The following is a 57,328-nucleotide window of genomic DNA, read 5'->3' as shown; positions in this document are numbered from 1 at the left end:
GACGGCATGGAGGCAAAGCCTCGTGTTCTTTCCAGTATCGGCATCGCCGGAACCGGCCTGATGGGATCGGGCATCGCCGTCACCTGTCTTGCTGCTGGTTACAAGGTCATCGGCTATGAAACGACTGCGGAGGCAGCCGCCAAGGGCCATGCGCGGATCAGCGATATGATCCAGAAGGCTGTCGATACCGGCACGCTTTCCGCTGAGGCCGCTGACGCGCAACGCGCGAAGCTCTCCGTCAGCGCCGACATGTCCGCACTGGCCGATGCCGATCTCGTCATCGAAGCCGTCTTCGATGATTTCACCGTCAAGGCCTCGCTGTTCCGCGAGCTTGACGCGTTGCTGCCTGCGGCAACCATTCTGGCGACCAATACGAGCTATCTCAATCCGGATGAGCTGGCCGCCGTCACCAACCGCACCGACCAGGTGCTGGGGCTCCATTTCTTCTCGCCAGCCAATATCATGCGGCTTCTGGAAGTGGTGCGCTGCGCGGAAACGTCCGATGAGACGCTTGCAACCGGCATCGCTTTTGCCCGCAAGATCAAGAAGCTGCCCATCGTCACCGGTGTCTGCGAAGGCTTCATCGGCAACCGGATGTTTTCGGCCTATCGCACGGAAGCCGAGAAAATGCTGGCCGAAGGCGCCTATCCCGAAGATATCGATCGCGCCATGGAAGCCTATGGCTTTCCGATGGGGCTTTTCGCGGTTTACGACATGGCCGGGCTGGAAATTGCCTGGGCGCGGCGCAAGAGAGCGGCAGCAAGCCGCGACCCAAACCTTCCCTATTTCGATGTTGCCGACAAATTATGCGAAGCCGGGCGTTTTGGCCGCAAGGCTGGCCTCGGCTGGTATCGCTATGCGGATGGTGTTCGCACAAACGATCCGGACGTCCACGCATTGATCGATGATTACCGTGCGCGAAACGCCATTGTTCCGCGTAGTTTCAGCGATGAAGCGATCATGCAGCGTCTGCTCGCCGCCATGGCGCATGAAGGGCAAGCCCTGCTTGAAGAAGGCATTGCGCGCCATTCCGACGATATCGATCTGGTTCTGGTCAACGGCTATGGCTTCCCGTCGATCAAGGGCGGCCCCATGTTTGCAACAAGTGATCAGGCAAAATAAAAACCGGCAGGCGGGAGACGGCTTATTCGTCTTCCGCCCCGGAAAGATGGTTTCGCACCGACTTCTTCAGCGGATCGAGATCGGCCAGCAGGGTCTGGATGATATCGTGATCGACATCGGCCATCATTTCCCGCAACCAGCCTTCATGGGCTTTGGCCATCTGGCTGAACACCGAAATGCCCTGATCCGTCAGACGGGCCACCGTGACGCGACGATCGGCGCCCGGCGTCTCACGTTTCACCAGACCTTCGGTTTCCAGCCGTTCCACCAGACCGGTGACATTGCCATTGGTTACCATCGTGCGGCGTGACAGTTCCCCCAGCCGCAAGCCTTCCGGCTCGCGATAGAGCTGCGCCAGCAAATCGAATTGCGGCAGTGTCGCGCCGAATTCATTGCGCAGACGCCGCCGGATTTCCTGCGAGACCAGCTTGGTGGTGGACAGCATGCGCAGCCAGAGACGCAGTTCCGGCTTTTCGCTTTCATGATCGTCGCTGACTATGATCTCGAAATCCACCGACACGCCCATTTCCTTTATTCAAAGCACGCTGGTCAGGCTCAGGAATCGAGCCAAAATCCGTGCTCTAAGAATCGCGTTTGCCGGAAAATATTTCAAGCCTTAAATAAATTGTCCAAAAGCTCTGCGAATGACCGCGAAACGTCCTTTTCTCCGGGCAGAAAACGACCTCACTGCCAAATTATTTCTAAATGCATATATTTCTTGTTGTGGCGCCCCATTCCGGCGCCGCAAGGAAAGCCCGCTTAAAAAAGATTTCACGGCAATTTGTGATGTTTATCGGCGCATGAGAACCGCTTAAATACTTGCAAAGTCATATGATATTGCATAGCCTTCTCCTCAAGGCTCAAAGAAGCCATTGCACAAATCCGCAGCTCCACCCACACTGGGTCGAGAGCGGCAAAGACGAGGGAAACTATGAAAGAGACATCCGTTCTCACCGGACTTGCATCCGCATTGGTATCGCAATCGATCAAGGTCGTGGATATTACCGCGCCGCTCGGGCCCGATACGCCAGTGCTTTATCTGCCGCCGCAATTCGGCAAAAACACTCCGAATGTGAAGATCCACGAGATCAGCAAATACAATCAGGACGGTCCGTTCTGGGCGTGGAACTGGATCGAACTTGGCGAACATACGGGAACGCATTTTGATGCTCCCTGCCATTGGGTCACGGGCAAGGACCACGCGAACAACACGACCGACACCATCCCGCCGCAGAACTTCGTCGCGCCGGTCAATGTGATCGACCGCTCTGCGGAAGCAACGGCCAACCCGGATTATCTCCTGACGGTGGAAAGCATCCAGGAATGGGAAGCCGAGCATGGCGAGATTGAAGCGGGATCGTGGGTAATCCTGCGCACCGACTGGTACAAGCGCAACGGCTCCACCGAGACATTCCTGAATGCCGACGAGAATGGCCCGCATTCGCCCGGCCCGACTGCGGAAGCGATCCGCTATCTGCTCTCCAAGGGGATCATCGGCTGGGGTCAGGAAACCATCGGCACCGATGCCGGTTCGGCAGGCGGCATGACCCCGCCCTTCCCGGCGCATCACCTGCTGCATGAAGCCAATCGCTATGGCCTTGCAAGCCTCAGCAATCTCGACCAGCTGCCGGCAAAGGGTGCGATCCTGATAGCCGCGCCTTTGAAATTCGTCGCTGGTACGGGATCGCCCGTGCGCGCATTGGCGCTTGTTCAGGGCTAAAGCTTCCAGCAAGCAATGAATAAGAGAGCGGTTCCGATGTTTCGGTTGGAACCGCTCCAAAGCTTAAGAGCCTGAATCAAAAAGCAGCATGTGTGTGCGAAAATGGTGATTTTCGAGGACCGGAGCGGAGCGTACTTAAAGGTACGTGAGCACCGGAAGCCTCGCATAATCCCGAAAAGTTGCAGATTTTTCGGTTCAGATTATGCGAAAGCAAATCTCAAATTGCCATTTGCAGCCACACAGTACGACTTTTGGAACAGGCTCTAAGATTGCCGTTCCAGATAGGGCAGTTCACGCGGCCGGATCGTGCTGGCCAGCGTATTGATGCGCAGCATGGCGCGTTCGTGCGAGATTTGCAGATGATGCACCAGCGCGCGCTGTGCCCCCGCCAGATTGTCGGACTGTAGACACGTCACGATTTCAAGATGTTCCGGCAGAAACGGCTCGGACGCAAAAAGCCCCGATGTCCATTGATACAGGAAATGATGCGCGACGAGCAGCGTCTGTGGCAGCCGGACCGCCTCGAGCAAGGACGCGCTGTCGCAATGGCCGAGAAGCTCGACATGCAGTTCCTGTTCCAGCCGGTCCAGCGTTTCGCCCGCGACCAGCGGAGCGGTGACCGCTTCGTCCAGATTGCGGCGAACCCGCGCCAGAAATCCCTCGGGCAGACGCGGCAGCGCCTTTTCGAGCGCCAGCGGCTCCAGCACCCATCGCAGTTCGAACAGATCGTGGATGTGCTTGTCGGTGAGCGCCGGTGCGAACCAGCGCCCGCGCTCGTCCTTCTGGATGACGCCGCGCTGCTGTAACCGGGCCATGACGTCCTGCGCCACAGTACGGCTGACGCCATAATGCTTGGCCAAGGCCAGCGCGTTGACGCGCCAGTCGGCCAGCGATGTGCGGGCGAAAATCTCGCTTTCGATTTCGGTATAGATGAGCTGCCAGCTGGGCATGAACTGCATGCGGCTGTCGGCGCTTTTCCTGACAAGCGGGTCGCCGTTCGAACTGCCAGACTGGCGCGATCTGTTCGCCGCTTCTTCGGCAATGGCATAACCGCGCCCCTCCGCCTTGCGAATGAGGCCGCGCTGTTCCAGTTCCGCCAGCGCCTGCCGCGCCGGAACCCGGCTGATGCCGAACAATTCCGCGACCCAGCTTTCCGTCAGTCGCTTGGTCGTTGGAATGGCGCCATTGGCGATATCCGCCGCGAGACTGTCACGCGCGCGCTGGTAAAGTTTAGGTGCGATGTTACGCATCATGTCATTTTTCCTCCCCTGAATGCGTCCGGCTTCTTGTTATTTTGTCCGGTTTATCCCGATACCCACAGGCATGGTGCCTCCTATGTCGGGATCGATAAGCCCACATGCAACCCATTGAGTCCAATATGATTTGCGGACTGATGTTTATCCCCCTGAACGTCCCGTGGACGCGCCCATAAATGCCGGTTTTCCTCCCTAATATATCTCGGATTGCGTCTCCCAAAAAATTCGTATAGTGCATGCACAATACATTATGGCCGGAGGAGTTTCATAGTGCAACAGGCAGTTGACCAGGCGGCGTTCTCGCTCGCCTCACTTGAACGGTTCTGCCGCGAGGTTTTTTCCGCATGCGGTGCCAATGATGCAACCGCTGACGCGGCGACGCGCGCGATGATGCACGGCACGCGCTACGGCGTGGATAGCCACGGCGTCCGCCTGCTCGCGCATTATGTGACCGCTCTCGTGGGCGGTCGCGTCAACAAGACGCCCAATCTCAAGGCAGTGCGCAGTTTCGGCGCCATTGAAACGCTCGACGCCGACGATGCCCATGGCGCGCTGGCAGCTTATACCGCCATGGATTGCGCCATCGCACTCTCCGATCAGTTCGGCATCGGCGCTGTTGCCATTCGCAACAGCTCGCATTTCGCTGCCGCCGGAGCCTATGCGCTGGAAGCGGCGCGACAGGGCCGCATTGGTATCGCCGTCTGCAATTCCGACAGTTTCGTGCGCCTTCATGATGGTGCAATGCGGTTCCACGGCACCAACCCGATTTCGGTCGGCGTACCCACCACCGACGAAAATCCGTGGCTTCTGGATATGGCCACAAGCTCGATCCCCTATAACCGCGTGCTGCTCTATCGCAGCCTCGGTGTTGAGCTGCCGCAGGGCACCGCCTCCGATCTCAACGGTGTGGATACGCGCGATGCGGAAGCGGTTGAAATGCTGGCGCCCCTTGGCGGCGAATTCGGCTTCAAGGGCGCAGCATTGGCCGGTTTTGCGGAAATTCTCAGTGCCGTTCTGACCGGCATGAAACTCAGCTTCGATATTGCCCCTATGGGCGGCCCCGATTTCTCCACGCCGCGCGGCATGGGGGCTTTCGTTCTGGCGATCAAGCCGGAAGCCTTTATCGAACGCGATGTCTTCGATGCGGGCATGACCCGTTATCTCGAAACATTGCGCAATTCACCAGCCCGCGAAGGCTGCACCGTCATGGCTCCCGGCGACCGCGAATGGCGCGTTGCCGAAGAGCGCGAAAAAAGCGGTGTAACCATCGATCCGGTGACATGGCAGTCATTCGGTGAAATGGCTGAAAAATACGGCGTGACCTTGCCCGCCTGACCCAGCCGGTCATAAGCGCAAAACCAAACCGTCAGGGCGGTTACAGCACTGCAAACGCTCTGACCATCATTCGAACTGCGAAGACGTATCCCGGGAGGATATTGGGAATGAACACATCAAACAAGGCGCCATTCGGCGCCAGCCGCTTCCGGTATTTCATACTTTTCATGTGCTTTATCGGCATCGCGATCAACTATCTCGATCGCGCCAATATGAGCGTGGCGCTGCCCTTCATCGATTCCGAATTGGGCCTCAACCTGACCAACACGCAGAAGGGCCTCATCCTTGGTGCCTTCTTCTGGGCCTATGACGGCATGATGCTGTTTGCAGGCTGGATCACCGACAAGCTGGGCGCGCGCAAGAGCTTTTCGCTCGCCGCCGTCTGGTGGTCGGTCTTCACCGCCGTCACGCCGCTTGCCAACAGCTTCTGGACCTTCTTCACCGTCCGTTTCTTCCTCGGCGCGGGTGAAGCCCCTGCCTATCCGGCAGCGACCAAGGCGGCTTCGCGCTGGTTCCCGAGAAGCGAACGCGCTTTCGCAACCGCTGTGATCGATTCCGGTTCGCGCGTCGGCACGGTTCTCGCCCTGCCGATCGTGACCTCGATCATCGCTTTTGCGACCTGGCATTATTCCTTCGTCATTCTGGGTGCTGTCGGTATCGTGTGGGCGTTCTTCTGGTACGTCACCTATCGCGATCCTTCTGAACATCCGCGCGCCAATGATCTGGAGCGCCAGTACATCATCCAGAACGGTGCCCGCACCGATGATAATGACAGCGCAGAAGCACAGAAGATCCGTTGGGCCGATCTGTTCCGCTATCGCACCGTCTGGGGCATGATGCTCGGCTTCTTCTGCCTGAACTTCGTCATCTACTTCTTCCTGACCTGGTTCCCGACCTATCTGAAGACCGCACGCGGCCTGAACCTCGCTGAACTTGGCCTCTATGGCATGATCCCCGGCCTTGCCGCCGTCGTCACTGCCTGGATCGCCGGCCTTCTGGCCGACCGCGCCATCCGCAACGGCGCCAATGTCACCACGGTTCGCAAGATCGTCATGGTGGGCGGCATGCTGGGCGGTGCCGCCATTCTTCCGGCAGCGCTGGTTGAATCGCTGTATGCAGCTTTGTTCTTCCTGGCGATTTCCTATAGCAGCCTTGCCATTGCAGCGACCGCGATCTGGTCCCTGCCAGCCGACGTTGCACCAAGCTCGCGCCATGTGGCTTCCATCGGCGGCATCCAGAACTTTGCTTCGAACATCGCGGGCATCATCAGCCCGTTCCTGTTCGGCTTCCTGCTGGATCAGTTCAACGGCAGCTATACGCCGTCCTTCCTGATGGCCGCCATCATGGCCGTTGTCGGTGCATGCTCCTATGCATTCATCGTCGGTCGTGCAGAGCCTCTACCGATCCTTCCTCCCCGCTCGTAAGATCATCAGCGAGCGCTGACTGAAAAAGCCCTCATCCGGGTCATCCGGGTGGGGGCTTTTCTATTTGATAATCACGAACGCAGCGCCGAGGCCGGGCTCATGCGCAGTGTGAGAAGTGCCGGAACCAGAGACACGATGGCTGCAACGAGAATAAAGCCACCAGCGCCGTAAAGGTCATCCACTGAAAATTCGACAGGCATTCTCACAGCCGTTGCCGCCGTCAGCCATGCTGTGATGACATGCGCGGCAGCGTAGCCGATAGAGAGGCCCAGCAGGATGCCGAGCACCAGCAGGAAGAACAGCTCACCCCAGACAATCGCCATCACCGCACTGACCGGCGCACCAAATGCCCGCAAGGCACCAATCTGGCGCTTGCGCGCACCGATATGCATGACCGCAACCAGTAGCAGCGCGAAAACGACAATCACCTGCGTGCCGATGGCAATTCCGAGCAAAAGTTTGCGCGCATCGCCCAGCGTGTAATAGAGCCGCGTCAGCACTTCCGCCGGAAAGATCGACAATGTGGTATCGGACCTATATTCCTGCCGAAGGCGATAGGCATCGGCAATCGTCTTCGGCTTGACCAGAACCGCCGGAATGCCGGGACTGCTGGCATCGAACTGTTCATCGAGCGGCGCATCGACATCGATCCGGGCATCGTGATCATGGGTATCGTTCGGCCCGATCACCGCGAGCGAGCCTTGCGCGTTCTTCACAGCCGCATCTTCGTGGTCGTCATCATGACCGCCCATGCCGTGCAATTGCCACACCGCACGAATGGGAACGAGGATCGCGCGATCCCACGCGGTTCCCGTCGGAGCCATCTTTCCGCTGACGTGATAGCTCAATTCCGCATGGGCGTGACCGCCCGTTTCCACCGTGCCGTGCATCGGATTAACCCGACCGCCGATCGGCAAATCCACCGCAGACCCGATAACCGCCTCACCCAGCCGGGCAAAAATAGCGCCTTCCGCCAGTACGGGCGACAGGGCTGCAATCAATTGCGTCGTTGTCCCGACAATGGGAAAGCCCATCGCGCTATCGCCAAAGCCAATCGGCGCAGCGAAAGCGACACGCGGATCAGCAGTAAGCTTGCCAAGCATCGCGCCCGACATCAGCGGCAAGGGCGATGGTTGCAGGAACACCGATGACAAGGTCAGCTGGGTGTCGCTTCCAGCCGCCCCCACGACCAGATCGAATTTCTCCGACGCGCGCGCCGTGCCGAGACGCACAGCCCGCTCCTGCAATGTCACCACCGTGCTCAGGGCAACGGACAGCGCCAGCAGGATAATCACCGCAATGGCTCCGCTCCAGAACCGGCGCAGATCGGCAAGGATGAAAGCGATCATGTCGTGCCCTGCCCCGCAGCGTCTTTCGTTATGCGGCCACCCTCCAGAAAAATCTGCCGCCGCAGGCGCTTCATCAATTGCGGATCATGCGTGACGGCAATCAGCGTCGCCCCCTGGGCGCTCGCGAGCTGCACCAGAAGTTCTGCGATTTCCGCGCCGGTCTTCTGATCGAGACTGGCGGTCGGCTCGTCGGCAATGATGACCCGCGGCGCGGGAAACAGCGCACGTGCAATGGCGACACGCTGCATCTCGCCACGGGAAAGCGTTTCGATATGCTGGTCGGGCCGTTTAATGCCAACTGTTTCCAGAAGCTCCAGCGCCCGTTCGCGCCGCACCGGCTTGACTACCCGGCTCAGTTTCGCGGGCAGCAGGACATTGGCAATGGCCGACAAGCCCGGAAAGAGATGAAAATCCTGCATGACGAGCCCGATATTGCGAGCCCGGAACGCGTCACGCTGAAAAGCCGACAGGCTGCAGAATGCCGCGCCGTCCCACATCACCTTCCCCGTTTTGACGGCCTCAAGCCCGGTGATCGCGTTGATCAGCGTGCTTTTGCCAGACCCCGACGCGCCTGCGATTGAAAGATGCTCGCCTTGCGGCAAATGGAAATTCTCAATGGCAAGCGCTGGCTCACGGAGGCCGGGAAAACGCACTTCCAGCGCGGAAATATCCAGCGAAAGGCCGGAACCATGGTCAGTCGGCATGTCAGACCGTTGTGAAGGAAGCATCGCGCATGCGTAGCTGGCTAACAAATCCTGTTTCAGGATCGGTCCACGACCCATATTCCAGCGTGCCGCGCGTGAGGATCGGCGCGTTGAACTGCACGAAAGTCTGCTTCGCCGCGAGATAGACCACGACGATATTGTCCGGCCAGTCGGAATCCGACGAGCAGAACGGGCAGATCGACATTGGTATCTCGGTTAGCACAAAGAAATTGGCTTCCGCCTTCAAGGGCGGCGCCATGAAGCCGCTGATGGCAACCTGCTTTCCAGCGGACTGTTTGACCTGATCAGAAAACTCAAGGCCCAGCACGCCGAAACTCTTATAGAGATTGTTGAAGCCGAGTTGCTCGGCAGCCCGCGCCTGCGGGATAGCTGTCGCCAGCGGCATGGCCAGTGCGCCAAGCATCACTTGTCGGCGGCTAAGATGGTTCCGGTTGAACATCGGACGCTCCATCAATTGCGGACAAGCGGCGCGAGCCGCCTGCCCTGTTTCAGGATAAGCCTTCCTATTCGGACTTCGGCTTGCCAAGAGCAAAAGCATCGGCAAGGACGCGATACACATCGCTCTGTTCCATATAGCCGCGCAGCCCTTCAGAACCCGGACCCGTCGCCTGAAGGACGATATCGTCTACCGCGTGAACGCCGGTATCCTCGTCTTTCGGGATGTTGCCCTGCACGAAGACCGCGCCCGGCACATCCTTATAGGCTTCATTGGCGACATACTCGCCCTTTTCGTTCTTGATGGCCGGAACGAACGGATCATCCAGCTTCGGCCGGAAGGTTTCATAATGATCCGGGCCGTTATTGGCAGCCATGAACAGGCGGCGCGAAACGTCCACGCGATCCGGATAGCCGTCTCCGTCCTTGTCCTCATAGTTCGGGAAACCAGCCGCATCATAGGTGCCAACCTTGGCGCGCATTTCATCGCCCGGCTTGTCATCATCGACCGTACCGATAATTGCCACGCCATGAGTGTGGTCGCCGGTCACGACGATCAGCGTATCCGGGTTGTTCTTGGCGAATTCCTGCGCCACACCGACAGCCTTGTCGAACTCGATCGTGTCGACCAGCGCCCGCTCCCAATCGAGCGGATGGCTCATCTTGTCGATCGAAGCGCCTTCCACCATCAGGAAGAAGCCGTCCGGGTTCTTGGAGAGCTTGTCGAGTGCCGCCTTGGTCATGTCGACCAGGCCCGGCTGGTTCGGGAACTTGTCGACAGTGCCCTTCTTCAGAAAGTCGCGATCCAGCGTCACATCCATATTGCCGGTGTGAAACAGGCCAAGCAGGTTCTGCTGGTTGGACTGCCCGGAAGCGGCCAGCTCGTTCTTGTCGGTAACGATGGCATAACCTGCGTCACGGAACAGCTGGATATAATCCTTGTCGTCCTTGCGCTTGGAGCCCGGAACATCCTTACTCAGGAAATAGGCCGAACCGCCGCCCAGAAGCACATCGGGCCTCACATCGTAGAACATGCCGACAATGTCTGCCTTGTCGGAACGCTTGCGCGTGTGGGAAACCAGCGCGGCAGGCGTTGCATCTTCGACTTCTGACGTGGAAACGATGCCGATGGATTTTTTCGTCTGGCGGCGTAGCGCTTCGCCGATTGTTTCGACCTTCGGGTCATCCTGACTCGCCGGAGTGCGGTCAGCATAAACGCCAAGCGCGTTCACCCGCGCTTTGTGGCCGGTCATGTAAGCCGAGATGGTGTTGGCGCTGTCGGTCGCAATCGAATGGGTCGATGACGTGCCGATAAAGGCAACCGGCGGAACATCATCCATATTGAGACGGCCATTGGCCTTGCCACCCGCCATGCCCTTGGACATGATGCGCGCGCCGGTGCGATGCGCGACCGAAAGACCATCGGCCACCAGGAAGATGATGTTCTTGGCTTTCGCTTCTGTCGCGGTCGGGTACACATCCCAGGTGACGGCCTTCGTCTCGTCGCCAGCCGAGATTTCAACCTTATAGGCGCCCGGCTCTGCAATTTTCAGATCGCGCAGAATGAGGGCTGAGCCGAGAACCTTGTCCTCGCTCCCCTTTTCTTCCGCAACGAATTCTGCTTTGGCGCCAAACACTGTTTCGTAATCCTTGCCGTTGACGGTCACCTTGACCTCTTCCGGCTTCACCACCTTGTCGAGTTCCACTTTGAAATCGAATGGCGAGCCGACCAGAATCGTGGCCCTGTCGAGCGGATAGATATCGGCGGCATTGGCGGCGCCGCTCAAAATTGTTGCGGACGCGAGAGCGAGCAAAAGCTTGCGCATGTTGGAAATCCCTTCCTACAAAGTGTCAGGTTTCCATAAGCAAGCTAGATGACGCGCATATAACGGTTTTGCATTTGTGATCGGAGGCCCACAAAGGCCCGCTTCGACGGCGTGGCAAAAGCGGTTAAAAAACCGGTCGTTTCGTCCGCGGAATGGAAAATTTCAATGCAATGAGAATAAACAAGATTTTATCGCATATGAAAGCTAATTCCGCGTTAGGTTTTCCTAGCGCGACTAGTTCAAAACCCGATCTATGAGGGGAAAATTTGCCGTTGAGACGAGCTGGGCGCTGTAAAAAGGATCTCTATAGCAACGCTTCGGATGGTAGCGCGAAGAAGTTAAAAAATCTACAGCGCTTAACCAAAAAGCACAAAAATCATCGTTCCTTTCGAAAGGGCCAGTGAAACTCGACTGGAAACTCGAATCGTGCATCGGAACAGTTGAACAGCTTTTCCGAGAAAAATCCAGTTCCCGTTGCAGGAGCAATTTGGCTGACGCGCCCTGCCCTTTTTGCGCTGGTCACTTCATTTCCACACCGTTGTGCGGGGCGCGTCCTGCCGGATATGAACCGGACAATCGGACGCCAAGGCGCACTTGACGATTCGGGCATCCATCCCCGCCTAAAAGCGTGGACGATGACAATAAATGACTCCACCTGCGGTCGCCAGCATGCCGCTTGCAATGATAGACTGCCGTCTAATTCCAATAAAAGTCTTTAAAAACAATTCGATAAAGCAATTCGATTCGGAAGGATAAAATTCTTCGTAATTTTTAATTGCCTGCTAACCCTTTGTTAATTCGGGCAGCTCTTGCGATACAAGAAGAATCGGACATAATGACGGTATTTAGGCGGTATTAGTTCCGATGCCGTCACTAGGGATCCCAAGTCAATGAATATCGCAAATTCAACAGCAGCAGTGTCGTTTGACGACATGATATTGACGCAGGGGAGAGAAATCTCTCGCAAGCTCAATCTGCTGCGCCATGAAAACTTCCCACCGGATGCGCGGAAAAATCTGCGTCAGTTTTCTATGGCCGAAGCTGCATATTTCCTTGGCGTCTCCCCCAGCAATCTGAAGAAGCTACACCTTGAGGGCAAAGGCGTCGAGCCGACTATACTGACAGGTGGACGCCGCGCCTATAGCGTGGACCAACTGCATGAACTGCGTTTGTGGCTTGACCAGAATGGTCGCGCCGAAGTGAAGCGTTATGTTCCGCATCGCCGTGGCCATGAAAAGCTTCAGGTCATCGGCGTTGTGAATTTCAAGGGCGGCTCCGGCAAGACCACGACTGCCGCGCATCTGGCGCAGCATCTCGCCTTGACCGGTCATCGTGTGCTTGCCATCGATCTCGATCCGCAGGCCTCTTTATCGGCACTGCACGGTATCCAGCCAGAGCTGGATGAATTCCCGTCGCTTTACGAAGCCATTCGTTACGATTCCGAAAAGAAGCCCATCCGCGATGTCATTCGCCGGACGAACTTTCCCGGTCTCGATATTATTCCGGCCATGCTGGAGCTGCAGGAATATGAATATGACACGCCTTTGGCCATGCAGAATGGCGGCGAGGGCAAGATGTTCTGGAACCGCATCGCGACGGCTCTGGCCGAAGTCGATGATTCCTACGATGTGGTCGTTATCGACTGCCCTCCCCAGCTTGGCTATCTGACGCTGACGGCGCTGTCCGCTGCAACATCGGTGCTAATCACCGTTCATCCGCAGATGCTCGACCTTATGTCGATGTCGCAGTTCCTTCTGATGCTCGGCGATATTCTCAAGACCGTGCGACAGGCAGGCGGGGCGGTGCAACTCGACTGGTTCCGCTATCTGATTACCCGTTATGAACCGACCGACGTGCCGCAGGCCCAGATGGTCGGTTTCATGCAGAGCATGCTGGCCTCTCACATGCTCAAGCATCAGATGCTGAAATCGACGGCGATTTCGGATGCCGGCCTGACCAAGCAAACGCTTTACGAAGTCGAACGTTCATCCATGAACCGCGGCACCTATGATCGCGCGATGGAAGCCATGGAAGCGGTCAATTCGGAGATTCGCGGGCTTATCCACGAAGCATGGGGGCGTTAGACTGCCGTCTAAAACGGCAAATACGCAATAAAATCAGGTCTCTGACCGGTTTGAGGAATAGAGAATGGCCCGGAAGAACATATTTGACAGCGTGATGCGGAACGAACCGGCGGCGGAACAGCCTTCCCAGCCGGTCGATGCCATATCGCGCCGGTTCGGCGCTGCCAAATCGCTTTCCGCTTCGATTGATGAACTCGCCAAGCAGGCTTCACAAAGGCTGGATGGCGAAACTGTCGTTGAGCTTGATCCCAACAATCTTGATGCGTCCTTTGTTGCCGACCGTCTGCCTGAAGCCGACGATCAGGAATATCAGGAGCTTCTCGAAGCCATTCGCGAGCGTGGCCAGGACAGCCCTATTCTGGTGCGTCCGCATCCTGAGACCAGCGACCGTTATATGATCGTCTTTGGCCATCGCCGTGCCCGTGTTGCACGCGAACTGGGCCTCAAGGTCAAAGCCGTCATCAAGCCGCTTGCCGATCTGGAACATATTCTGAGTCAGGGTCAGGAAAACTCGGCGCGCGCTAATCTCAGCTTCATCGAGCGGGTTTTGTTTGCGGCACGTCTGGAAGCGCTTGGCTTTGAGCGTGAGGCTATTCAGGCCGCTTTGACCATCGACTATCAAACCCTGTCGAAGATGCTGACCATTCCGAAGGCGATACCAGAAGCCATTCTTCTGGCCATCGGTCCTGCCAAGGGCATTGGTCGTGATCGCTGGCTTGAACTGCGTAAGCTGATCGAAATTCCCGGCAAACAAGACGCTGCAGAAGAACTGATGGCGACCGCTGCATTCAAGGCAGCAACGTCGGCTGATCGCTTCGAACAGCTTTACGGTTATCTGAAGGGCGCCCGTCAGAAGAAGTCCGTCACCAAGGCCGCTTTGCGCCCCGGTGCGACATGGACCGCTTCGGACAAGTCCGTCAGCGCCACAATCAAACAGAACGGCAAATCGGCAACGCTGGCTCTTGGTGCAGCCAATGGGCCTCGCTTTGCCGAATGGCTCTCGCGTAATCTGGATACGCTTTATGCGTCCTTCCAGAACGACGAGAAGTAACAAGCTTTCGGATTGGAAAGCGGTTTCCGCAGCCCCGTCCAGTGTCTGAGTACGATTATCTGCGTATCTGTATCGAGACGATCAAGAGCATTTCCAGCGAAACTCTGAAACGGTTTTGCGGGTCATGCAGGCGTTAAATTGAAGAGATGAGTGGTTGCCAACAATCCGGTTGGAAAATCGCTCGAGCGAAAAGGAACGAGATAGCAAAAGAAAAAGGCCCCCAAACGTCGCCGCGTGGAAGCCCTTCTCATTGGTTTAGCAGCTAGAGAATCGCAAATCCACGAATCACTGTCAAGTGTCTTAAGCGTCTTTTCGGCGGGTGGATTTCTTTTGCCTTGTGGAAGGTGAAAGAAAATGGAGATGCATTTGGCTTCGACGCCGTTTGGCAGTCGACCGATGACCGCTGCCTTGTTGGCAGCGCAACGCAATGCACGACAAATGCCGCAAGACCTTGCCGTCGATAAGTGGCAGATGCATCGCTGGCTGTGCGAAGCAAAGACGATCTATGGTTTGAATGATCGCTCGCTGGCGGTTCTGTCAGCATTGCTGTCCTTTCATCCGGACAATCATCTCAAAGCCAATGAAGGCCTGATCGTCTTTCCATCCAACAAGCAATTGGCGTTGCGTGCCCATGGCATGGCGGACGCTACATTGCGGCGTCATCTCGGCGCGCTGGTCGATGCCGGTTTCATCACGCGTCAGGACAGTCCGAACGGCAAGCGTTATGCGCGTCGGGCCAAAGGCGGCGAGTTGCAAATTGCATTCGGCTTTTCGCTCGCTCCTTTGCTGTTGCGCGCCGAAGAACTCGAAACGTCCGCCGAGCAGGTGAGGGCCGAAAAGGCTGCTTTGCGCGAGCAACGTGAACGCTTGACCTTGCTGCGTCGCGATATCGCCAAGCTGATTGAATTTGCCATGACGGAAAACCTTTCCGGTGACTGGTCAGCAATCAACCAGCGCTTCCGAGCCATTGTCGATACGATTCCACGCCGTGCGGAACGCGATGAGCTGGCTCTGTTGGTCGCCGCAATGGAGACACTTTCGGTCGAAATCAATAAGCTGTTGAATATTCAGCAAAATATCGAAAATTTGAGCGGCAATGAGTCTCAAAATGAGCGGCAGCAAATTGAATCGAATCCAGATTCCTATTTTGAAAAGGACAGCGTTTCACAAATCGACCAGCGCCGGATGATAACCGACAAGGCGCAACCAGAACCGACGGTCTCTCTCGATATGGTTCTGCGCGCCTGTCCAGAGATTGAAGCCTATTCATCGAGCCCGATCCGCCAATGGCATGGACTGATGAATGCCGCAGAAACCGTCCGCAGTTTCATCGGGATTGACGCCAAACTTTATGATTTGGCTAAAAAGACGCTTGGAAACTATAATACGGCCATCGCAATTGCCTATATTCTCCAGCGTTATGATCAGATTCGATCGGCAGGCGGTTATCTGCGGATATTGACGGAAAAGGCTGCGGATAGTGGTTTTTCGATCAAGCCGATGATGCTGGCCGCGCTGAATGCACAACGCCGCGCCCAATAGGCAGTAACAGCAAATTTATCAAATATAACGTTTCTAAGAGGCGGAAAAGGAGAGTAATCGATACCGAAAGTGCTTAGTGCTACGCAAGACAAGGAAACAAAGGAAGATATTATATGTTCCTAATATTTCAACAACTTGCATTTGGAAGCACCATAGGTCTGATCAATGTTGTTCTGCATGCTTTAGCAACAATCCTGGTTATCAGGACGACGCGACTTCTCCATAAATCCCTGCGGAAATACGCTATGTTGGCGCTGATATCGACAATGTCGGTTGCCGCGTCGGTTTTGCTGGCAACACAGGTCATCGAAATCATAATATGGTCGGCGTCCTATACCATGGTTCTCGCCATACCCGCCGGGGCAGACGCGCTCTATTTTGCTTTCGTGAATTTTACCTCGCTCGGATATGGAGATATAGTTCCGCTCGCACGCTGGCATCTCATGGGTCCGATGACCGCAATGAATGGCGTTTTGCTCTTCGGCTGGTCTACAGCGGTTCTGTTTCAGGTCCTGACTTTCGCGTTACAAAACCAGAAGACGCCGCGCTTTATTCCAAGACTGGCCACTGACGAGTAGGTCAAATAGCCAAGTAAGGGCGTCTCATCCGACAACCGTAATATTTGAGAACGGAGTATCCGTGCGGTGAATTTGACTATCGATTTCATCAAATATGTTTCCATCGTTTTCATCGGTCTTCTGCCGATCATGAACCCCCTCACGACAATTCCGCTCTATATGGCTTTGACCAAGCGGATGAGCGTGGAGAACAAGCGCAAACAGGCCGTCAAAGCCTGTATCTACGCGTTTTCGATCCTGACGGCATTTTTGCTGCTGGGGCAGGGGATCATCGCGCTGTTCAATATCTCGCTTCCGGGCATCCGGGTCGCAGGCGGCATCATCATCATGATCCTGGCGCTGCGGATGATCTTCTCTGGTGAAGACACTTCGTCGGAGGTCAATGTCGAGCCTTCCGAGATCAAGAAGGCGGAAATCGATTATTCGTTTTCGCCACTTGCCATGCCCAGCCTTGCGGGTCCGGGGTCGATTGCCGTGGTGATGAGTTTTGGTTCGCAAATTCCCGCCGAACACACCATCATCGGCCATATTATCGTGATCGTGGCCATTCTGCTGACGGTCAGCATCGCTTATGCGGCGCTGTCATCGGCAACGTTCCTCGAAAGAATGCTCGGCGATCACGGCATGCAGGCGATCACCAAGATCATGGGCTTTCTCCTGACCTGCATTGCCGTGCAGTTTCTGGCCTCCGGCGTTCACGATTTCTATATCGAGTTCGCCAAGCTGTAAGCGTTCATCTCATTCCATGGCGATGCTGTGATCGACTTCCTGCGCAACCTTTGGCTTGCGGAGCAAAAGAACGAGCGGCATCGCCAGAAGCGACATCAGCATCAACAGCTTGAAATCATCGATATAAGAAATGATTGTCGCCTGTTCGGTGACGATATTGTCCAGAAGCGCGCGTCCGGCAGCTGTTGTCGGATTGAGATATTGTGAAACGACAGCGCCATCGAAATTATGATTGAATGGCGTGACATAGGCGCTGATAGCGGCGTGGTTGGCCTGCACATTTTCCGTCAGCAGCGCTGCAACAATCGATATGCCGACGCTCGATCCGATGTTGCGGGACAGATTATACAGGCCGGTGCCGTCGCCGCGCAGATGCGCGGGGAGGGTGGAAAAGGCAATCGTGGTCAGGGGCACGAACAGGAAGCCCAGACCTGCGCCCTGAATGAAACCAACCCGCACAATGGTCCACTGCGAAACATCGGGCGTCCAGCCCGTCATTTCATACATGGCCCAGGCCGTCAGTCCGAGACCGGTCAAAAGTAGATAACGTGAATCCATACGGCCAATCAGCTTGCCGACCAGAAACATGCAAGCCATGGTGCCCATGCCGCGCGGTCCCATCACGATGCCGGCTGTCGTCACCGGATAGCCCATCAAGGTCTGGAGATATGGCGTCATCAGCGCCAGCGATGCCAGATAGGTCACGCCGATGATAAAGATGAAGAGCATACTCACCGCAAAATTGCGGTCGAGAAACAGCTGCGGTTTGACGAAAGAATTTTCTGCCGTGAATGTATGCACCACAAGCAGGTAAAGGGCTGCCGCGCATACCAGCGACTCGATGACGATTTCGCTCGATGAAAACCAGTCCATCTGCTCGCCGCGGTCAAGAAACAATTGCAGCGAGGCAATGGCGAGACTGAGCAGGCCGAAGCCGGTCCAGTCGAGACGCGCCGTCCGGTCTATCCTGGTTTCAGACACAAAGACCATGATGCCACCGAAAGCCAGCGCACCAATCGGCACATTGATGTAGAAAACCCAGCGCCAGCTCATATTGTCAGTCAGCCAGCCGCCAATGACAGGCCCCAAAACCGGGCCGACCATCACCGAAACGCCGAAAAGTGCCATGGCGGAGCCACGTTCTTCCAGCGTGTAGATATCGAGCAGAATGCCTTGCGACAGTGGCACCAGCGAAGCGCCGAACAGGCCCTGCAACAGCCGGAAACCGACAATCTGCGGCAGGGATTGTGCAAGCCCGCATAGCACCGAGGCCAGCACGAAGCCCGCAATAGCCGCCAGCAACACGCGCTTGCGACCGAATTTGGCGGCCAGAAAGCCGGACGGTGGCGTCATGATCGCAGCCGCCACGATATAAGAGGTCAGCACCCAGTTGATCTGGTCGGCGCTTGCCGAAACGCTGCCCTGAATATAGGGCAGAGCGACATTGGCAATCGTCGTATCCAGCGCTTGCATGATAACCGCGAGAATGACGCAAGCGGTGATCGCGCCGCGATGTGCGACGATGGACGCGCCGGAAATGGCGACGTTAGACATGGTTTCCACCACCGAAGAGATTGGTAATGAAGCGCGGCAGACCGCGCGGATGGCCGGTATCGACCTCCACATTCACGCTCATGCCGACACGCAGCGGCGGTTGGCCATTCTTATTGTCGATGCTGACGCGCATGGGGATGCGCTGCACGACCTTGACCCAGTTGCCGGACGTGTTTTGCGCCGGCAGCAGCGAGAAGCTGGAACCCGAAGCCGGGCTGATACTGGCGACTTTGCCCTCCCAGCGGGCATCGGGATAGGTATCGACCGAGATCGTCACCGGCTGGCCGGGTTCGATCCCGGTCAATTCGGTTTCCTTCGGATTGGCGGTGATCCAGAGATGATCGGACGAAACGAGCGAAAAAGCCTGTTGCGCGGCTTGCAGATAGGAGCCGACCTGCAAGCTGTTCACATTGGTGACGATGCCGTCGAAGGGCGCGCGAACAGTCGCGTCATCAAGCTGGCGCTGGGCTTCATCGAGCTTGGCCTTGGCCTGTAGAAAAAGCGGGTTTTGCTCCACCGGTTGGTCCGCATTGCCGCCGAGCTCGGCCATTGCCGACTGGGCCTGCGCCTTCGCCACGGCAACCTTCTGCTTGGCGGCATCGAGGTCGTGTTTCGCCTGATCGAAAGTCGCCCGCGATGACGCGCTGGTCGCCACGAGATCCTGCTGCCGCTTGAAGGTCGCCTGATAGAAGGGCAGATCGGCCTCGGCCTGCGTGATTTCAGCAAGCGATTGCTGATAGCTGGCCTGAAGCGCAAGAATCTGATTGCGCACATGGCCGAGTTCGGCCTGAGCGCCTTCAAGCGCAATGGCAAAGGAATCCGGCTTCAGGCGAAACAACACCTGTCCGGCTTTGACCAGCTCGTTTTCATGCACGTCAATACCAGCGACAAGGCCCGAAACATCGGTCGAAATGCCCACCATATCGGCCTGCACATAGGCATTATCCGTCGAAACATAGCGCCCGCCAGTAACGTAGAAATAGCCGCCGACAACAAGCGCCAGCGGCAGAAGAGAAAACATCATGCGGCGGCGCCTTAACCGGCGGTGAGTGGCAATCTCGCTTGCGGCGGGCTTTTGGGCCGCGTCGGTGGCCGCTTGCGGCTGTGCGGTCGGACCCGTGCTTTCAGCGCAGGTTTCCCGACGTGCTTCAGGCTCATCCCGTTCGATAGTGGCGGGATGTTTTACGATATTGGACGTGTCAGTCATGATCTGTATCTTCGTTGACGATTTCAGGACTTACGGGAGTCCGGCAAGCCCGGGAGAGATTGTCTTTCATCGACAGGAGGGTCTGGATCAACTGCTCCTGTTCCGCCTGCGAAACACCTTCAAGCGACTCGGCCCGCGTCTGGCCGCCGAGTTCGCGCATAACTTCCAGAAGCGGCATAGCCGCCTCGCATATGAAAATCAGATGCGCACGCCGATCGGTCGGGTGGGGTCGTCTTTCGACAAATCCCTGTTCAACGAGCCGGTCGAGAATGCGCGTGAGAGTTATAGCCTCCACGTCCAGCAGATCAGCCAGACTGCGTTGCATGATCCCGTCATTCTTCGAGAGGAAAGCCAGCGTTTGCCACTGGGCCCGTGTCAGGCCAGTTCCGCGTGCGCGCTGCTCAAAACGTTTGCGAAGAAGGCGGGCCACATCATGCAACAGAAAACCGAGAACGCGGGTGTCCGTCACTTGTATGCCCACTTATTTATAAGCTAACTTATTATTTGTAGCTTATGACAAGTGTCTTGAATATGGCAAGCGAATTGGATCGCAGGCAGCGGCCCGCGATTTCACAATCACGTGACAACTTGTTGGGAGTGGGCGTTGCCAGTCAGTGCGCTGCTTGCGGCGTGACGGCTTCCAGCCATTGCGCGCGATAAGCGGTATAGACATTGCCGGAAGCGTCATTATCCGGCTGATAGGTTCTGCCGTGCTTTTCCTTCGGCGTCGCACCCGCCAGAAGCCCGGCGCCGGTGGCCGTTCCCGTCGATCCGGCAATGGCTTCGACTTCGCGACCCGAGAAATTCGCCAATGCTTTCAGATAAATGGGATTATCGGAAAAAGGGCCTTCGACCACAATAGGCCCCTTAGCGCCCAATAGGCCAAGGCAACTTTCAGTCATCAGCGCGGCATAGATGCAGGCGGCAGCATAACGTTCTGCATCGCTCGCTTGATCCGCATTGCGCCAGCGCAGATGCGTGTTGGGGAAAGGGCCACAGTTCGGAACGGCGGAAGGCAGAGCCATGATCCCGTGATGCAGAATCTGCGCGGCAAGGGCATCGTATTCGGTGGGGGAGGGTCTTTGCAGCCCTTCGGTCATCAGATCGAATTCGCGCCCGCCCATATAACGCGCCGAAGGCACGGTACAGCCATAGGCATCGACATTGGCCAGCGTGTCGCGTTTTGGGTCTAGCCCGTCGAGATTGCCGCCCACGGCGAAGCTCACCACCCAAGTGCCCGTCGAAACCACCGAAAACGCGCCTTCGCGATCCATCAGATGGGCGAGCAGCGAAGCATTGGAATCGTGAATGCCGCAATGTACCGTAACGGGCAAGGGCAGTCCTATTTCCATCGCGATCGCTGGCATCAGCGGCCCAAGCGCGTCGAAGGCGGAGCGCAGCGGCGGGAATTTTTCGCGAATGTCCAGACGGTCGACAAGCGCCGAAAAAGCAGATTGCTTCGGTAGCCACAAATCCGTGTGACAGCCAAGCGACGTGACTTCTGACGCGGCAATGCCGGTCAGACGCCAGGCCCAATATTGCGGATAGGTGAATATGAAATGCGTGCGCGCAAAATCGGCGGGGAAGGCCGTTTTCAGATAGTGAAGCTGCGCACCGAGATTAAGGCCAAGCGACAGGGTCGGCGAAAAAGTATCGCGAAAGTCCGGTTTTATGGCTGCATAGGCGGCACGAATCTCGGCTGGATATTCAAGCTCATAGTCGAGTACCGGCATTGCCAGCGTGCCGTCTTCAGCAACGAGGGCCGCCGATGCGCCATGCGTGGTGATGGAAATGGCATCGAAACCCGGCTCCAGCGCAAATTCCGAGAGACTTGCCAGAAAGAAGCGCCATAGCGCCTCGATATCATAATGCGGATAGGGGCCGTCGCGAAGTACAGTGTTCGGCATGCGGCGCGCGGCAATTTCCTCGCCGCCTGCCGCATCGAGTATGACGACTTTGGCATTGGTCTTGCCGATATCGAGAATGGCGATGCGCTTCATGACATGTGAAACACTGGCTTGAGATCGACGGAAACTGGCGAATTATCAGGGTTCGTCGCCATGATATCGGCCATATGCGCCCACCATTTTTTCATCACTGGATGGTCGGGCAGGGCGGCCATGCCGTGTCCGGCGCTGCGCGTCAGCACGCCAAACAGGCTATTGGTTTCTTCATCGAGATAGATGGCATAGTCCGACACGCCTGCCGTGTGCAGAAGTTCTACCAGTTCCGGCCAGATTTCGTCATGGCGGCGGCGATATTCGGCCTCCATGCCGGGATTGAGCGTCATGCGAAATGCATAGCGTTCCGTCGTCATGCCGTGCGCCTCGCTCTGAACTGTCGGATCAGGATCGGCAGCGAAATGGTGATAATCAGCAGAAGGCCGATGAAGATCGACATGACGATGCCCGGCACATTGAGAAGGCCTAGCCCGAAGGTCACGAGGCCCATCACGAAAGCGGCAATCACCACGCCGACAATGGTGCCTGATCCGCCGAGGATCGAAACGCCGCCCAGCACGACCATGGTGACGATTTCCAGCTCCCAGCCTTGCGCGATGGACGGGCGTGTGGAGCCGAGGCGCGAGGTCAGGCAGACGGCAGCGATACCGCTCATCACGCCGGTCATCAGGAACAGCACGAATTTGGTTTTTTCAACCGGAATACCAGAAAAGCGCGCCGCGAATTCATTGTTGCCGATGGCATAGACGCGGCGTCCGAAGCTGGTGGCATGCAGCAGAACGCCAAACAGCACAGCGAACAGAACGAACAGCGCAAATTCGAACGAGATCACCCAGAAGACATAGCCCTGTCCGAAATAGGCAAAGCTTTCCGGATAGCCGCCAAAGGCCTGATCGCCGAGCACGATATAGGAAATACCGCGGAAAAGGCTCATCGTGCCGATGGTCACGACGATGGATGGCAGTTTCAGCCCGGCCACCAGCCCGCCATTGATCGCGCCGCAGACAAGGCCCGTGCCGATGCCGATGGCGACCAGACCCGGCGTGCCGACGCCCGCCTGCGCGGCCGCGCCCATGGCCGTCGAGGAAAGCGCGATGATCGCGGCGACCGAGAGGTCGATTTCACCGGAAATGATCAGAAGCGTCATCGCAAAGGCAATCAGCGCCTTTTCCGTGAAGTTGAACGTGGCGTCGGAGAGGTTCCAGGCATCGAGAAAATAGGGCGAGGCGAAGGAATTCGCGATGAAGATCGCAATCGCCACGCCAAGCAGCAGCATTTCCCAGCTGGCGAAGATGCGCGAGAAGGGCGTGCCTAGGCGGTCTGGAATGTGACGGCGCTGGTCGTTGGTATCGGTCTCGCTCATGCCGCAACCTCCTCATAAGTCTTCGCGGCCTTATCGCGCAGGATGATGCGTCCGCGCCGCTTTTCCTGCCGCGCATTGAAAATCACCGCCAGAATGATGACGGAACCGGAAATCGCCATCTGCCAGAAGGGTGAAATGTCGATAACCGGCAAAGCGTTTTTGATGACACCGAGAAACAGCGCGCCCAGAACCGCACCGGCTACCGTGCCGATGCCGCCAAGCGTCGAGATGCCGCCGATGACGCAGGCCGCAACGCTGTCGAGTTCGAAACCGGCGGCCACATCCACATAGGCGACGGCATAGCGCGACACCCAGAGATAACCGCATAGTCCGGCGAGGGCCCCCGACAACACGAAGGCAAAGAAGCGCGTGCGACCCACATCGATGCCGGTATAGACGGCGGCGGTCGGATTGCCGCCGGACGCATAAAGGGCGCGTCCGAAAAATGTCCGCGTCAGCAGCACATAGACGAGCGCGACGATCAGGATTGCCGTCCAGCCGAGGAGCGGCAGGCCGAGAAAAGGCGTGCGTGGCGTGTTGAGAAAGGGCGCTGTCATCTGGTGCGCATTCACCCATGCGCCGCCGGACAGCACAAAGGCCATGCCGCGATAGATGGTGAGCGTGCCAAGCGTGACGACAATCGCCGGAATGTTGAGCTTCCAGACGAGAATGCCGTTGATCGCGCCCAGAACAGCGCCAATGCCGATGGCAAGCACGATCAGCAGCACCAGCGGCAGACCGGGATAGGTCGCGTTCAGCATCGCCACGGCCATGCCGGTAAAGGCGAGATTGGCAGCAACCGACAAATCGATCGACTTGGTCAGGATAACCGCCATCTGGCCGAGCGCGATGATGATCAGGATCGACGTGTCGTTGAAGATGCCCGCCAGATTGCCGACGCTGGCAAAGCCCGGCGCGCGGCTGGCGAACAGGCCCACCAGAAGCGCGATGATGACGAGGAGCAGGAGTTCCCGCTGTTTCGGCAATTGTTTCATGATCTACTCCGCAGCCTCCTCGGCATTGCCCGTGGCGGCGCGCACCAGCACTTCCGCGTCGAGGCTTGCGCGTTCGAAGACGCCTTCCATCAGGCCCTCGCGCATGACCATCACGCGGTCCGACATGCCGATGATTTCCGGCAGTTCCGACGAGATCATGATGATGCTGAGACCCTCGGCGGCGAGTTCGCTGATGAAGGCGTGAACCGCGGCCTTGGAACCGATATCGATGCCCTTGGTCGGTTCGTCGAGAATGATGACCTTCGGATTTGTGGCGAGCCACTTGCCGATGACGACCTTCTGCTGATTGCCGCCAGACAGCGTTCCGACCGGGACGGAAAGGGCGGCGGCGCGCAGGTCGAAGCGCTCGGCATATTTACGCGCCAGCGCCAGTTCTTCGGCCATGCGCAAAAAACCATTGCGCGAGGTGCGGGCGAGCGACGGCAGCGAAACATTCTGAAAGATCGGTAGTTGCAGCACCGCGCCGTGGCGTCCGCGCTCTTCCGGCACATAGACAATGCCATGCGCCACCGCGTCGCCGGGGCGGCGGATGCTGATCTCGCGATCTTCAAGCGTCACACGGCCACGCGATGGCTTGGTGATACCGAACAGCGATTGTGCGAATTCCGAGCGTCCCGCGCCGACAAGGCCGTAAACGCCGAGAATTTCCCCCTTGCGCAGCTCAAAGGAAATGTCGCGAAACTCGGTCGGGTGCGAATAGTTTTCAACCTTCAACACCGGCTTGCCGATGGTGACATTCTGCTTGGGGAAGGCCTGATCGACAGACCGCCCGACCATCATACGCACGATATCGTTCTGCCGCGTATCGGCAAGCGTACCGTGGCCGACGGCGTGTCCGTCGCGGAAAACCGCATAATTATCGGCGATTTCGTAGACTTCATCGAATTTGTGGCTGATGAACAGGATGGCTTTGCCCTGCGCTTTCAGCCGCGCCACGATGCGAAACAGGTCGTCCACTTCCTTGCGCGACAGGGCCGCGGTCGGCTCGTCCATGATGACGATGCGCGAATCCACCGACAGCGCGCGAGCAATGGCGACCAGATGGCGCTGGGCGATGGAAAGTTCCTTGAGCTTTATCCGGGCATCGACCGTCGTTTCCAGCGAGGAAAGCAGCGCCTGCGAACGGGCATAGACGGCCTTCCAGTTGACGAAGCCGAGTTTCGTGCGCGGCGCATGGCCGAGATAGATGTTTTCGCCCACCGACAATTCGTCAAAGAGCACGGTTTCCTGATGAATGGCCGTTACGCCGTGATCGGTCGCATCCTGTGCGGTCGCCAGATGCACCGGATTGCCGTCGATGAGGATTTCGCCTTCATCGGGCTGATAAATGCCGGTGAGGATTTTCACGAGCGTGGACTTGCCCGCGCCGTTCTCGCCGATCAATGCCGTTACCTTACCGGGATAGAGCGCGATATTGACGTCATCGAGCGCACGCACACCGGGAAATGTCTTGGCAATGCCGCGCATTTCCAGAATGGGCTGATCCGTCGGGGCAAGCACCGTCTGCTCACCGCTGGAATCACCGCTTGAGAGAAAAGCTGCATTCATTGCAGACACCTGAAATCGAATCCGGGGAATGGGAGGCGGCATCCGTTCAGCGAATGCCGCCTCTTTTCATGAATGCGCATCCTTTCGGGATGCGCTTTCCGATCAGAAGACCTTGGAGAACTGGTCGATGTTCTTTTCGTCATAGACGAAAGGATCGCTCATCGCGGCTTCGCCGTTTTCGCCGATCTTGATCTTGCCCATGCGTCCGGCATCGATTTCGGAACCCGGCTTGCCATCGGCATCACCCTTGACGAGGTGATAGGCGATCTGGGTTGCGGAATAGCCGAGATCAATCGGATTCCAGATGGCGAATTCCTTGGTCGCGCCCGACTTGATGGCGCCAGCCATTTCAGACGGCAGGCCAAGGCCCGTCACATAGACATCACCGATCTTGCCCGCATCCTTCACGGCCTGCGAAGCAGCCAGAACGCCCACGGTGGTCGGCGCCACGATGACCTTGACGTTCGGGTTCGACTTCAGGAGGCCTTGTGCTTCACGATAGCTCTTGTCGGCAAGATCGTCGCCATAGACGGTCGTGACCAGATTGAGGCCGGGGAAGTCCTTCAGTTGCTTCTTCATCTCGCCGATCCAGATATTCTGGTTGGTCGAGGTGGTGGTGGCCGACAGGATCGCAAAATCACCCTTGCCGTCTGGCAGGTGGTCGGCAACAAGCTTCAGGCACATCTTGCCAATCAGCTCGTTGGACGATGGGTTCAAATGCACGATACGGCCAGCCGGAGCCACGCCGGAATCCCACGAAATCACCTTGATGCCGCGCTGGGCGGCCTTTTTCAGCGCCGGTACGACCGCATCCGGGTCGTTGGCGGAAATGGCGATGGCGTTGACGCCCTGGGCGATCAGCGAATTGATGACTTCAATCTGGCCTTCGGCGGTCGTGGTGGTCGGGCCGGTATAGATGACCTCAACGCCGCCCAGTTCCTTGGCGGCTTCCTGCGCACCCTTGTTGGCGGCTTCAAAGAAGCCGTTGCCGAGCGACTTCGCGACGAGCGCGATCTTGATGTCGGCGGCCTGTGCTTGGGCGGCCATGAAGGCGACGGCCAGCGCAGTACCGAGTGCGAGTTTCTTGAAAAGTTTCATGTCTCATTCCTCCCAGTATAAAGACATATTTTCACAACGATCCCGGCATTGGCCGGGATGATAATAGAGTTGGCTCAGGCAACCTCGGCGGAATCCCCCTGTTCGCCACCCTTGCCGGCATTTGCGGAAGCCTGCGCTACAATCAGCCGGATACCCGCATTTTCCACCATCCGCCGCGCCTCATCGGAAATGCCGTCATCGGTGATCAGCGTGCTGACACGGTCGAGCGGGCAAAGGATGAGGCTGGAACGGCGGGTGAATTTCGATGAATCGACCATCAGGACGAGCTCGTCCGCCTGGCCCATCAGTTTCTGTTCGCTCTGGATGATCAGTGCGTCGGATTCCATCACGCCGAGCGGGCTGATACCCTGACAGCCCATGAACATGCGCCGACCGTAAAAATTACGGATGACGTCATTGTCGAAAGGCGAAAGGATCAGGCTCTGGTCGCGATAGATCGCGCCACCGGGCACGATCACCGTGCTTTTCGACTGCCGCAACAGATGTTCGGCAATGGCGAAGGAATTCGTCAGCACCTGAAGGCGGCGCGCCGTCAGATAATGCACCATCTGGAATGTCGTGGAGCCGCCATTGATAATGATGCTGTCGCCTTCATCGCAAAGCGCCACGGCTTCACGGGCGATGGCGCGCTTGCGGTCGCCATTTTCGGATTCCGAAACCTTGAAGGGACGCCCGGCCAGACTGCCGAACTGCGGCGGATGGATGGCTTCCGCTCCACCGCGCACACGCTTGATGCGGCCCTGCATATGCAACGATGCGATATCGCGCCGAAGGGTCGCTTCCGACGCCTCCGTCAATTCCACCAGATCCTGAATGGTGATCACCGGCTTTTCCTGAACAGCGCTCAGGATGATGCGGTGGCGCTCTCTTTCGTGCATGGCTCCTCCTGCTTCCATCTATTCTCAAATTGGTGGCGCATGTCAATCACAAACAATCAATAATTCGCACATGCGTGAAATATTTGATCGGTTATGATTGTTTGTGATTGACAGTATTTCGTTTCATGCGTCATATCTGCCGCCAACATGATCGCTCGCGCATGGGAAGGTGCGCGACGCGATTGGCCATACAGACTTGGGAGGATGACATGGTGGACAGCAATCGGCTGCTCGATAATCGCTGGGACGACGCCAAGGCGGCAACGCTGGATGAGCCGGGAAAGCTGCTTTACCGCTCCAATCTGCTCGGGTCAGACAAGCGCATCACCAATTATGGCGGCGGCAACACCTCTGCCAAGGTCGAGGAAATCGATCCGTTGACCGGCGAAAAGGTTCAAGTTCTCTGGGTCAAGGGTTCGGGCGGCGATGTGGGCACCATCAAGCTCGACGGTTTCGCCACGCTTTATCAGGACAAGCTCGATGCGCTGAAAGGCATCTATAAGGGCGTCGAGGATGAGGACCGCATGGTCGGCTTCCTGCCGCATTGCACCTTCAACCTCAATCCGCGGGCCGCATCCATCGATACGCCGCTGCATGGTTTTGTCGCTTTCAGCCATGTCGATCACATGCATCCCGATGCGATCATCGCGATTGCTGCCTCCAGGAATTCCCGCGAGCTGACGGCCGAGATTTTCGGTGACGATATTGGCTGGCTGCCGTGGCGTCGCCCGGGCTTCCAGCTCGGTCTCGATCTTGAGGCTTTCGTCAAGGCGCATCCAAAGGCCAAAGGCGTTGTTCTTGAAAGTCATGGGCTTTTCACCTGGGCCAATGATGCGAAGACCTGTTACGAAACCACGCTCGCCATCATCAACAAAGCCATTGAATGGCTGGACCAGAAGATGGCAGGCAAACCCGCTTTCGGCGGTGCTGTCACACAAAGTCTCGCGGCCTCCGAGCGCCGCGCCATTGCAGCGCGACTGATGCCGGAAATTCGCGGTCTTATCGGCAAGGAAGAGCGTAAGCTCGGTCACTTCGACGATCAGGATGCGGTGCTGGAATTCGTGAATGCGAAGGAACTGCGCCCGCTGGCCGCTTTGGGCACATCCTGCCCGGATCATTTTTTGCGCACCAAAATCCGCCCGCTGGTCGTCAATTTCGATCCGGCCAAGCCGGATGTGGACGCCATCGTTGCCGGGCTTGAGGATGCGCTCGAAGCCTATCGCGCCGATTACAAGCGCTATTATGAGACCTGCAAACACGACAATTCGCCCAAAATGCGCGATCCCAATCCGGTGATTTTCCTGATCCCCGGCGTCGGCATGCTGTCCTTTGCCCGCGACAAGGCGACAGCGCGTATCGCCGGCGAGTTCTATGTCAATGCGATCAATGTCATGCGCGGCGCATCTGCCGTGTCCGAATATCAGGGACTGCCGGAACAGGAAGCCTTCGACATCGAATATTGGCTGCTTGAGGAAGCCAAGCTGCAACGCATGCCGAAGCCGAAAAGCCTTGCCGGGCGCATTGCGCTTATCACGGGTGGCGCTGGCGGCATCGGCTATGCCACCGCCGAGCGGCTGGCGGGCGAGGGCGCTTGCGTGGTTCTGGCGGATATTGACGCAGAATCGCTCAAATCCGCTCACGCCAATCTATCGAAGCGTTTTGGCGCTGATCAGGTGCGCAGCGTCGAACTGAACGTGACCGACGAAAAGGGCGTCGCAAACGCCTTTGTCGAGGCCAGCGTTGAACTCGGCGGCATCGACATTCTGGTCTCCAATGCAGGCATTGCGTCATCGGCTCCTGTCGAAGCGACCGAATTGTCGATGTGGAACCGCAATATCGACATTCTGGCGACCGGCTATTTCCTCGTTTCGCGGGAGGCGTTCCGTCTGTTCCGCCGCCAGAAGATCGGCGGCAATGTGGTGTTCGTCGCCTCCAAGAATGGTCTGGCCGCATCGCCCAATGCGTCCGCCTATTGCACGGCCAAGGCTGCTGAAATCCATCTGGCCCGCTGTCTGGCGCTGGAAGGTGCCGATGCCGGTATCCGCGTCAATGTGGTCAATCCGGATGCAGTTCTGCGCGGTTCCAAGATCTGGGATGGCGAGTGGCGCGAACAGCGCGCGGCGTCCTCCAAGATCGACGTTTCGGAGCTGGAGGAGCATTATCGCAAGCGGTCGCTGTTGAAGCTCAATGTGCTGCCGGAAGATATTGCCGAGGCGATCTATTTCCTCGCCAGCGACGCTTCGCCAAAATCAACCGGTAACATCATCAATGTCGATGCCGGGAACCAGCAGAGCTTTCCGCGCTGACCGTATAATGAGGACATTCTGGGAGGAACCATGTCCGATCAACGTATTTCGGCGGATTTTATCGCCGAGCATAATTCCGGTTTCGAAAATGCGCTGAAAAGCGATTATCAGGCGCTGGGCGAACAGCTTTCGCGCCGCGGCATCGAGATCGACACCATCACCGACAAGGTGGCAAGCTATTTCGTCGCCGTGCCGTCATGGGGTACGGGCACGGGCGGCACCCGTTTCGGTCGTTTTCCAGGCAAGGGCGAGCCGCGCGGCATTTTCGACAAGCTGGACGATTGCGCCGTCATCAACGAGCTTTCGCGTGCGACGCCGAATGTTTCGCTGCATATCCCGTGGGACAAGACCGATCCGAAGAAGCTGAAAGCCCATGCCGAAGCGCTTGGTCTCGGCTTCGACGCGATGAACTCCAACACGTTTTCGGATTCGGCTGACCAAAAACTGTCCTACAAATACGGATCGCTCACCCATGTCGATCCGGCGGTGCGGGCGCAGGCGGTCGAGCACAATCTCGAATGTATCGAGATCGGCAATACCATCGGCTCCAAGGCGCTGACGGTGTGGCTCGGCGACGGGTCCAATTTCCCCGGCCAGCAGAATTTCACCCGTGCTTTCGAGCGCTATCTGGCTTCGATGGGCGAAATCTACAAGGCTCTGCCCGACGACTGGCGGCTGTTTTCCGAACACAAGATGTATGAACCGGCCTTCTATTCGACGGTGGTTCAGGACTGGGGCACAAACTATCTGATCGCCTCGACGCTTGGTCCCAAAGCGCAATGTCTGGTCGATCTTGGCCATCATGCGCCCAACACCAATATCGAAATGATCGTGGCGCGGCTGATGCAGTTCGGCAAACTCGGCGGTTTCCATTTCAACGACAGCAAATATGGCGATGACGATCTCGACGCCGGTTCCATCGATCCCTATCGGCTGTTTCTGGTGTTCAACGAGCTGGTCGATGCCGATTATCGCGGCGTGAAGGATTTCAATCCGGCCCATATGATCGACCAGTCGCACAATGTGACCGATCCGCTGGAGAGCCTTATTTCGTCGGCAAATGAAATCCGCCGCGCCTATGCGCAAGCGCTGCTGGTAGACCGCGAGGCGCTGGAAACCTATCAGCAGGAAAACGATGCGCTGATGGCGTCGGATACGCTGAAACGCGCTTATCGCACCGATGTCGAGCCGATTTTGGCCGAAGCGCGCCGCCGCACCGGCGGGGCGATCGAACCGATTGCCGCCTATCGCGCCAGCGGTTATCGCCGGAAGGTCGCGGCGGAACGCCCGGAAAGCAAAAGCGACAGCGGCGCTTTCAACTGATTGAATTCAAACAAGCGCCGACGGAGAAAACTTCGTCGGCGCTGGTCTTTTATACCCGACCGTAAATATCGTCGAACCGCACGATATCGTCTTCGCCGAGATATTCGCCGCTCTGCACTTCGATCAACACCAGGGGCAGAATGCCAGGATTTTCCAGACGGTGCTTGAAGCCGCAGGGAATATAGGTCGATTGGTTGTTGGTCAGCAGAATTTCCCGGTCGCCATTGGTCACCTTGGCGGTGCCGGACACGACGATCCAGTGTTCAGAACGGTGATGATGCGCCTGAAGGCTGAGGCGGCGTCCGGGCTTCACCTCGATGCGCTTGATCTTGAAGCCGTCGCCCTCTTCCAGCACGGTGTAGGTGCCCCATGGGCGATGGGCGGTGCGGTGCAGCTTGGCGGCTTCGTGGCCATCGGCGCGCAGACGGTTGAAAACCTTGCGCACATCCTGCGCCTTGTCGCGATGGGCGACGAGCAGCGCGTCCGGTGTATCGACGACTAAAAGGTCGTGCACGCCGACAAGGCTGACCAGCCGGGTCTCCGACAGCACGAAACTATTGGTCGTGTCTTCCAGAACGGTTTCGCCGCGCAGGCGGTTTCCGTCCGCGTCCGGATTTATCAGGTCGGCCATGGCCGCCCAGGAGCCGATATCCGACCAGCCGCAGGAAACCGGAATGCAGGCAATATTGTCGGCCTTCTCCATGATGGCATAATCGATGGAAATGGCCGGGGTCGCGGCAAACTCGTCCTTTGGAATTTCGATTGTCTTGGTGTCGCCATTGACGCCGCGTCGCGCATTTTCAAGCGAGGCCTGCACGCCGTTGAAAATCTCCGGCGCGTGGGCGCGCATCGCTTCCAGCATGGTTCTCGCGGTAAAGCAGAACATGCCCGAATTCCAGAAATAGCGTCCGCTCTCGACATAGGCCTGCGCGGTTTGCGCATCCGGCTTTTCGACAAAGCGCAGCACGTCCACGCCGTCCGCCTCGATATAGCCAAAACCCGTTTCCGGGTGATCCGGCACAATGCCGAATGTCACGATGCGACCGGTTTCGGCAAGCTGTTGTGCTTTTTGGACGGCTTCCGCAAAGGCGGGCTCGTTTTCGATCAGATGATCGGCAGGCATCACCAGAAGCGTGGCATCGGGGCCGTATGTCGCGGCGGCATGCATGGCGGCGAGTGCTACCGCAGGCGCGGTATCGCGACCCAGCGGCTCCAGCAGAAACGCATTATCGGTCTTGGGTGCCTTGGCGTCCGCATAGGCGTCGAGCGTCAAAAACAGAAAATCGCGATTGGTGACAGTCAGGATGTGATCGACGCCTTCAAGCCGTGCCGCCCGGTTATAGGTCTTACCGATCAGCGTGCTGCCGTCGGGCAATTCGATGAAGGGCTTGGGGTGAGCATCGCGCGAAAGCGGCCAGAGCCTTGAACCGGAACCGCCGCTGATGATGACAGGAATAAAGCTCATTGCTCAGGCATCCTTTGTTGCGTTGCGGGCGATATCGAGGCCCATGGCCAGAAGTTCGGCGGCCTGGTTTTCATTGGCCGCTTCCACATAGCAGCGTAATTCCGGCGCATTGCCGGAAGCGCGATAATGGACGGCATTGCCGGAATGGAAGAACAGTTTGACGCCATCAATGGCTTCAGACCGGATGATCGCATCATTGGACGGAAACAGCGCCTTGCGCCCCGCTTCATCCTTGAGGATGGCGAGAAACGCGCCGCTCTTTTCCTGCGGAACATTTTGCAGACGGTCGCTAAGCGCAATGCGAAAGTTGAAAGCCGCGCCGATTTCCGCAAGCGGCTTGCCCTGCTCCTTGATCGCGCTTAGGCAGGCGAGGATCGGCAAAAGTGCGTCGCGGGTTGGCAGCGCGGACAGCGTGTGGCTTTTGCGGGTACTGTCGCTGCCCAAAAGCACGCCGCCATTGGCTTCGAAACCGACGGTGATCTTTGCACCCTCGGACTTGGCACGGTGCATGCCTTCGATGACATAGGGCGAGCCGACGCGGGTTCTGACAACGCGGGCGAAACGCCCGCATTCTTCCAGTGCCGCATTGGACGTGACCGGCGTGACGATTGTATCCGCGCCGATCCAGCTTGCGGTGATTGCGCCGACGAGATCGCCGCGCACGAACTGGCCGCTTGCATCGGCAATCAGCGGCCTGTCCGCATCGCCATCCGTGGAAACGATGGCGTCAAGGCGGTTTTCCTTGGCCCACTGGTCGAGAAGCCGGATATCTTCCGGGCGCAATGCCTCGGTATCGACGGGCACAAAAGTGTTGGAGCGCCCAATGGCAATGGTTTCCGCGCCAAGCGCGGTCAGAATATCCGTTATAACATCGCGGGCGACCGACGAGTGCTGGTAGACGCCGACGCGCAGGCCCTTGAGCGCGCCGCGGCCCAGATAATCGATATAACGTTTCTCGTAGGCGCTGGTCGCGGCATCACTTTGTGCATCATTGCTGAAATGACGGGCGGTCAGGTCTGCGGGCAGGGCGGCATAGGCCGCGCTGATCCCCTGTTCGTCGGTCTTGTCGATTTCGCCATCGGCGCGATAGAATTTCAGGCCATTGCGGTCGTCGGGAATATGGCTTCCCGTCACCATGATGGAGGGTGCCTGTTTCGCCATGGCGTAAAAGCTGAGTGCCGGGGTGGGCAGCACACCGCAATTCACCGGCGTAAAGCCAGCGTCTTCAATGGCTGCCATGCAAAGCGCGGCAATGTCGGGGCTGGACGGGCGAAGGTCACGTCCGACGAAAACCTCCGCACCTTTTTTTAGCTTGCCGCTTTCGGCGAGCATTCGCACAAAGGCGAGCGAATAGGCATAGGCGGGCAAGCCGTTCAGCTCATCCGCCAATCCCCTGAGACCGCTGGTGCCAAATTTAAGGGAACTGCCACTCATGCCTTCACTCTGCCTTCTTGCGAAACTGCACCATCGAGCATGGCCAGATATCTTATAACCTTATTTCGATACAGGACCGATCCCCTCAATGGTGCAAAGTTATCTACCCTATTGCGGGTGATAATCCTTATAGGCGGGTAAATTCAAATCGTTAAGGCTTTCAGCGTTAACGATCGCCCGCGCGACAGCATCCGCCATGACCGTTGCAGCGATGGCGCCGATGGCGGTCACGTCCGCTTCCACATCCTTGGCCTTGCCTGTCGAGAGGGCGAAAATCGTGTCGCCGTCCCACATGGTGTGGATCGGATTGATGGTGCGCGCAAAGCCGTCATGGGCCATGCCTGCAATCTTCTTCAGTTCCGCCTTGTTGAACGGCACATTGGTGGCAATCGCCCCGATGGTCGTGTTGGCCCCGCCGGATTTGACGACGCCGTGGCCTTGCATGATGGCCTGCATCGTATCGCGGAAACCCTTGCCGTCCTCGGTGCGCGCACCGGCCAGAATCTGGCGCGAACTGGGCGCATAGACATCGCCGACCGCGTTGACGGCAACGATTGCGCCAACCACGATTTCTGTGCCCGGCACCGTGTAGCTTGCCGTGCCAAGGCCGCCCTTCATGGCGAAATCCTTGCCGAACATCTTGCCGACCGTCGCGCCAGCGCCAGCGCCGATATTGCCTTCACCGGAGGCTTCCGCCTTGGCCGCCTTGCAGGCGAGATAGCCGGCTTCCTCATCGGGGCGGATCGAAAAATCGCCGACGCCGAGATCCATCAGGATGGCGGCTGGCACAATCGGCACCACGCCGCTGCCGATCTTGAAACCGAGCTTGTTTTCTTCCAGATAGCGCATGACGCCGGTCGCCGCACTCAGACCGTAGGCGCTGCCGCCGGACAGGAGAATGGCCTGCACCTGCTGCACATAATTGATCGGATCGAGCAGGTCCGTTTCGCGTGTGCCGGGCGCGGAGCCGCGCACATCGACGCCAGCCGAAGCGCCTTCTTCACATAAGAGAACGGTGCAGCCGGTCGGGCGCTTGGTCAGCGTGTGATGGCCAAGCTTGATCCCTGGTACATCCGAAATGCTTCCGCCCATAAGTTCAAGCATGCTCTTTCCTCCCGTGCTCGCTGCCGATGCCGCGCTGACGACAAAGGGCATTGCTCCCAGCCCCGCAAGCGATTTGCCGAATGTTCTGCGATCCATAAACAGTTTTCTCCTCCATTGAACGCTTTACTCCGAAAGCGCATTCTTTTCGCGTGCGCGACGTTGGCGCAGCACATCCGCCACGAAGGTGCGCGACAGGGCATGATAGAGCGGCTCGTTGGAGATGAGCCGCGCCGTACCGTAACCGAGCATTGAGGCGCACATCAGCGGAATGACATTGTTATGATTGCCGGTCATTTCGAGAATGATGACGAAAGCCGTCATCGGGGCCTGCACGACGCCGGCAAAATAACCCGCCATGCCCAGCACGGCGGCAAGGCTCGCGCTGGTGCCGAGCACAAGGCCGATGGTGCTGCCGAGACCTGCGCCGACCGAAAGCGACGGGGCGAAAATGCCGCCCGGAATGCCCGAAATCATCGAAAGCAAACCGGCGACGAATTTTTCAACGAAATAGAATGGCGGCAAGGCCGCGCCCTCGACCGCGCCGCGCGCCTGATCATAGCCGGTGCCGAACGTCGCGCCGCCTGAAGCGATGCCGATAATCGCGACCAGAAGACCGCAAATACCGGCGAACAACACAGCGTTGCGCAGCGGCACCTTCTGCACATGGCGGCGCACACGCCGCCCCAGATTGAGCGCAAGCGCGCTGAAAACCGCGCCGAAAGCGCCGCCTATCACGCCGCAGGCGACGACCAGAACCCAGTCGCGGGCGGTCGTTGCCGTAACGGTGGTCATGCCGAAATAATTGTAGTTGCCGACCAGACCGAGCGAGGCGAGACCAGCCAGAATGACGGCGGACAGCACCAGCCCGTTGGTGCGCGCCGCATAGGCGCGGCCCATTTCCTCAATCGCGAAGACAATCCCGGCCAGCGGCGTGTTGAAGGCGGCGGCGATACCGGCGGCCGATCCGGCAAGGATAAGCCCGCGCGCCTGTTCCATGCCGCCGATCCGCGCCGATTGCAGCATGATCGATGCGCCGATCTGTACCGTCGGGCCTTCGCGCCCGATGGATGCGCCGCAGAAAAGACCGGCGACGGTCAGCAGTATTTTGCCGACTGCAACGCGAATGGAGAGAAGCAGGGACCGGTCCTGATGATCGTCGAGATGCCGCGCCGCGATGGCTTGGGGAATACCGCTGCCGCCGGAATTCGGAAACCAGGCAATGGCGATCCATGAGCAAGCCATGAAGCCGAGCGGCGTGATCACAAGCGGCAGCCATGCGCGCCAGACATTGCCGCCGGTGCCGTCCGTCAACGCCTTGAACCAATCCTGCGCGATATCGGCGGCTTCTGCAAAACCGACGCTGATGATGCCGATGGCGAGCGCGCCGCACCAGAAAACGAGCCTTGGTTTCCAAAGCCGTGGCGACATCCACATCGCTCTGGAACGGCGGATCAACGGAACGCGCTTATACGACTTTCGCATTATCTCCCCTCGGGACGGGTACATGTCCTATGCGGTCTATCACGCTAATTCTTAGCGGTAACTGAAACTTGTAAGCAAAAGGCTTTCCATTTGGTCATAACCGTGTTACCAGCCGGTGCCAATTCAACCAAGTAAACCCTGATTGTCGCTGCTCCCGGACATTTCCCGGAGAGGCGGCTTTTCTTATTCAAAGGAATTGGCAATGGCAAAAATCGTGGAATCGCCCACCGGCGCTCTCGCTCTCACATTCGACGATGTGCTCCTGCAGCCGGGCCATTCCGAAGTCATGCCGGGTCAGGTGGACCTGCGCACCCGCATCGCCAAGGATATCGAACTCAATCTGCCGCTTCTCTCCGCCGCCATGGACACGGTGACGGAATCGCGTCTCGCCATCGCCATGGCGCAGGCAGGCGGCATCGGCGTCATTCACCGCAATCTCACGCCGGAACGTCAGGCCGAAGAAGTCCGTCAGGTGAAAAAATTCGAATCCGGCATGGTCGTCAACCCGGTCACCATCGGCCCGGATGCGACACTGGCCGATGCGCAGGCGCTGATGAAGGCGCATGGCATTTCCGGCATTCCGGTCGTTGAAAACGCCACCAAGGGTCCGGGCCGTCTCGTCGGCATTCTGACCAACCGTGACGTGCGTTTTGCCTCCGATCCGGCTCAGAAGATCTATGAATTGATGACCCGCGAAAACCTCATCACGGTGCGCGAAAACGTCAATCAGGAAGAAGCCAAGCGTCTTCTGCATGCTCACCGTATCGAAAAGCTGCTCGTCGTTGACGACAAGGGCCGTTGCGTTGGTTTGATCACCGTCAAGGACATCGAAAAGTCGCAGCTCAACCCGAATGCCGCCAAGGATGCGCAGGGCCGTCTGCGTGCAGCCGCTGCAACCAGCGTTGGCGAAGACGGTTATGAACGCGCCGAACGCCTGATCGAAGCAGGCGTCGATCTTCTGGTGGTCGATACAGCGCATGGTCATTCGCAGCGCGTTCTCGATGCTGTCGCACGCATCAAGAAGGCCTATCCCAATGTCGCCATTCTGGCTGGGAATGTCGCCACCGCGGGCGGTACGCAGGCATTGATCGATGCCGGTGCGGATGCCGTCAAGGTCGGTATCGGACCGGGCTCGATCTGCACGACGCGTATCGTTGCCGGTGTCGGCGTGCCGCAGCTTTCGGCCATCATGTCGGCGGTGGAAGCAGCGCATAAGCAGAACATTCCGGTCATCGCCGATGGCGGCATCAAGTTCTCGGGCGATTTCGCCAAGGCACTTGCTGCCGGTGCTGTCGCCGCCATGGCCGGTTCGCTTCTGGCCGGTACGGAAGAAAGCCCGGGCGAGGTCTATCTGCATCAGGGCCGTTCGTTCAAATCCTATCGCGGCATGGGCTCGGTCGGCGCTATGGCCCGCGGTTCGGCAGACCGTTACTTCCAGGCGGAAGTGCGCGACGAGCTGAAGCTCGTGCCGGAAGGCATCGAAGGTCAGGTCGCTTACAAGGGGCCGATCTCGGCTGTGTTGCACCAGCTTGCCGGTGGCCTGCGCGCCTCGATGGGCTATGTCGGCGCGAAGACACTGGAAGAATTCCGCGAAAAGGCAACCTTCGTCCGCATTTCCAATGCGGGCCTGCGCGAAAGCCATTCGCACGGCGTCGCCATTACCCGTGAAAGCCCGAACTATCCGGGCGGCATGTAAGGCAAACTCGCTTCGTATTGAAGCGCATGAAAGCCGGAGCCTCGCGCTCCGGCTTTTGTTTTGATTTGGCGATTGCCTTTTGCCTGCAAGGAAGGCTATGCCGTGACAGTTAGTTAGTAAGGAGAAGCAATGCGGCTTGGTGGACGCCTGCAGGCGGCAATCGAGGTTCTGGGCGATATCGAAGCGGGCAAACGCCCGGCTTCTGATGTGCTGAAGGACTGGGGTTCCGCTCATCGTTTCGCAGGCGCGGGCGACCGCGCGGTGATTGGCAACATTGTCTATGACGCACTGCGCCGCAAACTCTCCATCGCATGGCGCATGGATGCCGACGATGCGCGCGCTCTGGCCTTTGGCGCTTTGCTGGCCGATGGTGGCATGGATATTGCTGCCATCGACGCAGCGCTGGATGGCGACAAGTTCGCACCTGAAACGCTGGAACAGGCACGCCGTATCGCCTGGGAAAGCCGCGATAGCGCTGCCGCACCCGATTATGTTCAGGCCGATGTGCCGGAATGGTGTGCCGCCTCGCTTCAAGAGCTTTTCGGCGAACGCTGGGTGGAAGAAGGCAAGGCGCTTGCCACCCGCCCGCCGGTCGATCTGCGCGTCAACAGCCTGAAGGCAAAGCCGGAACAGACACTCGCAGCGCTGGAAAAAGCAGGTGCTGCTCCCGCGCCATTTCTGGCGCAGGCATTACGCATTCCGCCGATCGAAGCGCTGGGCCGTCACCCGAATGTGCAGGGCGAACAGGCCTTTCTCGATGGCTGGTTCGAAGTGCAGGATCTGGGTTCACAGCTCGCCGCACTTTTTGCCGGAGCCAAACCCGGCGAACAGGTTCTCGATTATTGCGCGGGCGCTGGTGGCAAGACGCTGGCCTTGGCAGCAGCCATGCAAAACAAGGGGCAGGTGCACGCCTATGATGCGGAGCGGGCGCGGCTTTCGCCGATGCATGAACGCTTGCAGCGGGCTGGCGTGCGCAATACGCAGGTGCATGGCAATCTGGATGCGCTGGACCCCCTCACCGGCCATATGGACCTCGTTCTGACCGATGCGCCTTGCACCGGCTCCGGCACCTGGCGGCGCAGGCCGGATGCAAAATGGCGGCTGAATGACCAGCAGCTTGAGCGTCGGGTTCAGGATCAACAGGAAGTGCTGGAAGCGGCCAGGCATTATGTGAAACCGGGCGGTCGTCTGGCCTATGTCACCTGTTCGTTGTTTGCAGAAGAAAACACGCGGCAGGTTGCGCGCTTTCTGGCCGACAATCCTGATTTTACCGAAATGCCCGCGCAAGCGCTGTGGCAGTCTGTCGTAACGGATGCCGATGGCGCGGAACCGGTGTTTCCGTCGCATGGCAGTGTGTTTTCGCCATTGTCCACCGGCACGGACGGGTTTTATGTAAGTGTGATGAAGAAAGCTTCATAAATCGGGGAACAAATGTCAGCGCATCGCATAGCCGAACCGGATTTCAAGGAACGCGTCGAGGAGAGTTTCGGGCGGCAGGCCGCCATGAAACTGATCGGCGCAGAGCTGACGCGATGCGAACCCGGTATTGTCGAAGTGGAAATGCCGTTCCGCGAGGAACTCACCCAGCAGCACGGCATTCTGCATGCGGGCATGATTTCCGCGGCGCTCGATTCTGCCTGCGGCTATGCGGCGCTGACCCTGATGCCCGCCGACGCGGCGGTGCTGACGATTGAATTCAAAGTCAATCTGCTTGCGCCCGGCAAGGGCGAGCGCTTCCTGTTTCGCGGCGAGGTCACCAAGCCCGGCCGCACGATCATGGTCAGCGACGGGCAGGCTTTTGCCGTTACCGATACGGAAGTTCGGCTCATCGCCACAATGACAGGCACGATGATGGTCGTGCAGGATCGCAAGGGTTTGCAAGGATAGGGGTTGGCGCGCATGCTGAAGACTGTTGCCGGACGACGCCTGCTTTATGTCATGGCTGCCGACGCCGAATATGGGCGTCATCTGGCCAAGCTCTTCGATCCGCTGATGATCGGCGTCGGCCCGGTCGAGGCGGCGATCAATCTGTCCCGCGCGCTGTTCCGCATGGAAATCGACGGTGAGCAGCCCGATCTGGTGATTTCGCTCGGCTCGGCGGGGTCGGCAAAACTACCGCAGGCGGAAGTGTTTCAGGTCTCCGCCGTCTCCTATCGCGACATGGACGCCTCGCCGCTCGGCTTCGAAAAGGGGCTGACGCCATTTCTCGATCTGCCGAAGATGATCAAGCTGCCGTTTCAGGTGGAAGGTGTTGCCAGCGCCACGCTATCGACCGGCGCCAATATCGTTTCCGGCAATGTCTATGAGACCATCGACGCGGATATGGTGGACATGGAAACATTCGCCTGCCTGCGCGCCTGCCAGATTCATGGCGTACCGCTCTATGGCCTGCGCGGCATTTCGGACGGCGCGGACGAGCTGCATCATGTCGGTGACTGGACGCAATATCTGCATATCATCGACGAGAAAATGGCTGTCGCAGTGGAAGAACTGGAAGCGGCTATTGCCGGTGGACTTTTGCCACCTCCTGACAATGGTGTGTCAGGATAGGCCCCATTCCTGTCACTGCGCTGTTGAGGGAAGTGCATATAATCCGTATATGCCCACCACATAAACATTGCATCCTCACCACTTTTTAAATAGATGCTGCACATGAGCACCACGGCACATCCTGACACAATCCTGATCATCGACTTTGGCAGCCAGGTCACGCAGCTGATTGCGCGACGTGTACGCGAAGCCAATGTCTATTGCGAAATCGTCCCGTTCCAGTCTGCGGAAGAGGCATTCCAGCGGTTGAAGCCAAAAGGCGTCATCCTCTCGGGCAGCCCGCATTCGACGACCGACATCGGCTCGCCGCGCGCGCCGCAGGCGGTCTTCGACGAAGGCATTCCGGTTCTCGGCATATGCTACGGCGAACAGACCATGTGCGCCCAGCTGGGCGGCAATGTCGAAAGCGGCCATGACCGCGAATTCGGTCGCGCCTTCCTCGACGTGCAGGAAGACAGCCCGCTTTTCGCCGGTATCTGGGCCAAGGGCACCCGCCATCAGGTCTGGATGAGCCACGGCGACCGCGTCACCGCACTCCCGGACGGTTTCACCATCATCGGCACCTCGCCGAATGCACCTTTCGCGGCCATTGCCGATGAAAAGCGCAAATATTACGGCGTGCAGTTTCACCCGGAAGTCGTGCATACGCCGGATGGCGCCAAGCTGTTGCAAAATTTCGTTCATCGTATTGTCGGCGTGAAGCCGGGCTGGACGATGGGCGCCTATCGCGAGCAGGCCGTCGAGGCGATCCGCAAGCAGGTCGGCAGCGGCAAGGTTATCTGCGCTCTCTCCGGCGGCGTGGATTCGTCTGTCGCAGCCCTTCTGGCGCATGAAGCCATTGGCGATCAGCTCACCTGTATCCTCGTTGATCACGGTCTGATGCGCAAAAACGAGGCGAGCCAAGTCGTGGAAATGTTCCGCGAACATTATAACCTTCCGCTGATCCTCGTGGACGCATCCGACCGCTTCATCGGCGCGCTGGAAGGCGAAAGCGATCCGGAAAAGAAGCGCAAGACGATTGGCCGTCTCTTTATCGAAGTGTTCGAAGAAGAAGCCAAGAAGCTCGGCGGCGCGGATTTCCTCGTGCAGGGCACGCTTTATCCGGACGTCATCGAAAGCGTTTCGTTCACAGGCGGCCCTTCGGTCACGATCAAGTCGCACCACAATGTGGGTGGCCTGCCCGAGCGCATGAAGATGCAGCTCGTTGAGCCGCTGCGCGAATTGTTCAAGGATGAAGTTCGCCTGCTCGGCAAGGAACTCGGCCTGCCGGACAGCTTCATCGGTCGCCACCCGTTCCCGGGTCCGGGCCTTGCCATCCGCTGCCCGGGCGGCATTACTCGCGACAAGCTGGAAATCCTGCGCGAAGCCGATGCGATCTATCTCGATGAAATCCGCAAGGCTGGCCTCTATGATGCCATCTGGCAGGCTTTCGCCGTTCTGCTGCCGGTGCAGACCGTCGGCGTGATGGGCGATGGCCGCACTTATGAATTCGTCTGCGCACTGCGCGCAGTCACTTCGGTGGACGGCATGACTGCGGATTTCTACCACTATGACATGAACTTCCTTGGCAATGCGGCCACCCGCATCATCAATGAAGTCCGCGGCATCAACCGCGTCGTCTACGACGTGACCTCGAAGCCGCCCGGCACCATCGAGTGGGAATAATCCCGCAATAGTCCAAAACAAAACCGCCGGAGTTCAAAACTCCGGCGGTTTTGTTTTGTGAGGTTCATAACAACTGTTCAGGGATATTGCGCGCCGGTCACGGTGAGATAAACCGCATAAAGCGACTTCGTGGCCGTGATGAACAGGCGGTTGCGGCGGGCGCCGCCGAAGGTCACATTGGCGACCGTCTGCGGCGTCTTGATCTTGCCGAGCAGCGTGCCTTCCGGCGAGAAGCAATGCACGCCGTCGCCCGCGCTGGTCCACAGATTGCCATCCGTATCGAAGCGGAAGCCGTCCGGCAGGCCGTTGTCGATGGTGCAGAATATGCCGCCGCCCGTCACGCGCTTGCCGCCATCCACAACGTCGAAAACGCGGATATGGCGCGGCGCATTCTCGTCGTGGCTGTAGGCGCTGTCGGCAACATAAAGCTTCGTCTCGTCCGGCGAGAAAGCAAGGCCATTCGGCTGGTGGAAATCGGTGACGACGGAGTCGATTTCGCCGGTCTTCGGGTCGAGGCGATAGACATTGCGCGTCGGCTGTTCCGGGTCGGACTTGTAGCCTTCATAATCCGCCAGAATGCCGTAGGTCGGATCGGTGAACCACACCGTTCCGTCCGAGCGCACGATGACATCGTTTGGCGCATTCAGCTTTTTGCCCTGATAGCTGTCGGCTAGCACGGTGATGCTGCCATCTGGCTCCGTGCGCGTGACGCGACGACCGCCATGCTCGCAAGTGACGAGGCGTCCCTCGCGGTCGCGCGTATTGCCGTTGGAGAAATTGGACGGATTGCGGAACACCGAAACGCCACCGCCAACTTCGCTGCCCGACACCCAGCGCAGGATGCGCTGGTTCGGGATATCGCTCCACAAGAGGCAGTTCAGGTCGTTGAACCAGACTGGGCCTTCCGCCCAGCGGCAGCCGCTATAAAGTTCGTCCAGATCGGCGCTCGGCACGATCATCTGCTTGAAACGTTCGTCGTGGATTTCGTAGATCGAAACAGTCTGAGACAAGGGAGGTACTCCGAGAAATTTTAACGCTCTGCCCGGCGACTGCTGGCAAGGAAGATCACCGCGATGATGGTGAGGCCAGTCAGCACGAGGCGAACACCGGCGCCAAAGCCGTAGGTGTTGAGCATCGAGACTATGAGGAACATGAAGAGCGCGGCACCCCAAATACCAGGGATGTTGGAATCGCCGCCCGCAACCGCCGTACCGCCGATGATGACCACGGCAATCGACATCAGCAGATATTCCGCGCCCATGTTTAGCGCCGCGCCGCCGGAAAAGCAGGCCAGCAGAAAGCCGCAGAGCGAGGCCAGCACCGCGCAGAGCAGATAGGTGACGAAGCGTGTGCCATCGACCGGAACGCCTGCCATGCGGGCTGCGAAGGGGTTCTGGCCGATTGCCGAAATCCAGCGTCCATAGATGCTCTTCTTCAAAAGCACCCAGCCGATCAGCGACAGGATCAGCGCCACGATGGCGACATTGGGAATGCCGAGCGTGGAGGCGGTGGTAAACTGCGCAAGGCTTTCCGGCGGCTTCACGCGCAGTCCGCGATTGCTCCAGATGGCGGTGGACTGGATCAGGAAGCTCATCGACAGGGTGGCAATAATGGGCGGAATGCGCAGGAGCTTGATCAGCGCATAGTTGCAGATGCCGATGGCAAGTCCGATCAGCAGCGCCACGGCAAGGCCTGCCAGAATCATGCCGTCCTGCGTATCCATGAGTTTCAGCGCCAGCGTGGCGGCAAGCGTCATGTTGGCAGGCACCGACAGGTCGATATTGCCGGGGCCGAGCGTGATGACGAACATCTGCCCGAGACCAACGATCACCGAAAAGGACGCGAAAGTGAAGGCTGCATGCGACAGGCCTTGTGCGCCCGTGCCGCCGGTGAAGAGAATGGTGATAATCCACACCGCAGCGGTCGCGATAAACGACCATATCCACGGACGACTGGTGAGAATGGCAAGGCCGTTCATTGCTTTTTCTCCCTCTTTTCGAGGCGATTGAGGAAGAGGCGCAAGGCCAGCACCACGATGAGAATGCCGCCCTGCGCGCCGATCTGCCAGTCCGGCGAGATGCGCATGAAGGAGAGGAACGAGCCGGCGAGTGTCAGCGTCAGCGCGCCGATCACCGCGCCAATGGGCGAGACGCGCCCGCCAACGAACTCACCGCCGCCCAGAATGACGCCCGCGATGGAAAGCAGCGTATAACGTAACGCGATATTGGCATCCGCCGAGGTGGTGAGGCCGACGAGCGCGATCCCGGCCAGCACGGCAAAAAAGGCGGCCAGCGCATAGGTCGCAGCGCGGATGGCCGTGACCGACCAGCCTGCGCGCTCGATGGAGCGGGTATTGCCGCCCGCACCGCGCATCAGCACGCCGAAGGTCGAGCGCATGACGATGAAATGCGTGACGACGGCAATCACGATGCTGGCGACGATGGCCATCGGGATGAATGGCGGCTTGGCTGTCATGATCCAGCGCGCCCAGTCCGGTGCCTGTCCGCCGGGCGAGGGCAAGAGAAGCACGGCGAGGCCGCCCCAGACGAAGCTCATGCCGAGCGTTACGACGATGGAAGGCAAATTGCGCAAATGAATGATTGCGCCCAGCGCCGCATAAGCGGCGATTGCGGCTGCGAGGATCAGCACACCGATGAGGGGAGCCGTGTTGAGCCAGGTCGCCGCGACGCAGACGACAAAGCTCACAAAGGTTCCCATCGAAAGGTCAAGATCGTTGACGGCCATGATGAGCATCTGCGCGATGGTTGCCAGAGCGATAGGCACAGCCAGATTGAACAGCAGGTTCAACCCCGTATAGCTCATGGCGCGAGGCTGCATGTAGAAGACGGCAGCAAGGAGCAAAATCAGCGAGAATACCGGCGTCAGCAGGCGGATGGAGGAAGAGGAAAGGCGCATTATTCGTGTCCTCCCTCAAAGGATGCTGCAAGCACGTTCTTTTCCGTAATGTCTTCGCCAGTCAGTTCCGCGACGATAGCGCCGTCGCGGAAAACATAGACGCGGTCACAAAGTTCGATTTCGTCCATTTCGGTGGAATACCAGACGAAGGTGCGCCCGTTCTCGGCCTCATGGCGCAGGATTTCATAGACCTCCTGCTTGGTGCCCACATCGACGCCGCGCATCGGATCGTCCATCAAAATGGCGTTGGCGCTGGTTGCCAGCGCGCGGGCAAAAAGCACCTTCTGCTGGTTGCCGCCCGAAAGCGATAGGATGCGGTTGCCCATATCCGGCGTGCGGATCTGGATACGGTCTTTCCACTGGCCGCCCAGCGTGTCTTCGCGCTTTTGGTCAACGAGCTTTGCCGACGACAGCCGGTCCAGCGAGCCGATGGTGAGATTGTGCAGAATGCTCCACAGCGGGAAAGTGCCGTTGAGGCTGCGGTCGCCCGCCACGAATGCGATTTCGCATGTGCGGGCCGGAACCCAGTTTGGCCGCCGCGCATAGTAAAGGTCGAGCAGCATCTTGGTCTGCCCGTGTCCGGCGAGACCGGCAAGGCCGATGACTTCGCCCTTGAACGCCTGAAACGGCTTGATGTCGCTGGCGCGCTTGGCAAAGGACAGAACGGGCGTGCCGCTCGCATCGGTCTTTGCAACGCGGCGCGCTGCCTTTTCGCGCTCGACGCTTCCCATGGCTTCAACGAGGCTGCGATTGGTGAAATCTTTTGCCGCGCGGTTGGCGACCACCTTGCCGTCCTTCATCACCACGATGCGGTCGGAGGTGGAGAGAATTTCGCCCAGCATGTGCGAAATCAGGATAACGGAGCCGCCCGTGCCGACAAAACGGCGCACATAGGCCATCAGCTGCGCGGCAATGCCTGCGTCGAGCGAGGAGGTCGGTTCGTCCAGAATGACGAGCTTCGGTGCGGTGCCGGGCGCGGTGAAGTTGATGGCGATTTCGACCATCTGCCGCTCGGCGATGGAAAGCTCATCGATGGTGGAAGTGCAGTCGATCTTGTGGCCGGGGAAAATCTCGTCGAGCTTCTTGGCGATCAGTTCAACGGCCTTACCGCGCCAGTTCGCGCCGGTCAGGTCGCGTTGCATGATGCGGACATTTTCCGCAATGGTGAGGTTTGGAAACAGCGACAATTCCTGAAACACGCAGCGCACGCCGTGCTTGCGCGCGGTCACAACGCCATGCCCCGGTTCGCCGTGATAGGAAATGCTGCCTTCATGTGGGGAAAGCCCGCCATTGATGACATTGACGATGGTGGATTTGCCTGCGCCATTATGGCCGACCAGCCCCACACATTCGCCTTCGCGGATCACGAGTTCGGCGCCATCCAGTGCTTTTACCGCACCGAACTGCACGCGAATATTGCGCGCGGCGACGACCTCCTGTTTCTCTGCTGTTTCTGTCATACGCTCAACTAACGATTGGACGTTTTCCGGCGAAGCCAGCAAAGGGCGCGGCTGTCGGAAAGGCGTCAAAGAAAAGGGACAAAGAAGGGGCGAGGATGAACTCGCCCCTCACGTTGCAGGACGATCCGCTTACTTTGCGGCGTCGATGACCTTCTGCGCGTCTTCCAGCGAATATTCGACATTGGCGACGCCACCCTTCTGGGTGTTGGCCAGATCCTTGTCGAGTGATTCCTGGCTGACGCTGAGGAACGGAACCACGAGGTCCTTCTTCACGTCCTTGCCGTCGAGAATCTGCTGGGCGACCCAGAAAGCCAGCGTGGACACGCCCGGTGCAATCGAAACCGACATGGTTTCATAGCCATTGGCGTCTTTCTGCTGCTTCCACCACTGCAGTTCGTCTTCACGGTTGCCCATGATGATGGTCGGCGTTTCGCGCTTGGCAGCCGCAAAGGCCTGTGCGGCGCCATAACCGTCGCCGCCTTGCGTCACGACAGCGTCGATTTTCGGCAGGCTCGGCAGGATACCCGCCACGGCGCGCTGCGCAACGTCGGCAGCCCAGTCACCGTTGACGGAACCGACGATCTTGAACTTCGGATGTTTCTTAACGCCTTCTTCGATACCGGCATGGATGTTGTCATCGACCGAAACACCAGCGAGGCCGCGGATTTCAAGCAGGTTGCCGCCATCGGGGAAACGCTTTGCCAGATAGTCGATCTGGCCTTCGCCCATGGCCTTGAAATCGACCGCGATGCGCCAGGCGCAAGGCTCGGTGACAATGCCGTCGAAGGAAACGACGGTGATGCCCGCATCGCAGGCTTCCTTCACAGCGCCGTTCAGGGCGGTCGGCGAAGCGGCGTTGATGACGATGGCGTCATAGCCTTGCAGGATCATGTTCTGGATCTGGGCTGCCTGTTCCGTCGCCTGATTTTCAGCGGTCGTGAACGGGTCGGCGGCAGCCACCACACCCGCCTTCACGGCTTCCTTGGTGATCTTGTCCCAGCTTTGCAGCATGGCCTGACGCCAGGAATTGCCTGCATAATTGTTCGAGAATGCAATCTTCTTCGATGACGTGTCGGCAAGCGCGCTGCCCGCCGCAAGAACGCCTGCCAGTGCCGCAGACGCAAAAAGGATTTTCCCAAGCTTCATTTTTTCCTCCCGGTTGCAAATATTCCGCCCCGCAGCGCCCCGGCGCTTCGGTTCGTTTAAACTCAAAATTGGTGCGAAGCCTCCCGCACCGCCGCTCCTCAACGGCACCAACCGCAATTGACGTGATTTCCACTCTTGTCTTGCGGGCAATTTTCTGGTGAAGCGAAGATGAAAGAAGCGGCGCGGTCTGTGAAGGCCGAATGCAGCAACTGAGCTGCGGGTTCCCGCAGCAAAATTGCGGTTTCCCGCAGGACGCGCCGAGGAGGGCGCAGCTTATTATAAGTCTCATGGTTATGAGCGTAACTTGCGTTTGGAGGAGAAACGCTTGGCCGAACTCGCGCCCGGACGGCAGGATAGCAAGCACGATCACGGGCAGGCTGAGCGCCTCCTTGATCACTACCTGAATATTTCCCGGCTTCTGGCGGGGCAGCTCGATTTTGATTCCATCATACAGGCGGTGGCGGCGGAGATCGCCTGCATTCTGCCCTATGACCATCTCGACGTCTGCATCAAGATGCTGGACGGCAAGTTCCACATTGCCTATGAGGCCGGTATCGCGACCGCCTGGAGCCGCAATCCGCCAGCGCTTCTGTCTGGCAGTCCAATCCGCACCCTGTTGTCCGGCGAGGCGGGTTATCTCCTGACCGACGATGCCCGCACCGATCCGCGCTTTCATTTCGAAGGCTCTTTTTCCAGCCCCATCATCGAGCACGATCTCAAGGGCCGGGTTCATGTTCCACTCAAGGCGCAGGGCGATATCATCGGCGCGCTGAGCTGTTCCAGCTTGACGCCTGCCTGCTATTCCATGCGCGACGTAGAGAACGGGCAATCGATTGCCGATCTTCTCGCGCCTTACTTTTTTGCCATTCGCGCCGCCGAGCAGGCCAAGCGTTCGGCCATCGTGGAAACGGAAGCCCGTGCCCGCGAGGAGGGCTTGCGGTCCGGCGCGCTGAAACTGACCGAGGCGCTGGAAACCGAGCGGCACCGCATCGGCATGGATTTGCATGACCAGACGCTGGCTGATCTCACCCGGCTTGCCCGTCATGTCGAGCGGCTCACCCGTGCGCCCGATCTTTCCGGTGAACAGCTGGAGCCGCTGTTTCGCGGTCTCCAGCATTGCATGCGCGATCTGCGGCAGATCATCGAGGAGGCCAAGCCCTCCATTCTACAGCTGTTCGGTTTCGTGCAGGCAACGGAAAACCATCTCGACCGGTCGGTGCGCGATAGTGATGCGGCGATTGAGTGGACGCTGGATGACCAGAGCGACGGCATGGCCGACAGGCTGGAAGAAACGGTCGCGACCTCGCTGTTTCGCATCGTTCAGGAAGCGATCAACAATGTCATCCGCCATGCCCATGCCAGCGAATTGCGGGTGAAGCTGAGCGACCGGGGCGGGCGGCTTCTGGTGGAAGTGATCGATAATGGTATCGGGACCGACCGCCCGGTCCAGCGCCCCGGTTCGGCTGCCGAATTAACGCCCGAACTCACATTGGGCCATGGCATCGACAATATGCGCACGCGCGCGCGGCTGATTTCGGCAGGTTTCGCCATCCGCAAAAATGCGACAGGCCCGGGGACAAGCGTAACGGTGCTTTTGCCGCCGGAAATGTGCAAACCGATGAATGGAGAGAGCGATGCAGGTTCTGATCGTTGAGGATGACCCGCTGCATCGCACTTATCTCAGCGAGGCGGTGCGCGCAGCACTGCCGGAATGCAGCGATATATTCGAGGCCGGAAACGGGTCGGCGGGCGAGAAACTGGCGCGCCAGCATCGCGATGCGCATATCGTGATGGACTTGCAGATGAATGGTCGCAACGGCATCGAGGCGGCGCGTACCATCTGGAAGGAAAATCCCGAAACCCGCATCCTGTTCTGGTCGAACTATGCCGATGAGGCCTATGTGCGCGGCGTGTCGCGCATTGTGCCGGAAGGTGCGGCCTATGGCTATGTGCTGAAATCGGCCTCCGACGACAAACTGCGGCTGGCGCTGCGCAGCATTTTCGTCGAGGCGCAATGCGTCGTCGACCGGGAAGTGCGCGGCTTGCAGCAGAAGAGCCTCAGCCATGCCAGCGGCTTTACCGAGAGCGAATATGAAATCCTGATTGATATCGCGCTCGGCCTGACGGACAAGACGATTGCGCGCCGACGCAATCTGTCGCTGCGCAGTGTTCAAAACCGCTTGCAGCAGCTTTATGAAAAGCTCGGCGTCTATCAGGAAAAAAGCGATAGCGACGAGGGACGGTTCAATTTTCGCGCCCGCGCCGTGACCGTGGCGCTGTTGCGCAAATTGTTGAATTACAGCGCACTGGAGCGCGCAGAAGCCGAACTCAACGAATGGTTGAGCCGGCAATCCGCTTAGCGCCGATTACGTCCAGAAATAACGCACGAAGTGAAAGAACACCGGCGCTGAAAAGACGAGGCTGTCGGCGCGGTCGAGCATGCCGCCATGGCCTTCGATCATGTGGCCCCAATCCTTGACGCCCCGGTCGCGCTTGATGGCCGAAGCCACCAGCCCGCCGAAAAAGCCCATGACGCAAGAGACCGCCGCCAGCGCGCCCGCCTGAAGCGGTGAGAAAGGCGTAAGCCAGGCAAGCCCCGCACCCAGCAAGGATGCGCTGGCCACGCCGCCAACAAAGCCTTCCCAGGTCTTGGAAGGCGAGATATTCGGCGCGATGCGATGCTTGCCGAACAGTTTGCCGAACACATATTGCAGCACGTCGCTGCCCTGAACGGTCGCGACCAGAAAGGCGATCAGCAGCAGTTTTTCACTGTCATAGCCGGGGATATCCAGCGTCATCAGCGCCGGAACATGGCTGATGCAATAGACCGACAGCATGATGCCCCATTGCTGTTCGCTGATGCGTTCGAGAAAGCGCGATGTATCGCCGGAAAGGGCGGTCAGCACCGGCATTGCGAGGAAGCAATAGACCGGAATGAAGATCGAATAGAGCCCATACCATTCGATCCAGATCAGATAATACTGCACCGGAATGACCAGCAGAAACATGCCGAGCAGGATACGGTGATCGCTGCGGCGGGTCTGGGTCAGCGTTACATATTCGCGCAGCGATGCGAAGGATACGAGCGCGAACAGCACGATCACGCCGCCTTTGCCGAACAGGAAGGCGATGCACATGGCCGCGACCATGATCCACCATGCCTTGATGCGGGCATTGAGGTTGACCAGTGTGGATGAAAGCGGTTTTGGCGCGCGCCAGGACAGTATGGCGGCGACAAGGCTTGCTGTCCCCAGAACGCCCATGAGGCCGATGAATAATTGGGTGGTTTCGCTCATGGGCGGTTCCCGTTTCTGGGCTGAATATCGAGAAGTTGTTGGCGCGCTCGCGTCAGAAATTCCTTGCGGTCCTCGCCGTCGCCAAGTTGCACCGGCGCACCGAACACGACGCGGCACAGCAATGGCACCGGCAGGGCAGCGCCTTTCGGCAGCACGCGCGACATGTTCTCGATCCAGCAGGGGACAAGTTCGACATCGGGCCGCGCCAGCGCGAGATTGTAGAGACCGGAGCGAAAACGCAGCAGCGGCTCATCCGTCATGTTGCGTGTGCCTTCCGGGAAGATGATCAGCGAATGCCCATCGGCCAACGCGGTCAGCATCACTTCCATCGGGTCCTGCGTTCGCTCCACCCAGTTGCGTTCAACCAGCACGGTGCGCAGCAGCACTTCGGCCATGAATTGCCGCACGCGATTGGCGCGCCAGTAGTCTGCGCCCGCCACGGCGCGGGTGCGCGCCCGTTCTTCCTGATTGAGACAGGAGGCGAGCAGGATGAAATCGCCATGACTGGTGTGGTTGGCATAATAGATGCGCTGGTTGCGCGATGGCCCCGTGCCGCTCCAGATCGGTCGCACGCCGGTGATGCCGCGTGACAGGATGGCGAGCAACGAGCCGAACAAAGATTGCACCTGATGACGAATGATGGTGCGCATGTCAGAACTCCGCGCCCGGTGGCAGAAGCGCCAGCAGGCTGAACAAGATGATAGCCAGTCCGAGAGAAAGATTTAGACGGCGGACAATGCGGCGCGTTCCCGCAATACGGTCGGAGAGCGGGCGCACGGCCGGTTGTTTTGCCCGCAGGCCCATCCGTTCCAGAACGGAATCGACTTCGGCAAGGGCTACTGTTTCATCGTCGCCAGCGGCGATCATCCGAAACAAGGCGGCGTCGAACAGGAGATGCGCGGCAATGCCCAGCCCAATCAGGGTGCTTGCCAGTAGCACCGGCCATATCAGCCAGAAGGCGAGGTCGTGCTGCGCGCGCGCAAACGGCGCGACACCGACCAGCACAATCGCAATACCAAGCCCGATAAAGGCGCGGCGGCGCAAGGCTTTGGCACTATGTGCGGCTGGAGAGATCATTCGGGCACCTCATGGGCGTGCAGCCGGAGCGGCCAGCCTTTGGCGCGGATGAGGTTTTCGGCCTCACGGGCGCTGGTCGCATGCCCGGATTGCACCAGCCAGTCGACGGCAACGGTTGCGCTTCGCTGGAAGCCAAGCGCACAGCAGATCAGGACCGGGCCTGCGTGGCAGGCCGCTTCCACCGTATCGGCGGCGAGCCGAACCTTCTCCGGCGATGGCGGCAGCAGGTCCATGCAGCAGAAGCTTTTCCAGTCTTCCGCACCGCGCGGCGCAACCAGTTCGGCAGTTAAGTCGATGACGGTTGAGAAGGTGCGGGCTTCGCTTTTCGACGGGAAGCGACCGAGAAACACAGTGTCGGTCAGAGCAATGTAAGGCGGTAATTTCCGTGTCCAGAAAAGGATATTGAGGCGCGCAAACAGCCGGTATGGTGCGAGCAGCCACCGGCTTGCAAGGCTGACTGTGCCGTCTGTCCGTTTCTGGAAAACGTCGGGACCGGCCCCGAAATAGCCCGCCGCCACGATGGCGAGAGCAAGGGCTGGCCAGAACCAGAAAATCGCATAGCCGGTCAGCGTCAGGCCATGAATGCCAAGTGCCAGCAACAATAGCGCACCCGCCAGATAATAACTGCCGAGACGCCGTGCTTTTGCATTATCCGTCAGACGAAAACCGGCAAGTGGCGATGGGCCGGTACGCGGAAACAGCCAGAGCACGAAAAAGCCAAGCAGTGCCCCTGCCGGAATATCGACTGCATGGTGCTGATAGGTTGTCAGCACCGACAGTCCGATCAGCAGGCACCAGATATGCCAGACGGTGCGGGTGCCGCCGCGCATGATGCGGCGCATCTGATCCCAGATGACGATCAACAGCGCGATATGCAGCGAAGGCGCCTGATTGAACGGCTTGTCGAAGCCGCCCAGCACATCGAACATGAAGCCCGGCAGGCCGGAGGTCTCGGGCTTCACGAAAGTCGCGGTCAGCGGAAAGGCGACGAAGCAGATAACGGCGATGATCTGCGCCGTCAGATAGCGCTTTGCGAGACGGTCCACCTGTTCGGGGCTTTCATTGACGAAAAGCGCAATGGCATAGAACAGGTTCACCGACCAGTAGGGCACGATGCTCCACGCGATGAACGGGACTCGGCTTTCCCAGCCAAATGCCAGATTGGGAACTTCGACGCGCAGCGAAGCGAGCCAATTGGCGGTGCCATAGGTCAGGTAGAAAAAGGGACCGAGAAACAACAGCCATAGAATGGCGCGCCGGATGACCGGCCGCCGTGGTGAACCGTCGATCCCGCCCAATGCTGCTGTCACGCTTCCGGCTCTCCGATGCGCTCGGCGATGGAAACGGTGAAAATGCCCCACTGGTCGACGCGCTGTTCTAGCTTGCGATAACCGGCCTTTTCCACCAACTGATCCATTTCCCCTTGCGTGCGGCGACGCATTATCCAGGCTTCGCCGCCGCGATGTGACGTCAGCGCGCGGGCGATCATTTCAAGCTGCGGATGCCATGGCTGGTTGGTGTAAATCAGCAGAGAGCCGGGCTTTTGCGCCCGCGCCAGCCCCGACAGCGAGCGCTCGATCAGCGCATTGTCGGCAAAAAGCTCATAGAGGCCGGATACGATTGCCAGATTTGGCCGTGGCTCGATGGCGGCGAGGCTATCCGCATCGAAGGCGTCGCCTTCTTCCATGCGGGCAATGGTTTCCAGCCCGCGATCGGCGATCAGCTTGCGCCCGGCAACCACATTGATCGGCGAATAATCGCGCAAATATATGCTGTCGGGCATGATGCCCGCGCGCGCCACCGCATCGATCACATAGCGGCCATGGCCGCAGGCAATATCGAGGATATTGGTGGGGCGGCCTTCGCTTTTCAGGCGGGCCAGCGCCTTGCCGATCAGCTCTTCCAGATGCACCTTGCGCTGACGGATGCCACGCCAGCCAATGGCGTCGAGAAACTGCCGGTCGATCAGCTTGCCGCCAGGGCCAAACCCGCGCGTTTCGTTTTCATAGACATAATCGAGTGTCGAGCCGGAATCGAAACCGGTGCGCCGCCCCACTTTCAGCCCTTCGGAAAAAAGCGCGCCAAAGGCGATGGACGAGCGGGTCGAGGCCCAGTAAAGCCCGCGCGGCGACAACAGCGGCAACGGACTGGAAAGCCTGTCGGCTTCGTCGCGTGTATAGCCCGCAATATGCGCTTCGGTCAGGTCGGCGCGCTGCGGCGCTTCGGCAAAGCGCTGGTCGATGAAGGTCTTGATCTTGTCGATAGCCTGCTTGCGATCCTTCTCGCCCAGCGTATCGTGATAGAAACCCTTCAGCACGTGCCGTTCCTTGATGCGGCTGCCGAGATTTTCGAAAAAGCGATGCTGGGGCGTGGGGCGCACCACAAAATCGCTGCCGGAAATCAGAAGCTGTGTCGGCACGGTGATGGCGCGTGCATCATCCACCACGCGCTTTGCCGCTTCATAAAGTTGCAGCAGAATATGCGAGGCGATGGGGCGGGTGATCAGCGGGTCGGTGCGATAGGATTCGATCCGTTCGGGATCATGGGTCAAAAACTGCGGCTTGACGTAGGAATTGACGTAGAACGTGCCCTTCAGCTTCTGCCACAGTGCAATGCCTTCCTTGGCGAAAGGCACATAGAGCTTGATGTCGAAGGCGGGCGACGCCAGCACCAGCGCCCGGATATTCGGCGCATAGTCGTGCACCCATGCGGCGGCAAGCACTGCGCCCACGCTCTGCGCGATGATGGCGACGTCTTCAATGGCCACGCCGGTTTCTTCACGTATATGCGCGACAAAGCTGTCGAGATCGCGGATCGATGCGCCGAAGGACGGCGAGAAACCGCGCTCGCCGGGGGACTTTCCGTGGCCGCGTGCATCCCATGCATAGAAGGCGAAATCATCGAGGCCCAGTTCATCGACCAGATGCGCAACGCGCCCGCTATGTTCGTGGCCGCGATGCAATAGGACGATCACACCCTTTGGCTTGGCGGAGGCAGCGGGCCAGACACGGTAGAACAGCGATGTACCGTCATGGGTTGTAAACCGGGCTTCCGTCGCTTCGCGATGCGCCGTCTTGTGCGTCGGCATTTCTGCATGCTGGCTCATCCGGTCCCTCCCAATTGCTTAATTCAAGCTGCCCGCAATCAATTAACCCCAATTAGTATTGAGTGCAGTAGAATGTTTGAATAAACGAGCAAATGCGAACCGCAAATAGCTGTTTGTCCGATATTGTTCATTTCCCAAGAGATTCTCGATGTCCGTCTATCAGCTAAAGTCACAATTCCAGAATTTACTGCGGCCTTTGGTGGTGCGACTTGCCCGTGCGGGCATGACGGCCAATCAGGTCACAATAGGCGCAGCACTCGGGTCGGTCATACTTGGTGCGCTGCTTTTCTGCAGCGGCGGTGCGCTTTGGTTCGCGCTGGTGCCTGTCTGGCTTTTCCTGCGCATGGCGCTCAATGCGGTGGACGGCATGCTGGCGCGGGAGCACAACCAGAAGAGTATACTCGGCGCTTATCTGAACGAGGTTGGCGACGTCGTTTCCGATGCCGCGCTTTATGCGCCATTCGCCATTGTCGCACCCTTTTCCGGCGCATGGATGTTCGCCATCGTCCTGCTTGCGGTTCTGACGGAGTTCGTGGGCGTTACCGGCGCATCGTTGGGCGCAAGCCGCCGTTATGACGGCCCGATGGGCAAGAGCGACCGCGCGGTGGTCTTCGGAGTTCTTGGCGCGTGGATCGCCGTTGACGGCGGGTTGCCGGGCTGGGCGTTCTGGGTTCAACCGCTGCTGTGCCTGCTGCTGGCCGTGACAGTGATCAAGCGCGTGCGCGGCGGACTTGGCGAAGTTGCTGCTATCGCTCGAAGCGCTTGAGCACACCCAGCAGCAACAACGGCACGAATGTCGTAATCACGATGGCGATGAAGGCCATCGCCATGCCAAGGCCGACCGAACCCTGTTCGAACTGACGCCAGATGAAGATGGATATGGTCTGCATGCCGACAGGCGCGACCAGAACCGAGGCGACCAGTTCACGCGTTGCGACCGCAAACACCAGCAGCATGGCGGTAATCAGGCTTGGTGCGATCAGCGGCAGCATGATGCGGCGGAAAGCCATAAAACTGTTGGCACCGCAAACGCGGGCGGCGGCTTCCAGATTATCGCCGATCTGGTGAAAGGCGGCGGTGGCATAGCGGATCGGCTGCGGCAGCAGGATGCAACAATAAGCGAGTAGCAATATGAGCGGCGTGTTGTAGGGCGAGACCGGCAGCGATGGCTGGTTCCATGCCAGAATGAGACCAACCGCCACCACGACGCCGGGCAGGGCGTTGGGCAGGACGGTCAGCACATCAAGCCAGAAGCGCCCGCGAAACCGCAGTTTCACCACCGCATAGGCGGCGACGGCACCAAGGAACCCGGTCAACAGCGCGCTGCCGAGGCCGAGCGACAGGCTGTTGAACAGTGCGCGCATGCCGCCAGCACTGTTTTCGGCGATGGCTGCGAAATTGTCGAAGCCGAGATTGGCGGGCGTCAGTCCGCCGGAGACGGTTTTGGACAAAGCCGTGGCGAGGATCGCCAGCAATGGAA

50 protein-coding genes (2 of these 50 running past the window's edge) are annotated in these 57,328 nt (G+C 58.7%); 19 read left to right on the top strand and 31 right to left on the bottom strand.

Annotation, left to right across the window (positions count from 1 at the left end; genetic code table 11):
• On the top strand, nt 1-1,122 hold the 3' portion of the coding sequence (locus D8666_RS14065; RefSeq protein WP_121538420.1) for a 3-hydroxyacyl-CoA dehydrogenase NAD-binding domain-containing protein. The gene continues 852 nt to the left of window position 1, outside the view; only the last 1,122 of its 1,974 coding nucleotides appear in the window; its start codon lies off the left edge, out of view; its stop codon occupies nt 1,120-1,122.
• Between the two features lie 22 nt (nt 1,123-1,144).
• On the opposite strand, the gene D8666_RS14060 is transcribed toward D8666_RS14065, so the two are convergent.
• The gene (locus D8666_RS14060) at nt 1,145-1,648 is read right to left on the bottom strand and encodes a MarR family winged helix-turn-helix transcriptional regulator (protein ID WP_371830821.1); all 504 of its coding nucleotides are present in this window, start codon (nt 1,646-1,648) and stop codon (nt 1,145-1,147) included.
• Nucleotides 1,649-2,053: 405 nt separating this feature from the next.
• Between D8666_RS14060 and D8666_RS14055 the strand changes: the two genes are divergently transcribed.
• Nucleotides 2,054-2,842: a cyclase family protein gene (locus tag D8666_RS14055; protein ID WP_121538418.1), complete on the top strand. Its 789-nt coding sequence runs from the start codon at nt 2,054-2,056 to the stop codon at nt 2,840-2,842.
• 263 nt (nt 2,843-3,105) lie between these two features.
• Here the strand turns inward: D8666_RS14055 and D8666_RS14050 are convergent, their stop codons facing one another.
• The gene (locus D8666_RS14050; RefSeq protein ID WP_109366831.1) at nt 3,106-4,095 is read right to left on the bottom strand and encodes a GntR family transcriptional regulator; all 990 of its coding nucleotides are present in this window, start codon (nt 4,093-4,095) and stop codon (nt 3,106-3,108) included.
• Between the two features lie 273 nt (nt 4,096-4,368).
• Between D8666_RS14050 and D8666_RS14045 the strand changes: the two genes are divergently transcribed.
• Nucleotides 4,369-5,433 carry an Ldh family oxidoreductase gene (locus tag D8666_RS14045; RefSeq protein ID WP_121538416.1) on the top strand — a complete coding sequence of 355 codons (1,065 nt, stop codon included), beginning with the start codon at nt 4,369-4,371 and terminating at the stop codon, nt 5,431-5,433.
• Between the two features lie 107 nt (nt 5,434-5,540).
• Entirely contained in the window at nt 5,541-6,857 is a 1,317-nt protein-coding gene (locus D8666_RS14040) for an MFS transporter (protein ID WP_109366829.1), read from the top strand.
• A 71-nt stretch (nt 6,858-6,928) separates the two neighbouring features.
• Here D8666_RS14040 and D8666_RS14035 read toward each other — a convergent pair whose 3' ends face one another.
• The 4 genes from D8666_RS14035 to D8666_RS14020 form a co-directional block, all read right to left on the bottom strand.
• Nucleotides 6,929-8,206 carry an FtsX-like permease family protein gene (locus D8666_RS14035; RefSeq protein ID WP_121538414.1) on the bottom strand — a complete coding sequence of 426 codons (1,278 nt, stop codon included), beginning with the start codon at nt 8,204-8,206 and terminating at the stop codon, nt 6,929-6,931.
• Nucleotides 8,203-8,910 carry an ABC transporter ATP-binding protein gene (locus D8666_RS14030; RefSeq protein WP_109366827.1) on the bottom strand — a complete coding sequence of 236 codons (708 nt, stop codon included), beginning with the start codon at nt 8,908-8,910 and terminating at the stop codon, nt 8,203-8,205. Before D8666_RS14030 ends, D8666_RS14035 begins: the two co-directional genes overlap by 4 nt.
• A 1-nt stretch (nt 8,911) precedes the next feature.
• Complete coding sequence (locus D8666_RS14025; RefSeq protein ID WP_121538412.1) at nt 8,912-9,370, bottom strand: hypothetical protein; 459 nt, start codon at nt 9,368-9,370, stop codon at nt 8,912-8,914.
• A 64-nt stretch (nt 9,371-9,434) separates the two neighbouring features.
• Nucleotides 9,435-11,192, bottom strand: a complete 1,758-nt coding sequence (locus tag D8666_RS14020; RefSeq protein WP_121538410.1) for an alkaline phosphatase — start codon at nt 11,190-11,192, stop codon at nt 9,435-9,437.
• 890 nt (nt 11,193-12,082) lie between these two features.
• Here D8666_RS14020 and repA point away from each other — a divergent pair.
• From repA to D8666_RS13995, 5 genes are all read left to right on the top strand, one after another.
• Nucleotides 12,083-13,276: a plasmid partitioning protein RepA gene (gene repA, locus D8666_RS14015; protein ID WP_109366824.1), complete on the top strand. Its 1,194-nt coding sequence runs from the start codon at nt 12,083-12,085 to the stop codon at nt 13,274-13,276.
• 64 nt (nt 13,277-13,340) lie between these two features.
• Nucleotides 13,341-14,327 (top strand): plasmid partitioning protein RepB, encoded by a 987-nt coding sequence (gene repB / locus D8666_RS14010; RefSeq protein WP_121538408.1) that lies wholly within the window; start codon nt 13,341-13,343, stop codon nt 14,325-14,327.
• Between the two features lie 354 nt (nt 14,328-14,681).
• A complete protein-coding gene (gene repC, locus D8666_RS14005) occupies nt 14,682-15,869 on the top strand; it encodes a plasmid replication protein RepC (protein ID WP_121538406.1) in 1,188 nt (395 codons plus the stop codon).
• Between the two features lie 245 nt (nt 15,870-16,114).
• Nucleotides 16,115-16,447, top strand: a complete 333-nt coding sequence (locus D8666_RS14000; protein WP_235858967.1) for a potassium channel family protein — start codon at nt 16,115-16,117, stop codon at nt 16,445-16,447.
• A 66-nt stretch (nt 16,448-16,513) separates the two neighbouring features.
• Entirely contained in the window at nt 16,514-17,176 is a 663-nt protein-coding gene (locus D8666_RS13995; RefSeq protein ID WP_109366820.1) for a MarC family NAAT transporter, read from the top strand.
• A gap of 9 nt (nt 17,177-17,185) precedes the next feature.
• Here the strand turns inward: D8666_RS13995 and D8666_RS13990 are convergent, their stop codons facing one another.
• The 10 genes from D8666_RS13990 to D8666_RS13945 all read right to left on the bottom strand — a co-directional run bounded on the left by D8666_RS13990 (nt 17,186) and on the right by D8666_RS13945 (nt 27,822).
• Nucleotides 17,186-18,730 (bottom strand): DHA2 family efflux MFS transporter permease subunit, encoded by a 1,545-nt coding sequence (locus D8666_RS13990; RefSeq protein WP_121538402.1) that lies wholly within the window; start codon nt 18,728-18,730, stop codon nt 17,186-17,188.
• Nucleotides 18,723-19,937 (bottom strand): HlyD family secretion protein, encoded by a 1,215-nt coding sequence (locus D8666_RS13985; RefSeq protein WP_121538400.1) that lies wholly within the window; start codon nt 19,935-19,937, stop codon nt 18,723-18,725. Before D8666_RS13985 ends, D8666_RS13990 begins: the two co-directional genes overlap by 8 nt.
• A complete protein-coding gene (locus D8666_RS13980; RefSeq protein ID WP_121538398.1) occupies nt 19,930-20,406 on the bottom strand; it encodes a MarR family winged helix-turn-helix transcriptional regulator in 477 nt (158 codons plus the stop codon). The genes D8666_RS13985 and D8666_RS13980 overlap by 8 nt, the downstream gene beginning before the upstream one ends.
• 142 nt (nt 20,407-20,548) lie before the next feature.
• A complete protein-coding gene (locus D8666_RS13975) occupies nt 20,549-21,937 on the bottom strand; it encodes an FGGY-family carbohydrate kinase (protein ID WP_121538396.1) in 1,389 nt (462 codons plus the stop codon).
• Nucleotides 21,934-22,254: an L-rhamnose mutarotase gene (gene rhaM, locus D8666_RS13970; RefSeq protein ID WP_109366815.1), complete on the bottom strand. Its 321-nt coding sequence runs from the start codon at nt 22,252-22,254 to the stop codon at nt 21,934-21,936. Before rhaM ends, D8666_RS13975 begins: the two co-directional genes overlap by 4 nt.
• Nucleotides 22,251-23,261: an ABC transporter permease gene (locus tag D8666_RS13965; protein ID WP_109366814.1), complete on the bottom strand. Its 1,011-nt coding sequence runs from the start codon at nt 23,259-23,261 to the stop codon at nt 22,251-22,253. The genes rhaM and D8666_RS13965 overlap by 4 nt, the downstream gene beginning before the upstream one ends.
• Complete coding sequence (locus D8666_RS13960; RefSeq protein ID WP_109366813.1) at nt 23,258-24,256, bottom strand: ABC transporter permease; 999 nt, start codon at nt 24,254-24,256, stop codon at nt 23,258-23,260. The genes D8666_RS13965 and D8666_RS13960 overlap by 4 nt, the downstream gene beginning before the upstream one ends.
• Nucleotides 24,257-24,259: 3 nt before the next feature.
• Nucleotides 24,260-25,825 (bottom strand): sugar ABC transporter ATP-binding protein, encoded by a 1,566-nt coding sequence (locus tag D8666_RS13955; protein WP_167836088.1) that lies wholly within the window; start codon nt 25,823-25,825, stop codon nt 24,260-24,262.
• Nucleotides 25,826-25,927: 102 nt separating this feature from the next.
• Nucleotides 25,928-26,923 (bottom strand): rhamnose ABC transporter substrate-binding protein, encoded by a 996-nt coding sequence (gene rhaS / locus D8666_RS13950; RefSeq protein WP_109366812.1) that lies wholly within the window; start codon nt 26,921-26,923, stop codon nt 25,928-25,930.
• 74 nt (nt 26,924-26,997) lie between these two features.
• Entirely contained in the window at nt 26,998-27,822 is an 825-nt protein-coding gene (locus D8666_RS13945; RefSeq protein ID WP_109366811.1) for a DeoR/GlpR family DNA-binding transcription regulator, read from the bottom strand.
• A 209-nt stretch (nt 27,823-28,031) separates the two neighbouring features.
• Between D8666_RS13945 and D8666_RS13940 the strand changes: the two genes are divergently transcribed.
• Nucleotides 28,032-30,128, top strand: a complete 2,097-nt coding sequence (locus D8666_RS13940; RefSeq protein WP_121538394.1) for a bifunctional rhamnulose-1-phosphate aldolase/short-chain dehydrogenase — start codon at nt 28,032-28,034, stop codon at nt 30,126-30,128.
• A 30-nt stretch (nt 30,129-30,158) separates the two neighbouring features.
• The gene (gene rhaI, locus D8666_RS13935) at nt 30,159-31,451 is read left to right on the top strand and encodes an L-rhamnose catabolism isomerase (protein ID WP_121538392.1); all 1,293 of its coding nucleotides are present in this window, start codon (nt 30,159-30,161) and stop codon (nt 31,449-31,451) included.
• 49 nt (nt 31,452-31,500) lie between these two features.
• Here rhaI and D8666_RS13930 read toward each other — a convergent pair whose 3' ends face one another.
• The 4 genes from D8666_RS13930 to D8666_RS13915 form a co-directional block, all read right to left on the bottom strand.
• The gene (locus D8666_RS13930; RefSeq protein ID WP_109367934.1) at nt 31,501-32,916 is read right to left on the bottom strand and encodes a mannose-1-phosphate guanylyltransferase/mannose-6-phosphate isomerase; all 1,416 of its coding nucleotides are present in this window, start codon (nt 32,914-32,916) and stop codon (nt 31,501-31,503) included.
• A gap of 3 nt (nt 32,917-32,919) precedes the next feature.
• On the bottom strand, nt 32,920-34,350 hold the full coding sequence (locus D8666_RS13925; protein ID WP_109367933.1) for a phosphomannomutase: 1,431 nt from the start codon (nt 34,348-34,350) through the stop codon (nt 32,920-32,922).
• A 108-nt stretch (nt 34,351-34,458) separates the two neighbouring features.
• Nucleotides 34,459-35,550 carry a P1 family peptidase gene (locus tag D8666_RS13920; RefSeq protein WP_109367932.1) on the bottom strand — a complete coding sequence of 364 codons (1,092 nt, stop codon included), beginning with the start codon at nt 35,548-35,550 and terminating at the stop codon, nt 34,459-34,461.
• 27 nt (nt 35,551-35,577) lie between these two features.
• Nucleotides 35,578-36,936, bottom strand: a complete 1,359-nt coding sequence (locus tag D8666_RS13915) for a chloride channel protein (protein ID WP_109367931.1) — start codon at nt 36,934-36,936, stop codon at nt 35,578-35,580.
• Between the two features lie 202 nt (nt 36,937-37,138).
• Between D8666_RS13915 and guaB the strand changes: the two genes are divergently transcribed.
• The 5 genes from guaB to guaA all read left to right on the top strand — a co-directional run bounded on the left by guaB (nt 37,139) and on the right by guaA (nt 42,847).
• Nucleotides 37,139-38,632, top strand: a complete 1,494-nt coding sequence (guaB, locus tag D8666_RS13905; protein ID WP_109367930.1) for an IMP dehydrogenase — start codon at nt 37,139-37,141, stop codon at nt 38,630-38,632.
• 129 nt (nt 38,633-38,761) lie between these two features.
• The gene (locus D8666_RS13900; protein ID WP_109367929.1) at nt 38,762-40,051 is read left to right on the top strand and encodes an RsmB/NOP family class I SAM-dependent RNA methyltransferase; all 1,290 of its coding nucleotides are present in this window, start codon (nt 38,762-38,764) and stop codon (nt 40,049-40,051) included.
• Nucleotides 40,052-40,063: 12 nt separating this feature from the next.
• Nucleotides 40,064-40,519, top strand: a complete 456-nt coding sequence (locus tag D8666_RS13895) for a PaaI family thioesterase (RefSeq protein WP_109367928.1) — start codon at nt 40,064-40,066, stop codon at nt 40,517-40,519.
• 12 nt (nt 40,520-40,531) lie between these two features.
• The gene (locus tag D8666_RS13890) at nt 40,532-41,182 is read left to right on the top strand and encodes a 5'-methylthioadenosine/S-adenosylhomocysteine nucleosidase (RefSeq protein WP_109368052.1); all 651 of its coding nucleotides are present in this window, start codon (nt 40,532-40,534) and stop codon (nt 41,180-41,182) included.
• A gap of 102 nt (nt 41,183-41,284) precedes the next feature.
• A complete protein-coding gene (guaA, locus tag D8666_RS13885; RefSeq protein WP_109368051.1) occupies nt 41,285-42,847 on the top strand; it encodes a glutamine-hydrolyzing GMP synthase in 1,563 nt (520 codons plus the stop codon).
• Nucleotides 42,848-42,924: 77 nt separating this feature from the next.
• Here guaA and D8666_RS13880 read toward each other — a convergent pair whose 3' ends face one another.
• The 5 genes from D8666_RS13880 to D8666_RS13860 form a co-directional block, all read right to left on the bottom strand.
• Nucleotides 42,925-43,806: an SMP-30/gluconolactonase/LRE family protein gene (locus D8666_RS13880; RefSeq protein WP_109368050.1), complete on the bottom strand. Its 882-nt coding sequence runs from the start codon at nt 43,804-43,806 to the stop codon at nt 42,925-42,927.
• 71 nt (nt 43,807-43,877) lie between these two features.
• Nucleotides 43,878-44,825: an ABC transporter permease gene (locus D8666_RS13875; protein WP_109367927.1), complete on the bottom strand. Its 948-nt coding sequence runs from the start codon at nt 44,823-44,825 to the stop codon at nt 43,878-43,880.
• Complete coding sequence (locus D8666_RS13870; RefSeq protein WP_121538390.1) at nt 44,822-45,763, bottom strand: ABC transporter permease; 942 nt, start codon at nt 45,761-45,763, stop codon at nt 44,822-44,824. The genes D8666_RS13875 and D8666_RS13870 overlap by 4 nt, the downstream gene beginning before the upstream one ends.
• Entirely contained in the window at nt 45,763-47,223 is a 1,461-nt protein-coding gene (locus D8666_RS13865; RefSeq protein ID WP_109367925.1) for a sugar ABC transporter ATP-binding protein, read from the bottom strand. Before D8666_RS13865 ends, D8666_RS13870 begins: the two co-directional genes overlap by 1 nt.
• 129 nt (nt 47,224-47,352) lie before the next feature.
• Entirely contained in the window at nt 47,353-48,369 is a 1,017-nt protein-coding gene (locus D8666_RS13860; RefSeq protein WP_109367924.1) for an ABC transporter substrate-binding protein, read from the bottom strand.
• Nucleotides 48,370-48,694: 325 nt separating this feature from the next.
• On the opposite strand from D8666_RS13860, the gene D8666_RS13855 reads away from it, so the two are divergent.
• Both D8666_RS13855 and D8666_RS13850 read left to right on the top strand, forming a co-directional pair.
• A complete protein-coding gene (locus D8666_RS13855; protein ID WP_109367923.1) occupies nt 48,695-50,023 on the top strand; it encodes a GAF domain-containing sensor histidine kinase in 1,329 nt (442 codons plus the stop codon).
• Nucleotides 50,004-50,729, top strand: coding sequence for a response regulator transcription factor (locus D8666_RS13850; protein WP_109367922.1), 726 nt, complete (start codon nt 50,004-50,006; stop codon nt 50,727-50,729). The genes D8666_RS13855 and D8666_RS13850 overlap by 20 nt, the downstream gene beginning before the upstream one ends.
• 6 nt (nt 50,730-50,735) lie before the next feature.
• Here D8666_RS13850 and D8666_RS13845 read toward each other — a convergent pair whose 3' ends face one another.
• Genes D8666_RS13845 through D8666_RS13825 form a run of 5 tightly spaced genes read right to left on the bottom strand, consistent with a single transcriptional unit; the run spans nt 50,736 to nt 55,830 of the window.
• The gene (locus D8666_RS13845) at nt 50,736-51,665 is read right to left on the bottom strand and encodes a phosphatidate cytidylyltransferase (protein WP_109367921.1); all 930 of its coding nucleotides are present in this window, start codon (nt 51,663-51,665) and stop codon (nt 50,736-50,738) included.
• On the bottom strand, nt 51,662-52,315 hold the full coding sequence (locus tag D8666_RS13840) for a lysophospholipid acyltransferase family protein (protein ID WP_109367920.1): 654 nt from the start codon (nt 52,313-52,315) through the stop codon (nt 51,662-51,664). Before D8666_RS13840 ends, D8666_RS13845 begins: the two co-directional genes overlap by 4 nt.
• A gap of 1 nt (nt 52,316) precedes the next feature.
• Nucleotides 52,317-52,742 (bottom strand): hypothetical protein, encoded by a 426-nt coding sequence (locus D8666_RS13835; RefSeq protein ID WP_109367919.1) that lies wholly within the window; start codon nt 52,740-52,742, stop codon nt 52,317-52,319.
• On the bottom strand, nt 52,739-54,052 hold the full coding sequence (locus D8666_RS13830) for a phosphatase PAP2/dual specificity phosphatase family protein (protein WP_109367918.1): 1,314 nt from the start codon (nt 54,050-54,052) through the stop codon (nt 52,739-52,741). Before D8666_RS13830 ends, D8666_RS13835 begins: the two co-directional genes overlap by 4 nt.
• Nucleotides 54,049-55,830, bottom strand: coding sequence for a bifunctional alpha/beta hydrolase/class I SAM-dependent methyltransferase (locus D8666_RS13825; RefSeq protein ID WP_371830824.1), 1,782 nt, complete (start codon nt 55,828-55,830; stop codon nt 54,049-54,051). Before D8666_RS13825 ends, D8666_RS13830 begins: the two co-directional genes overlap by 4 nt.
• Before the next feature lie 166 nt (nt 55,831-55,996).
• Between D8666_RS13825 and D8666_RS13820 the strand changes: the two genes are divergently transcribed.
• Entirely contained in the window at nt 55,997-56,614 is a 618-nt protein-coding gene (locus tag D8666_RS13820; RefSeq protein WP_109367916.1) for a CDP-alcohol phosphatidyltransferase family protein, read from the top strand.
• On the opposite strand, the gene D8666_RS13815 is transcribed toward D8666_RS13820, so the two are convergent.
• Nucleotides 56,595-57,328 carry the end of an ABC transporter permease gene (locus tag D8666_RS13815; RefSeq protein WP_109367915.1) on the bottom strand. The gene runs 937 nt beyond the window's last position, so only the last 734 of its 1,671 coding nucleotides appear in the window; the start codon falls outside the window, past its right edge; it ends in the stop codon at nt 56,595-56,597. The genes D8666_RS13820 and D8666_RS13815 overlap by 20 nt on opposite strands.

The sequence above is a fragment of the Ochrobactrum soli genome (genome assembly GCF_003664555.1).
Classification (GTDB): Bacteria; Pseudomonadota; Alphaproteobacteria; order Rhizobiales; family Rhizobiaceae; genus Brucella; species Brucella teleogrylli.
The sequence above is the reverse complement of the archived record's forward strand: the minus strand, read 5'-3'. Positions and strand labels throughout refer to the sequence as shown.

What these genes read in the sequence shown, in the direction of transcription:
- D8666_RS14060 (WP_371830821.1), bottom strand. Translation starts at nt 1,648, where the DNA reads ATGGGCGTGTCGGTGGATTTCGAGATCATAGTCAGCGACGATCATGAA.
- D8666_RS14055 (WP_121538418.1), top strand. Translation starts at nt 2,054, where the DNA reads ATGAAAGAGACATCCGTTCTCACCGGACTTGCATCCGCATTGGTATCG.
- D8666_RS14050 (WP_109366831.1), bottom strand. Translation starts at nt 4,095, where the DNA reads ATGATGCGTAACATCGCACCTAAACTTTACCAGCGCGCGCGTGACAGT.
- D8666_RS14040 (WP_109366829.1), top strand. Translation starts at nt 5,541, where the DNA reads ATGAACACATCAAACAAGGCGCCATTCGGCGCCAGCCGCTTCCGGTAT.
- D8666_RS14035 (WP_121538414.1), bottom strand. Translation starts at nt 8,206, where the DNA reads ATGATCGCTTTCATCCTTGCCGATCTGCGCCGGTTCTGGAGCGGAGCC.
- D8666_RS14030 (WP_109366827.1), bottom strand. Translation starts at nt 8,910, where the DNA reads ATGCCGACTGACCATGGTTCCGGCCTTTCGCTGGATATTTCCGCGCTG.
- D8666_RS14025 (WP_121538412.1), bottom strand. Translation starts at nt 9,370, where the DNA reads ATGTTCAACCGGAACCATCTTAGCCGCCGACAAGTGATGCTTGGCGCA.
- D8666_RS14020 (WP_121538410.1), bottom strand. Translation starts at nt 11,192, where the DNA reads ATGCGCAAGCTTTTGCTCGCTCTCGCGTCCGCAACAATTTTGAGCGGC.
- repA (WP_109366824.1), top strand. Translation starts at nt 12,083, where the DNA reads ATGAATATCGCAAATTCAACAGCAGCAGTGTCGTTTGACGACATGATA.
- repB (WP_121538408.1), top strand. Translation starts at nt 13,341, where the DNA reads ATGGCCCGGAAGAACATATTTGACAGCGTGATGCGGAACGAACCGGCG.
- repC (WP_121538406.1), top strand. Translation starts at nt 14,682, where the DNA reads ATGGAGATGCATTTGGCTTCGACGCCGTTTGGCAGTCGACCGATGACC.
- D8666_RS14000 (WP_235858967.1), top strand. Translation starts at nt 16,115, where the DNA reads ATGTTGGCGCTGATATCGACAATGTCGGTTGCCGCGTCGGTTTTGCTG.
- D8666_RS13990 (WP_121538402.1), bottom strand. Translation starts at nt 18,730, where the DNA reads ATGTCTAACGTCGCCATTTCCGGCGCGTCCATCGTCGCACATCGCGGC.
- D8666_RS13985 (WP_121538400.1), bottom strand. Translation starts at nt 19,937, where the DNA reads ATGACTGACACGTCCAATATCGTAAAACATCCCGCCACTATCGAACGG.
- D8666_RS13975 (WP_121538396.1), bottom strand. Translation starts at nt 21,937, where the DNA reads ATGAAGCGCATCGCCATTCTCGATATCGGCAAGACCAATGCCAAAGTC.
- rhaM (WP_109366815.1), bottom strand. Translation starts at nt 22,254, where the DNA reads ATGACGACGGAACGCTATGCATTTCGCATGACGCTCAATCCCGGCATG.
- D8666_RS13965 (WP_109366814.1), bottom strand. Translation starts at nt 23,261, where the DNA reads ATGAGCGAGACCGATACCAACGACCAGCGCCGTCACATTCCAGACCGC.
- D8666_RS13960 (WP_109366813.1), bottom strand. Translation starts at nt 24,256, where the DNA reads ATGAAACAATTGCCGAAACAGCGGGAACTCCTGCTCCTCGTCATCATC.
- D8666_RS13955 (WP_167836088.1), bottom strand. Translation starts at nt 25,825, where the DNA reads ATGAATGCAGCTTTTCTCTCAAGCGGTGATTCCAGCGGTGAGCAGACG.
- rhaS (WP_109366812.1), bottom strand. Translation starts at nt 26,923, where the DNA reads ATGAAACTTTTCAAGAAACTCGCACTCGGTACTGCGCTGGCCGTCGCC.
- D8666_RS13945 (WP_109366811.1), bottom strand. Translation starts at nt 27,822, where the DNA reads ATGCACGAAAGAGAGCGCCACCGCATCATCCTGAGCGCTGTTCAGGAA.
- D8666_RS13940 (WP_121538394.1), top strand. Translation starts at nt 28,032, where the DNA reads ATGGTGGACAGCAATCGGCTGCTCGATAATCGCTGGGACGACGCCAAG.
- rhaI (WP_121538392.1), top strand. Translation starts at nt 30,159, where the DNA reads ATGTCCGATCAACGTATTTCGGCGGATTTTATCGCCGAGCATAATTCC.
- D8666_RS13930 (WP_109367934.1), bottom strand. Translation starts at nt 32,916, where the DNA reads ATGAGCTTTATTCCTGTCATCATCAGCGGCGGTTCCGGTTCAAGGCTC.
- D8666_RS13925 (WP_109367933.1), bottom strand. Translation starts at nt 34,350, where the DNA reads ATGAGTGGCAGTTCCCTTAAATTTGGCACCAGCGGTCTCAGGGGATTG.
- D8666_RS13920 (WP_109367932.1), bottom strand. Translation starts at nt 35,550, where the DNA reads ATGGATCGCAGAACATTCGGCAAATCGCTTGCGGGGCTGGGAGCAATG.
- D8666_RS13915 (WP_109367931.1), bottom strand. Translation starts at nt 36,936, where the DNA reads ATGCGAAAGTCGTATAAGCGCGTTCCGTTGATCCGCCGTTCCAGAGCG.
- guaB (WP_109367930.1), top strand. Translation starts at nt 37,139, where the DNA reads ATGGCAAAAATCGTGGAATCGCCCACCGGCGCTCTCGCTCTCACATTC.
- D8666_RS13900 (WP_109367929.1), top strand. Translation starts at nt 38,762, where the DNA reads ATGCGGCTTGGTGGACGCCTGCAGGCGGCAATCGAGGTTCTGGGCGAT.
- D8666_RS13895 (WP_109367928.1), top strand. Translation starts at nt 40,064, where the DNA reads ATGTCAGCGCATCGCATAGCCGAACCGGATTTCAAGGAACGCGTCGAG.
- D8666_RS13890 (WP_109368052.1), top strand. Translation starts at nt 40,532, where the DNA reads ATGCTGAAGACTGTTGCCGGACGACGCCTGCTTTATGTCATGGCTGCC.
- guaA (WP_109368051.1), top strand. Translation starts at nt 41,285, where the DNA reads ATGAGCACCACGGCACATCCTGACACAATCCTGATCATCGACTTTGGC.
- D8666_RS13880 (WP_109368050.1), bottom strand. Translation starts at nt 43,806, where the DNA reads ATGATCGTGCCGAGCGCCGATCTGGACGAACTTTATAGCGGCTGCCGC.
- D8666_RS13875 (WP_109367927.1), bottom strand. Translation starts at nt 44,825, where the DNA reads ATGAACGGCCTTGCCATTCTCACCAGTCGTCCGTGGATATGGTCGTTT.
- D8666_RS13870 (WP_121538390.1), bottom strand. Translation starts at nt 45,763, where the DNA reads ATGCGCCTTTCCTCTTCCTCCATCCGCCTGCTGACGCCGGTATTCTCG.
- D8666_RS13865 (WP_109367925.1), bottom strand. Translation starts at nt 47,223, where the DNA reads ATGACAGAAACAGCAGAGAAACAGGAGGTCGTCGCCGCGCGCAATATT.
- D8666_RS13860 (WP_109367924.1), bottom strand. Translation starts at nt 48,369, where the DNA reads ATGAAGCTTGGGAAAATCCTTTTTGCGTCTGCGGCACTGGCAGGCGTT.
- D8666_RS13850 (WP_109367922.1), top strand. Translation starts at nt 50,004, where the DNA reads ATGCAGGTTCTGATCGTTGAGGATGACCCGCTGCATCGCACTTATCTC.
- D8666_RS13845 (WP_109367921.1), bottom strand. Translation starts at nt 51,665, where the DNA reads ATGAGCGAAACCACCCAATTATTCATCGGCCTCATGGGCGTTCTGGGG.
- D8666_RS13840 (WP_109367920.1), bottom strand. Translation starts at nt 52,315, where the DNA reads ATGCGCACCATCATTCGTCATCAGGTGCAATCTTTGTTCGGCTCGTTG.
- D8666_RS13835 (WP_109367919.1), bottom strand. Translation starts at nt 52,742, where the DNA reads ATGATCTCTCCAGCCGCACATAGTGCCAAAGCCTTGCGCCGCCGCGCC.
- D8666_RS13825 (WP_371830824.1), bottom strand. Translation starts at nt 55,830, where the DNA reads ATGCCGACGCACAAGACGGCGCATCGCGAAGCGACGGAAGCCCGGTTT.
- D8666_RS13820 (WP_109367916.1), top strand. Translation starts at nt 55,997, where the DNA reads ATGTCCGTCTATCAGCTAAAGTCACAATTCCAGAATTTACTGCGGCCT.